Source organism: Leisingera sp. G5_S3_59_S7 (assembly GCF_054968485.1).
Genome location: NZ_JBQKUH010000003.1, coordinates 112,976 through 168,234, shown reverse-complemented (window position 1 = coordinate 168,234; position 55,259 = coordinate 112,976). Strand labels below are relative to the sequence as shown.

Genomic DNA, 55,259 nt, shown 5'->3' with positions numbered 1-55,259 from the left:
GCTGTGGGCGCAGGGTGTGGCGGTGCATTCCGGCATGGACGTCACCATCTGCGAACCCGACGTGTCGCCGCTGCAGCTGCAGGGACCGAAGTCCGGTGAGATCATGCGGGCGCTGTTCGGCGACAGCATTATGGACCTGAAGTACTACTGGCTGCGCGAGGTGGTTCTGGACGGCATTCCGCTGATCGTGTCGCGCACCGGCTGGTCCAGCGAGCTGGGTTATGAGCTGTATCTGCAGGACGGATCGCGCGGCGATAAGCTGTGGGAAAAGATCATGGCCGCGGGCAAACCCTTCGGCCTGAAACCCGGCCACACCTCCTCGATCCGCCGCATTGAGGGCGGCATGCTATCCTATCACGCCGACGCCGATATAAGCACCAACCCGTTTGAGCTGGGCTTTGACCGTCTGGTGAACCTGGACATGGAGGCCGAGTTCATCGGAAAAGCTGCTCTGCGCCGTATCAAGGACGGAGGCGTCAGCCGCAAACAGGTTGGGCTGATCTTTGAGGGGGACCCGCTGTCCGGGCCCAACACCACCTTCTGGCCGGTCAGCAAAGATGGCGCTGCCATCGGCAAGGTCACATCCGCCGTCTACTCGCCGCGGCTGAAGCAGAATATCGCGCTGGCGATGGTTTCCGCGGAAGAGGCCGTCATCGGCGCAACCGTCGAAGTCATGGCCGCCACCGGCCCGGCCCGTGCCACCATCGTGGAACGGCCGTTCTATGACCCGAAAAAAACTCTCGCTGCGGCCTGAGTGCAGGCGGCGGAGACAATGAGGGATACCACGATGTCAGACCTTTCGATCCAGCTGCACTGGCAACGGGCCGAACCTGTGCTGCAATCCGGCCAGTATTCGAATGCCCACACGGTGCAGTACAACAACAGCTATGATGTCCAAGTGGACTCCGCCCCCGACTGGGGCGGAGATCCGGGCAACACCAACCCGGAACAGGCGCTGGCATCAGCTCTGTCCAGCTGCCACATGATGACCTTTCTGGCGCTGGCGGCCAAGGCCGGCTGGCCGGTGGCCACCTACCACGACTACGCCGAGGCGCATCTGGGAAAGAACCCCAAGGGGCAGATGTCAGTGACTCGCATCGACCTGCACCCGGTGGTGCGGTTCGACACCGGATTCTCCGTCAGCGGCAAGGAGCTGGAGGAGATGCAGGACCGCGCCCACCGCTACTGCTTCATCGCCAACACGCTGGCTGACAGCGTTGAAATCAACATCCGTTAAGCCTCGGAAAAGGAGATGTCCTGTGCAACAGCCTGATATTCTGCTGCGCGATCTGGATGACGCCGGCATCCTGCGCCTGACCTTGAACGATGCCGGTCGGCGCAATGCCCTGTCCGAGGCGATGCTGGCAGCGCTTGCCCAGGCCTTTGCGGAAGCCAGGGAAGACCCGCAGGTGCGCGTCGTTGTCCTGGCCGCAAACGGCCCTGCCTTTTGCGCAGGCCACGACCTGAAGGAGATGACCGCCGGGCGTGCGGCTGCGGACGGCGGGCGGGCCTATTTCGCCAAGGTGATGGCGATGTGCTCTGCCACTATGCAGGCCATCGTCAACTGCCCCAAGCCGGTGATTGCCGAGGTCACCGGGATCGCCACCGCGGCGGGCTGCCAGCTGGTGGCCAGCTGCGATCTCGCCCTCGCCGCGGACACCGCGCAGTTCAGCACGCCAGGGGTTCATATCGGCCTGTTCTGCTCAACGCCGATGGTCGCCCTGTCGCGAAATGTCTCCAATAAACACGCGATGGAAATGCTGCTGACCGGCGGCATGACCCCGGCCCGCCGGGCAGAGGAGATCGGCCTGGTAAACCGGGCCGTTCCGGCGGCAGAGCTGCGGGAGGCCACGATGGACATGGCCCGCAAGATCGCCTCCAAGTCGATGATGACCCTGGCAACCGGCAAACGCGCCTTCTATGCGCAGCGGGAGATGCCCTTGGCCGACGCCTATACCTATGCTTCCGGCGTGATGGTCGACAACATGCTGGCCCGTGACGCGCAGGAAGGCATCAGCGCCTTCCTCGAAAAACGCAGCCCCCAATGGCAGGATCATTAAGACCATGACGGAGAACCCGTACAACACCGGTCTTGACCGCACTCCCGCGAACTATCAGCCGCTGACGCCGCTGACCTTCCTCGAACGCGCCGCGAGCGTCTTTCCCGACCGTACAGCAATCGTGCACGGGTCCTTGCGGCGCAGCTATGCGGAGTTCTACGCGCGGTCGCGGCGGCTTGCCTCGGCCCTGGCCAAAAACGGGATCGGGCGCGGCGACACTGTGTCGGCGCTGCTGCCCAACACGCCGGCGATGCTGGAGTGCCACTACGGTGTGCCGATGTGCGGAGCGGTGCTGCATTCGATCAACACACGGCTGGATGCGGCTGTGATCGCGTTCCAGCTCGACCATGCGATGTCGAAGCTGGTGATCGTGGACCGGGAGTTCATGCCGCTGATGCTGGAGGCGCTGGCGCTTGCCGCGGTGTCACCGGTGCTGATCCAGTACGACGATGCGGAATATGACGGCGCGCAAACAGAATCGGAGGCCGCCGACTACGAGGTGTTCCTGACCCGCGGCAACCCGGAGTTCGCATGGGCCATGCCCGAGGACGAATGGGATGCGATCTCGATCAACTACACCTCCGGCACCACCGGCGACCCCAAGGGCGTGGTCTCGCACCACCGCGGCGCCTATCTGCTGGCGCAGGGCAATGCGCTGACCACCTCGATGCAGAAACACGCGGTGTATCTCTGGACTCTGCCGATGTTCCACTGCAACGGCTGGTGTTTCCCCTGGACACTGTCCGCGATCGCCGGCACCCATGTGTGCCTGCGGCAGGTGCGGGCGGAACCGATCTGGAACGCCCTGGCGGATGAGGGCGTGACCCACCTGTGCGGCGCGCCCATCGTGATGTCGCTGCTGATCTCGGCACCGCAAGAGACCAAACGCGATCTCGCCCGAACCGTGCAATTCTTCACCGCCGCCGCGCCACCGCCGGAAAGCCTGCTGGCAGACATGAAGGCCGCAGGCTTCGACGTGACCCATCTTTACGGGCTGACGGAAACCTACGGCCCTGCGGTGGTGAATGACTGGCACCACAGCTGGTCGGATCTGCCGCCCGCCGAACAGGCCGCGTTGAAGGCGCGCCAGGGCGTGCGCTACCTGCCGCTGGAGCAGTTGGACGTGCTGGACCCGGAAACGATGCAGCCGGTGCCGCGCGACGGCCAGACCATGGGCGAAGTGATGTTCCGCGGCAACGTGGTGATGAAGGGCTATTTCCGCAACCCCAAGGCCACAGAGGAAGCCTTTGCCGACGGCTGGTTCCACTCTGGCGATCTGGGCGTCATGCATCCTGACGGCTACATCCAGCTCAAGGACCGCTCCAAGGACATCATCATCTCCGGCGGCGAGAACATCTCCTCGATCGAGGTCGAAGAGGCGCTGTACTGCCACCCGGCTGTTGCGGTGGCGGCTGTGGTGGCAATGCCGCACGATAAATGGGGGGAAACCCCCTGCGCCTTTGTCGAGCTGGCCAATGGGCAGGAGGCTGACGCGGAGGTCTTGCGCAGCTGGTGCCGCACCCGTCTTGCCCCCTACAAGGTTCCGGGCAGGTTCGTGTTTACGGCGATACCCAGAACCTCAACCGGCAAGATCCAGAAATTCGCCCTGCGCGAGCAGGCAAGGGAGTTGACGTCCTAACGGGACAGGCACGTCCGGCGCCTGCTCCGGCCTGCCCGCATCCAGACCACCAGCCATATAAGCATCCGTTGCAAGAGACGGGGATTTGTACAGCGCACCCTTGGCGGGCCGCTCAACGATCAGCAATTCAGTGCCAGGGCCGAACGGCCCAGTACGGCTCTTCCCTGGTGTTTCAGGCGGGAAAGGCGCCCGGAACGTCCTTGGCCTTCACCAGACTGCGTCCTTCGCAAAGGACCGTGCCATCCGGCGCGGTGCAACTGGCCCAAAGATCCACAAGTTGTTTCTCCGGCCGCAGCCGGGTGATTTCAACTTTGGCCTCCAGCGCAGTATTCAGCGGTGCGGGGGCTTTAAACGCCAGATCCTGTTTCAGATAGTTGGTGCCCGACCCCGGCAGCTCTACCCCAAGAAGATAAGAGAACAGGGCCGCGATCAGCGGCTCTGGCACGCTTTCCGCACTGGCACCGCTCAACGCCGCATAAGCCGCAAGGTCTTTCCGGGTGTAGCTGCGTGTGATCCGCGCCGATTGCCCTACAGTCAGCATGTGATCTCTGCCTCCCCGACTAAGCATTCCGCGCCATCCGACACCCGCGTGACCAGCATCTTCACGCGGCCCGGCGCTTCTTGCGCAATCCGCAAGCTAAGCTCCTCGCCCGCAAAAGCCGGGTTCGGGAACATCAGGCTCTGGCTGACCTGAGCAAGATCTTCGTCGTGCCGCTTGAGCATCCCCCAAAGCTTGGAATAGATCAGCATCCCGTGGCTCACCGTGCGTCCAAAGGCCGTGGAAGCACAGAACACGGGGTCCACATGGATCGCGTTGTCATCGCCGGAAACGTCCGCAAAAGCGTCGAACTCTGCTTGCGCCGGGGTCCAGTATTCCTGAAGGTCAATCATAGCTGAATGCCTCGCGCAGCTTGGGTTTGCATACTTTGCCGGCGGCCGTGCGGGGAAAATCTTCAACGATCCTCACATGTGCGGGCACCTTGTACCCGGCAAGCCGCTCCCGGCACCACGGGCGCAGGGTTTCCGGTGCAAGCGTGTGATCCGGCCGAAGCATCACGAAAGCCGCGCCTGCTTCGCCCCACTTTTCGTCCGGCACGCCCACAACCGCTGTTTCCAGAATGGCAGGGTGGGCATTCAGCACCCTCTCGACTTCGGCGGGGTAAACATTTTCGCCGCCCGAGATGAACATGTCCTTGATACGGTCGACGATAAAGTAATAGCCATCCGCGTCGCGCCGCGCGACATCGCCGGTGGCCAGCCAGCCGTCCCCGGCAAGTGTCTTCTCCGTCGCGTCCGGGTTGCCGAAATAGCCGGGTGTGACCCCTGGTCCGCGAACCTGCAGTTCACCCGCCCCTTCGGCACCATCCGCCACTCCGTCCAGGCGCACTTCGACAAGGCTCTGAGGTCTCCCGACGGATCCGATTTTCTGTGCCGCATGAGCTGGATCCATCAGGAAAACGGTCGGGCCGGTTTCGGTCATCCCCATGCCGTTCAGCACATTGGCACCCATCGCGCCAAAGAAGCGGATCAGCGGTTCGGGCAGAGGCGCCCCGCCGCAGCCGCAGCGGATCGAAGACCAATCCAAATCTTCGATGCCCGGCATCAGCGACAGGGCCTGGTAAACCGCCGGCACAGCGAAGAACTGATTGATCCGCCCGGATGCCAGCAGGCCCAGGACCGCTTCGGCCTCGAATTTCGGCAGAATGGTTGAGCTGCCGCCGGTCAGAAAAACCGGCAAAGTGTACAGATTGATACCTGCGGTGTGGAACAACGGCAAAAAGCAAACCGCCCTGTCCGTTGAAGCAATATCAATGGCCTGTCCGATATTGACGGTATTGGCCCAGACCATGCGCGCCGTTTGGATGACCGCCTTGGGCAAGCCGGTGGTGCCGGAGGTGAACAGCAGGTACCATGGACGCTCAGAGGGCACTGGAGCCTTCAGTGCCGGCCCCCCGTCTCTGATCCAGCCGGCAAGATCATCCTCTATTGTCAGGACCGGCGCGCCCATACCCGCCGCCGCTTCGCGGGCCGTGTCCAAAAACTCCGCGTCCGTCAGCATCAAGGAGATCCCGGCCTGAGCCAGGATTTCCACCAATTCCAGCGCCGGCTGCCGCCAGTTCAGCGGACACAGAATGACCCCGGTTTTCTGGCAGGCGAACAGTGAAATAAAGAACTCCACCCGGTTCTGGCAAATGATAGCGACGCGGTCGCCTTCAACCAGGCCCCGCGCCCTGAAGCCCGCCGCGACCGCATTCGCCGCATCATTTATCCGGGCAAAGCTCCAGCCGCGTCCGGTCGTGGTATCGTGAAAAGCCAATTCACCGGGCGTAATCTCTGCCCGTTTTGCGGCCATATCCGGGATTAAATCAAACATCACGCTTATCCGGTTGAGTGAAGAAAATCTGTCATGCGCAACAGGGTTTCCTGCCGCCCGATCAACTTGCGGAAGGCGGCTGTCTCCGCGTCCAGCCCCGCCCGGACAGCGGTCAGCCGCGGGCTGTTCCAAATTATCGACTTTGCTGCCAGCGCAGAGCCTGCGTCAATGCCCGCCAAGAGCGCCAGCGCCCGGGTTTCCGGATCTGCATCAACCGCCTGAACCAGTCCGAGGCGCTGTAATTCCGCTGCGTCGCGGCGGCAGTTTGCCATCAGCCAGCTCTGCGCCGGTCTGGCACCGATCAACTCAGGCAGCAGCGCGGTCCACCCGCCATCCGGGGCAAAGCCCATGACGCCGTAATAGGGTTGCACAAAGGCGCCCTGCTCAGCGGCGGCGATGTCGGATGCAAACAGAATACCAGCCGATCCGCCGGTTGCGGCCCCGCGCACCGCTGACGCAATCACCACGGGCATTGCGATTATCCGCATGATCAGGTTTTGCAGGACCGGGACCACTTCATCAGCGTAGCTCTCAGCGCGGCCATTCTGTGCCGCCTCGAAAAACCGGCGAACATCGCCCCCGGTTGAGAAGTTGCGACCGCCGGTGATCAGAGCCTTTCGGGCGCCGGATTGCTCCACTGTGTCGAACGCACGGTGCAAGTCCCGCAAAAGACCGGGTTCCAGCGCATTTGCGCGAGGAGCCTTCATCGTGATCCGGAAGCAAGGTTCGCCGTTTGGCAGAACTACCTCGTCGCAGGAGACTGATCCGCTCATGGCGCCAATCCGTTGCAAATGAACTTGTGGGCCTCGGCAACAACCCGTTCGATGTCAGCCTCGTCCTCCCAAAGAACGAACCGCTCACCCAGGGTCTTGGCGATTCCCATCAAAGCCCAGGCGCGCACCTCGGCGTCGCCCGGAGAAATCTCTCCGTTTCCGGCTGCTTGATCCAGCTGATCCGCGTATGCCTTGCCGAACTCGGTGTAATATTCGCGGTAGGCTTCCGGATCGACAAAGCGGGCTTCCTCGACAATGCGGTATTGCAAGGGGCGGTCGCGCACCACGGTCAGATAGGCCTCCAAACCTGCGCGCTCAGCCTCCAGCCGGTTTGCAGCCCCGGCGACCCGCTCTGCGGCCTGGGACCGGGTGGCGTGGCCCATGTCCTGAACCAGTTCCCGAAAGACTTCGTCCTTGCCCGAGAAATAGATGTAGAAGGTGCCCAGCGCGGTTTCGGCGGCTCGGGTAATGTCCGCGATGGAGGCTGCGGCAAAGCCCTTCTGGCCGATCACCTGTTCGGCTGCGGCCAGGATCTTGGCCCGGCGTTCCTGTCCGCGTTTGGTTTTGGGTTTGGCGGTTGTCGGCTTGGTCATCGGGTCACTTCTTGGTCTTGATTTGGTGTCGCGAGCCCTTCTGCCGCAACAAAGCGCCTGATGGCATCGCAAAAGGCCTCAGGCTCTTCCAGATGGGGCGAATGCCCTGAAAACGCGAAACTTTCCACCCGGGTGTGCTTGGCCTGCGACGCGATCCATTGCGCAGCTTCCTGGCTGTATAGCCTGCTCTGCGACCCAGAGCAGACAAGGTAGGGAACGGCGATCTTTGCGATCGTTTCCCGCTCATCCATGGCAACCAGATCGTCCCACAGCGGGCGCAGGCGTGCAGGATCTTGTGCCAGCAGCAGTTCAATTATGTCCTCGCGGCTTGGGACCGGATCGCTGGAGAGGGCGTACATATTGCGCGCGATACTGCTGGCCATGCGGGGCCACTCCGGTACGATTTTTCCAGAGGTTGCCAGAATGGCCTCGGCGCTTTGCCCGATCAGGCCCAGATCCCAATCCTCATCCGGCAGCATCCGGGGGCTCATGTCGATGGTGATCAGCGCGCGCAGTCCCGCCGTTCCATGCTTCGCCACATGGCGCCATGCGGCCCCTGCCCCCATGGACCAGCCGGCCAGGATGGGCCGGTCCAGACTCTCGATCCACTGCGTTGCAACGGCCGCGCAGGCGTCAAGGCTCGCCTCGTCTCCCAGCCGTCCGCCGTGCCCCGGCAGATCGGGGGCATAGCAGTCGAACTCTGGCCCCAGCCGCTCTGCCGTGTCGTTGAACTTTGCCCCGTTCATCGCCCAGCCATGGAGAAAGAGAACAGGAATTGTCATGACGCGCGCCGTTCGCGCAACCGGCCGACAATACCGGACGGGAAGAAATAGACACTGAGAATGAACAGGATGCCCAGCCACATCAGCCAGCGGTCCGGATCCAGCAGATCGGGGATCAGCGGCAGGGCGGCGGTTGACTCAGAGGCGCTGCCCATCAGGTTTTGCAGATAGGTTTGCGCCAGGATGAACAGGGTCGCCCCGATCACCGCGCCATACATCGTTCCCATGCCGCCGATCACGACCATCAAGAGGATGTCGAGCATGATCTCGAAGCTGAGCGTGGTATCTGGCCCGACATAGCGCAGCCAGATGGCAAAGAGGCTACCCGCCAGCGCAGCCGTAGCCGCCGACAGGCAGGTGGCAACGGTACGGTACCACACCACGCGGTATCCGATCGCCTCGGCCCGGAAATCATTCTCGCGGATCGCCTGCAGCACGCGGCCGAACGGCGAGTTCACGATGCGCAGAAGCAGCAGGAACAAGAGGAGCGAGGCGGTGAACACCAGATAGTAATTCAGGATCTTGCCGCTGACCCGTGTGCCTAGAAACTCGCCCATGCGGTTGGCCGAGGTCAGAACCCGCGGTATCTTGTAGGTCAGGCCGTCCTCGCCGCCGGTGATGGCAGAGAATTGCGACACAAGGACCGCGACAGCCGACGCCACGGCCAGCGTGATCATGGCAAAGAAGATCGCCCGCACCCGCAGGCTGAACAGGCCGATCAGCAGCGCCAAGACAACGGCTGCCAGCGCACCGGCGAACGATCCGGCCAGAAGGGCATCAAATCCGCGTCCCATATGCGTTGATGCAAGCGCGACCCCATAGGCGCCAAGGCCGAAAAACATCGTGTGAGCAAAGCTGACGATCCCCCCGTAGCCCAGCAGAAGGTCATAGCTTGCCACCAGCAGGATGAAGATGCAGATCCGTGCTGCTGTATCCAGCGGGCGCACGCCGTCAAAGATGAACGGCGCACCGGCCAGGCAGATCAGGATCACCAGCAGCACGGCGGTCAGAACAGCAGAGCGCGGCTTATCGCCGGAGAGCAGTTTAACGATCATCTTATTTCGCCTTCACGACTGGCAGCATGCCTTGCGGCCGCCACATCAGAATTGCGGTCATCAGCGCGATGTTCGACACCAGCGCCAGCTTCGGCTCCAGAAAGGCCACGTAGTTCTGCATCAGCCCAACCAGAAGCGCACCGATAAAGGCGCCTTCGACAGACCCCAGCCCGCCAATGATTGCGACGATGAAGACCAGGACCATCATCTTTTCGCCCATCCCGGCGGTGATGACCTCCTGATATAGGCCCCACATCACGCCGCCCAGCCCGGCCAAGGCGGACCCGGCGATGAAAACGCCGACGAACACAAGGCGCAGCCGGTAGCCGAGCGCTTCGACCATCGGCCCGTTCTCCACCCCGGCCCGCACGATCAGGCCGATCTTGGTGCGGCGCAGAACCATGCGCATGGCAATAAACAGGACCAGCCCGACACCCACGGCCAGAAGGCGGTATTTCTCCATCGCAGCCCCGGCAAAGGTGACAGCACCCTTCAGGGTTTCGGGGCGGTTGAAGAAGATCTCATCCGGGCCCCAGACCACATGGATCAGCTGTTCGATCACAATAAGGCCGCCAACGGTCACAAGGATCTGCTTGAGATGCGCGCCGTAAACAGGCTTGACGATAATCCGCTCAAATCCCCAGCCCAGTGCGCCGGTCACGGCCATAGCGGCCACCACAGCAAGAAAGACCGCGGACATGTTCAAAAGCAGCGATGCCGCCCCGGTCCACTCGCCCAGCGCAATGAGCACGGAAACCCCGACAAAGGCACCGACCGAAATAAAGGCCCCGTGTCCGAAGTTGATCACGTCCATCAGGCCGAAAACCAGGGTCAGCCCCGAAGCCATGATGAAGATCATCATTCCCATGGCCAAACCGGAGACAGTCAGTGTCAGCCAGGATGAGGGCACGCCTATGGCGAAAAAGCCGAGAACAACCAGTACCGGGACCAGCAATACCGGCAACGCGCCATCCAACCGCTCTGCCAGGCTGACGCTGGCAAAAGTCGGTCTATGATCAGGGGCTGCGGTCATCTTAGTGCGCCTCCATGCTGAGACCCATCAGGCGTTCCTGAAGGTCCTTGTTTTCTGCCAGCTCCGCCATCGGTCCCGTCCAGATCACCCGGCCGTCATCCATGACCGCGGCGCTATCGCCCAGCGCCCTGGCGACCGAAAAATTCTGCTCCACCAGCAAAATCGACGCTCCCTGCCCTTTCAGCTCCCGCAGCGCCTGGGCCATGGTCGAGACGATCGCCGGTGCAAGCCCCTTGGTTGGCTCATCAATCAGATACAGCTGGCGGTCTTCGGCCATGGCGCGGGCAATCGACAGCATTTGCTTCTGCCCGCCTGACAGGTTGCCCGCCTCGCTGTTCCAGAAGGTGCCCAAGGCCGGAAAGGCACCCAGCAGCCATTCCTTGCGTGCGCCATCCAGCGGCCCGGAGGTACAGCCCAGCACCATGTTCTCCTCCACCGTCAGGTCGCTGAAGATCCCCATGTCCTCCGGCACAAAGCCGATACCGCCCCTTGCGCGCGCTGACACGGGCAGACGGGTAATGTCCTGGCCGTCATACAGAATATTGCCTGACTTGGCGGCCCATTGACCCATGATGGTTTTCAGCGTCGTGGTCTTCCCAACGCCGTTCCGGCCCAGCAGCATGGTCACCTGGCCGCGCGGCACCTCAAGATCTACCCCTTGGAGGATATGATACTGCGCGATGTCGGTATGCACCGCTTGCAGCGACAGGATCGGGTCAGACATGATCCAGCTCCTTGCCCATATAGGCCTCCTGCACCACGGCTGAGGCCATGACCTCGGCAGGCGGGCCGTCGGCAGCCAGCGCGCCATTATGCAAAACGATGATGCGGTCGGCGAGGCTGCGGATCACGTCCAGCTTGTGCTCGACCAGCAGAACCGTGCGTTCCCGGTCCGCCTTGATTTCCGCAATCAGGTCCAGGATCACCGGCGCTTCATCGACGCTCATCCCCGCCGTCGGTTCGTCGAACATGTAAACCGTCGGATCCAGGCCGATCAGCAGCGCCACTTCCAGTTTGCGCTGATCGCCGTGCGGCAGCTCAGACACTAGCTGGTCTTTCTGCGTGTCCAGCCGCACCCGCTCCAGAATGGCCATTGCCGTCACGGTCAGTTCCGTGTGGCTGTCCGCCATCGAAAACAGCCCGAACCCTTTGTGCTGGCGCGACTGGATCACCAGGCGCACGTTTTCCAGCACCGTCAGGCTGGGAAACAGATTGGTGAGCTGAAACGCCCGCCCCAGCCCGCGGCGGCAGCGGCTGGCCACGCCAAGACGGGTGATGTCCTCGCCCATCAGCCTGACCGTGCCGGAGCTGGCCGGGATCTGGCCCGAAATCAGATTGAAATAGGTGGTCTTGCCCGCGCCGTTCGGCCCGACGATGGCAGTCAGCTCGCCCGCGTGAAAGCTGCAGGAGACCGCATCGACAGCCACATGGCCGCCAAAGCGCACGGTCAGCGCGTCCGTTTCAAGAAGTGTCTGGGTCATTGATCTCTATCCCTGCCCCGGGACGGCCGCAGCGGCCGCCCCGGAGGATGGGCGGGAAACATCCCGCAGCTTACTGGTTGCGGATCGGGATATTCATTTCATCCATGCCTATCTCACGCACAAGAACCGGCACGCCGTAGTCTTTGCCGTCCTGAATCTCGGTGCGGAAGTGATACATGGCCTGCATGGCCTGGTGGTCTTCGGCGCGGAACTGCATTGTGCCTTTCGGGGTTTCCCAGGCCATGCCTTTCATCGCCTCGATCAGCGCTTCTGTGTCCTCTGCGCCCCCCGCCTTCTTGATCGCTTCGACAATCGCAAGCCCGGACGCCATCCCGCCGGCAGTGAAGAAGTCCGGCGGGCTGTCAAACCGCTCGAAATGGGTTTTTACCAGCCATTCGTTCACCGGGTTCTGAGGGATTTCGTAATAGTAATAGGTCGCGCCTTCCATGCCCGGAAGCTCTTTGTAGGCCTTCAGCGCGGCCAAAATGTTGCCGCCGGTCGCGATCTCGATGCCAAAGCGCTCTGGCTCCATGGCATTGATCTTGCCCATCGGGTTTCCGCCGCCGGCCCAGATGATGAAGAGCTTCTTCTCGCCCTCAACCTCGCCCATCTTGGTGAAAATCCGCTCAGCCGCCGCCGTGAAATCGGTGGTGTCGGTCGGCACATACTCCTCGTGGGCGATCGAAGCACCTGTGGCTTCCAGCGCTTCTTTGAAGGCCGCCACACCATCACGGCCAAAGGCATAATCCTGCGCCAGGGTCGCAATGGTCACGCCCTCCCCGCCCAGCGCCACCGCATTCGCAATTGCGTCCTGCGAGGAGTTGCGGCCGGTGCGGAAAATGTAGGGGTTCCAATTCGCGCCGGTGATCGAGTCCGCAACTGCGGGTTCGACGATCAGAACGCGCTCATACTCTTCGGCAACCGGCAGCATGGCCAATGCCACCCCTGAACTTACCGGGCCAACAGCGATATGCGCGTCATCATCGCCGAAAGCTTCTTCCAGCTGGGCACGACCGATATCGGGCTTCAGCTGCGTGTCCTTCTCGATCACCACGATCTTCTCGCCGTCAATCTCCATGGTACCGCCGGTGGCGTATTCCAGCCCCAGCTGCAGGCCAATGTGCGACTGGGCCGCATAGGCCTCAAACGGGCCGGTTTTACCGTAAACATGGGCAATCCGGATTTCGGCAGAGGCTGCAGACGACATCAATGCACCGGCAACCGTCAACGCAAACAAGCGCAGCATGAGGGCTCCTCCCTGGTTTCTCCCTGGCAAATATGAAACATGAATCAACATTCATGTCAACGGAGCGATGCCCTGACCCGATTATTCAGGCCAACCGCGCTGGCCAGAAAATGGCGGATCGGCATGGCTGCGCACCGGCACAAGCCCGATGAGTTAGTTCTGACGCTGCCGCAGATTAAGGTGCTTGCCGGGCCAGCCGAGGCGGCTCAACCCATCGTGCCGATGGACCCAAGGCCAATGATACACTAACAATTCATTGAGCCTTTTCGATGTGGCTGTACACTCAGGACTGGTGCAATCCGCGGACTTCGGCCGCGCCGCTATGCGCCCGGCGCCGCCGGGCAAGGTCTGCTCGGACCACAGATGCGGACCAGGCCGGACCCGGAATGTCCGGCGGGTACCGTCAGCCCGGAGACGGGACAGACCATGCAGACCTGGTGCGCAGAGGCTATTTCAACGCCAGCGCTGCCGAAGGAAACGATAAGACGATGTAAGTGCCTGGAGAAAGGGAAGCTTGATGTACCGGATTCGCCTGTTCGCCATTCGTCACTCACGCAGCTTTGAGTGGATATACAAGCGGGTGGAGCAGGTCATGATCGCCCTGGACCCAGTCCTGAGAAAAATCGGCTACGACCGGGTCGAGCGCCCCATCGCTTTCGTCGAGAAATGCGTAAAGACAGTGCTTTTTGACTGCCAGATGTGCGGGCAGTGCGTGCTGTCCTCGACCGGCATGTCCTGCCCGATGAACTGCCCCAAGCAGCTGCGCAACGGCCCGTGCGGCGGGGTGCGGCCCGGCGGGTATTGTGAGGTCAAACCGGAAATGAAATGCGTTTGGGCGCTGGCCTGGGACGGTGCGTCGCGGATGAAGGGCGGCGCACAGATTGCAACTGTGCTGCCGCCGGTCGAACGCAACCTCGAAGGGTCGTCATCCTGGCTGCGGGTGAGCCGCGAGAAAGCAGCGCATCTGCGTGAAGCCCGGGAAAAACGCCGCACGGCCATCGCCGACGCCTTTCCCGGCGCCCGCAAAAATGAGCCCTCCGCCGCGCCGCTGGCGGAAGAACCCGCGCGCGCTCAGAAAGGGGCAAAGTGATGGACCACAGTTTGCCCCAGCCCTATTCACCGCCGCCCGAAGGCCACGTTTCGCACAGCCGGCTGGAACGGGTGCTGCGCTCCGGCCGCTTTGCCATCACGGCTGAGCTGAATCCGCCCGACAGCGCGGACCCTGCGGATGTCTATGACGCCGCGCGCCCGCTTGGGGAGGTTGCCGACGCCATAAATGCAACGGATGCCTCGGGCGCGAATTGCCATATGTCCTCCATAGGGATCAGCGCGCTGCTGACCCGGGCCGGGTATTCCCCTGTCTATCAGATCTCCTGCCGGGACCGGAACCGGATCGCCATTCAGGGCGATGTGCTGGGGGCAGCTGCCATGGGGGTCAGCAATGTTCTGTGCCTGACGGGTGATGGTGTCGGCGTCGGGGATCAGCCGGGTGCAAAACCGGTGTTCGATTTCGATTCGCTGTCGCTGCTGCGCACCATCAGGACCATGCGGGATGAGCGTAAATTCCTGTCCGGGCGCACCATCACCAACCCGCCGCTGCTGTTTCTGGGGGCGGCTGAGAACCCCTGCATTCCGCCCTATGAATGGCGCCCGGAACGGCTGGCCAAGAAAGTGGAGGCAGGGGCGGAATATATTCAGACCAATTACATCTACGACGTTCCCCTGTTCGAAAAGTTCATGGCACGGGTACGGGATTTGGGATTGGATAAGAAAGTGTACATTCTTGCCGGTGTTGGCCCGCTGGCCTCGGCGCGGGCGGCACGGTGGATGCGCTCGAATGTACCGGGGATCCACATTCCGGATGCGGTCATTGACCGTATGGAGAAGGCTGAAAAGCCCGGACAGGAAGGCAAGAAGATCTGCGTGGAGCTGATCCAGCAGATGCGTGACATAGCCGGTGTTTCCGGGGTGCATGTCATGGCGTACCGCAAGGAACATCAAGTCTCTGAAATTATCCAGGAATCCGGCGTATTAGCCTCCCGCAAGCGGGCATGAATGCCAGTCCGCAGAAGCCTTCAGAACGGTCATTGCTGACATCGCCAAGCGACATCCAGACTTGGAAGCAGGAGTCATCGCCATTCTCCACTCCCCCGCTTGGCGGGACGATCCCCATTCCGGCCTTTACTGCTTCCTGCGGTATCTCAGCGTAGCGGAGTTTTCCTGGCCGGGATGCATAGACATCGCGCCGGGTGGCGACTGAGGCCGGACTTCTGCTACCTGCTTGACGCGGGCGAGTGGGAAACAGCAGCTGCCTCAAGAAAGCGCCGGAGATTCGAGAGTACCCGACGTTCCACTCCCACCATACCCTGAACACGCAAGAGGGACTGGCTGCATGATGCGTAACTATTCGTGCCTGCGACGGGATCTGCCAAGTTTCGGCCCGGCGGGCGTAGAAGTCCAGGGATTCCGGTTCCGCCGCGTGGGATCGAAGGGGATGATGCGCCGCGCTCACCACCCGTTCCGTCGTATCGCTCCAATGGCGACGGCAAGAAACGCGAGTGCAAACAAGACGTACAATGCGACCATTGCCCATCCTGATGCGTTCGCCCCTGAGAATTGCCCACTAACGGCGATGGCGGCATTCAAGGTGTTCATCACGACCAGAATGCTCACCAAGGGAACCGGCATTCCGTCGCCGCATCTGTTCCGCAAAAGCCAGAGAAGCGCGCCGGTGCCAGCCACGGCGACGCCCCAGAACTGGTAGATCACGATACCCATCGGCGGAACGACGACTCCAAAGGACCGAAGCATCAACGCGGGCGCAAGAATGCAAGCCAACCCACCGGCTATATTGAGAGTTGCGAACGCGGTCAGCAGAAGCCGGGACGGCATGTTCTAGCCTGGGCGATCGAGAAACTGATGAACTGCCTCGATAGCATGGGTCGCGTAGATCATACCGGGGCCGCCCCCCATCAGCACCGCGACGCCAATTGCGTCCTCCAGTTCTTCCCGGGTCGCGCCCGCCTCGATCGCGTCGTGCACGTGATGGGCAATACAATCGTCGCAGCGCACAACGATACTGATCGCAAGCGCCATGAGTTCCTTAGTTTTATGGTCAAGTGGTCCACCGGCCATTCCCGCGACGTGCAGGCCGTTAAACGCCGTCATGACCCCGGGCTGCGCCTTTCCGAGGCGCAGCGCATTCGGCTGTACGACACAGTACTTGGCGGGAAAGTCAGTATTGCCATTGCCTGCCGCAGCCATGGTCTCACCTCCCTCTCATGACGCTGTTTCGAGGACGTCGGACAGTGCGTTGAGATAGGCGCGCCGCTCGTCTGCGGACAGGCCCTTGGAACCTTCATCCACAAGCGCTTCTACTATTGCCTCTGCTGAATTGCGGCGCTGTGCAGGTTCCATGCGTGGCATCATCTTGGGCATCATGTCTGTCATCATCTTCTGCTTTTCCTCCGGTGAGATGCCGGCAAAGAACGTCTCCATCATGCTGTCCATCATGGCCTCTTTGTCTTCCTTGCTCATCCGGCCCATCATCAGACCCATCATCTGTTCCATCACACTCATCAGAGTATCCTCTCACTTAATCGTTGCGGGCGGCATCGCTCACCGACGTGTCGACTGACTCTTTTCTCCCCAGTCGGGACCATTGAACTGACCGCTTTTCGGAGTCTTCGGGAGCGGGTGCCAATCGAGGGTGACGGTCGCCGACGGCCCAAGCGCAGTGGTTGCGTTTGTGATCGTCTTGACCTCCATGCCCTGAAAAACCTTGCAGTCGGTCCCTCTGAGCGCATCGGCCGCTGTGTATGTCGCCGAGTCGCATCCCAGAACCAGCACCGCACCGAAGCCCTGCGCCCGCTTCAAGATCCGAGCGCGTTGCCGCGCGGTCCAAAGACACATCATCGGGACGGGCAAGCGAAGGGTGAAAGCTTCCGAGCGGACGCCATGACCGGCCAGCGCCTCTCTGATCGAGGCGATGTAGTCCTCGAAAGCCGGGGTTTTAAGCCCATGCTTCAGCGGTTGCAGGAACGGGCTTTTTTGTTGGATCGAGACGCACATCGGCGGGCAGATCGGACAGGATACGATCAGGACGGACCGAAATTCCTTCAGATCGTCGATCACCTCCGCAGGTTCCAAAAAGATCGGCATGGCTCTGCCTCCGGACAGGCTTTGACACCCCTAGGAGATTACCCGACATCGAAAGTCTTCCAATGACCGTGATCAATCGGGGCCGATAACCCTCGTGAGCTGACATCCATAACATGGCACACACGAGCTGTAGGGAATTCTGTGCAATGCTCTTCGATGAACCTGAACCTCATGGCTTTTGTCTCGCGAAGAAGGCTGTGGCCTTCTTTTAGGGTGTCCCTCTCCTCCTTGAGAATGCGGGTCTCCCGTCGAAGCCGCTCGTTCTCACGGGCAAAGTCCAGGTCTTTCTCCGGCACCGCTTCCGTATCGCCCTTCTCGTGCATGTAAACATGCACTGCCGGGCAGCGGATGCGCCGTGATCCACTTGTTCAGCGTCGATACGCCAACGCCCAGATCAGACGCCACCTGATTGCGTGTCAGTCCGCTGGTCAGCGCGACCCGCACCGCAACAGCGCGCAATTCGTCCGCACGTTTCGTTCCCGTAGCTCGTCTCCTTGGGTGCAATAAGTGCTATCAAAGGAGCGGCAGCAAACCGCGACAGGCCAAGGCATTTGATGCGCCGGACCAAAGTCGCACACATCAACCGCAAGACCGGAAACCTGCGAGCGGTTCAGCTCTTGCCGGGCCGCACCAAGATGGACATCACCGTACGGTATCCCGGCGTTGAACTGGAAAACGCGTTGGCAATAGCTGAGGTGCTCGAGATCTGACCCAAACCGGCCGTTCTGCATGGACGGACCGACCCGGACTCTCGCTGTCAAGAACGGCACTGCGGTCCAGCGCCTCCAGACTGAACATTCGCCACGAGCGAGAAATCAACAGTTTGTTCGCGCTCATAGATCGGCAGGCTGCCGATCGTTTCTTGAGGTTCAGTATGTGTCTGCAAAGAATACTGGCCGGATCGTCCGCACTGTGATCGCCCCGATGCCGGAGAGGACAAGCACGAGAACGAATAGCCAGCCCAGGAACGGGATCAGCCCGATAAGCCCCGCCGTGAGTGCGCCGACGCCCGCCGCCAGCGCCCGTTCTGCAATGCTGTCCGGATCGGGACGGCCGAAGGCGAGGAGAAGGCCAACGCCGAACGCATAGGCGGCGACCACGTACCCGGCAAAGCCGGCGGCAATCGCCAGAACCACCAATGCCGGGGTCATCAACAGGCCGATAATGGTCAGCGCGAAAAGGACACCTGCACCGATGATGGCCGACTGAGCCATGAAGCCAATCCACAACGTGTGGAATGGCCGCGCCAAGACCTGCCGCCGCATTTCGGCGAGGCGTTCAGGCACCAGCGCTGCAACAAGCGCGGCCAGTGCCGCAACCACGACCACCCCCATAAGGAACTTTACAATCACGCGGCCCCAACTCGGCGGCTTTGGCCCGTCCCAATCCTCGATTTCACGCCGCTCGACACGACCGGCCGGCACGACCCGCTCCGGAATATCCGTTTCGCCCGGCTCTTCTTCAAAGACGATGAGTCTCCCACCAATCGAAGCTGTTTCACCCCAGGCCACCCGCTTGGCTGCGAGACTGACATCGCCGGAGACGACGGCATCAAAAGCAATTACTTCACCGGCGATCATCGCGGTGCCCCCGATCGCGCCGCCAAGGCGAAGTTCGGATCCGGCCACCCGCAAGTCACCGCCAACGCCGGCCACGGAGACACTTCGGCCGGCCAGGGTCGCATCACCAACGACGTCGCCCCGCAAGGCGATCTCCTCGCCCGCGGCGTAGGCATCGCCTCCAATCCCGCCGTCCATGGTTACCTCGCGGCCGGCAAGATGGGCCGATCCTGTGATGGCCGTCTTTCCAACGACCCGCTCGCCAGCCATGAACAGATCGTCGGACCCGGCTGCGTCGTGTGTCACCGACCGCCCTGCAAGAAATGCGTCGCCGCCGAAGATGAAGGCACGCGATTCATCCTGCGCGCAGACCGGCATCGCCGACAGGAACGCAATGAGAATGATAAGAAACCTTGCCATTGCTCGCTTTCGAATTCCAACGCCATCAGGATACCCGCGTTACAAGACGCCGCATTGCGCCAAATCAATGGAAGCGGATCGCGTCGTGTCTGCTACGCGGACAGTCGGAACTATCCGACCCGCGGGATCGTATTCGCCGCCGGGCTGCTCAACTTCAAGGTGATGACCATACTGCAATGCGGTTGCCTTGTGGAGGGTTATCGCTTGGCTCCGGAAGAGAAACTGGCCAAGAGCTGTCTGCCAGCTATGGACCTGTCACAGTTTCGAAGCAGCCAGCTTCCCAGCGCTTTTTTCGCGCAAACCAGGGTGAATGCCTATCACGAGGATGCTCCGAAAACCTAGGTCAAGGCTGGCGTTACCTAGCAAGCCGCGCGCCGGTAGACAAAAGTAGTTTCAGAATTGCTCCTGCCTGTTTCTAGAAGCTCAACCACAGTCTGGTGCCGCGGTGATTTCCGGCACACTGGATCGGTTGCCCCTGCGTCTCCGGCAAGAGCCAGCGCCTGGCAACGGCAGCCACCGAAATCGGTCTCCTTGCGGTCGCAGCTGCGGCACGGCTGCGGCATCCAATCGGTGCCGCGGTAGGCATTGAACGCCGCGCCTTCGTACCAGATCGCCGCCAGCGGTTTGCTGCGGACATTGTCGAAGTCCAAATGCGGGATGGTCTGGGCCGCATGGCAGGGCAGCACAGTACCGTCCGGCGCGATATTCAGCCCGGCTGTGCCCCAGCCCCCCATGCAGGCCTTGGGGTAATCCGCGTAGTAGTCGGGTGGCACGAAATCAAAGGCCAGCACCCCGCGCAGCCGCTGTTCCGCCTCGGCGACGATGCGCTTGGCCGCCTCTGTCTGCGCGCGGGTGGGTAAAAGCTGCGCCCGGTTGCGGGACGCCCACCCGTGGAACTGCACGCAGGCGACCTCAAGCCTGCGCGCGCCCATTTCGACAGCCATTTCTATGGTGCGTTCCAGATCATCCAGATTGTGCCGGTGCATCACGGCGTTCAGTGTCAGGGGAATTCCCCTGGCCTTGATCTCCGCCGCGATTTGCATCTTGCGGTAAAACCCGCCTTTGTAGCCGCCGATCCAATCCGCAAGCTCCGCATTCGTGCCCTGCAGCGACAGCTGGATATGGTCCAGCCCAGCCGCCTCCAGCGCATCCAGACGCTTGGGAGTCAGTCCAATGCCGCTGGTGATCAGGTTGGTATAGAGCCCGCAGCCCTGTGCCGCCGCGGTGAGGTCCGCCAGATCGGGGCGCGCAGCGGGCTCGCCGCCGGACAGGTGCAATTGCAGGACGCCCAGCTCCGCGGCCTGGCGGAAGGCCTCCGCCCATTCGCCGGTTGTCATCTCCGCCTCGCGGCCCAGCAGGTCCTGCGGGTTGGAGCAATAGGGGCAGGCCAGCGGACAGCGGTGCGTCAGCTCGGCCAGCATCGCGATGGGCGGCGGCACCGTCATGGGTGCACCGCCAGGTACATGCGGGCCCGCAGCCCGGCCAGAAAGCGCTGCACGTCGCCGGCGATCTGCTCCGCCGGGGCATCGTAGGCCGCCGCGAGACCGGCAACGATTTCCTTGAACGAAGCGCTGCTATCCACCCGCGACAGGATCGCCTCGCCTATGGCATCGAGCGCGATGGCCTTTTCCGGGCAGAGCAGCACCGTGCCGCCCCGCACGTTGTCCGTGATCATCCGCACCCCGCGCGGCAGATAGGGGCGGTCCGAGAGGGCAAGCCCCAGCGTCATGCCAGCCCCTCGCCCGGCTGCCAGGCGCCCGGCGGAATCCGTCCCGGCTCCACATAGGCCCCCCAGAGCGCATCCAGCTGCGCCCAAAGAACATTGGTTTTAAAGATCAGCGCCTCGCAGGCGGCGTCTTCCTTGTCCGGCGTGCCGGCGTTCTCCAGCACCCAGGCCAAGCCGAATTTCACGTCCTTCGGCGCCTCGGTCAGCCGCTTTCGGAAATATGAGAGGCTTGCGGCATTGGCGAAGTCGTAATGCTGCAGCAGGCCTTCGATCCGCCGTTCGTGAATAGAGGGCGCAAACAGTTCCGTCAGCGACGAGGCCACCGCCTGCAGCAGCGGCATGTCGCGGACGTAGCGGATATAAGCGTCGACAGCGAATTGAGTGGCCGGCAGCACGCCCCGGCCGGAGGCCACGTAGTCCGGATCGAGCCCGACCGCTTCGGCCAGCCGCAGCCAGCGGCGGATGCCGCCGCCTTCGCTGACGCCGCCGTCATGGTCTTCAATCCGGCTGCGCCAGGCCCGGCGCATGGCAGGATCGGTGCAGCGGGACAGAAAGGCCGCGTCCTTCATCGGGATCGCCGCCTGATAGGCCCAGCGGTTGATCACCCAGGCGCGGACCTCGTCGGGAGAACACTCCCCGCCGTGCAGCCTGTGGTGAAACGGGTGCTTGTCGTGGTAGCGCACCGCGCCGATGGCGCGCAAGCGGCCCTCAAGCGGCTCTCTGGCCGGCATTTCCCGGGGTTGGACATTCATAGCGCAATCTCCATTCCATCCGCTGCAATTGTCCATCCGGCGGCCAGAACCTCCGCGTGCTGGGCGCTGCCGGGCTGCCAGACAGGGTTGGTGTTGTTGATGTGAATGAACGTCTTGGCGGCGTCCACACTCCGCAAACCAGCAATGGATCCTTCGGGGCCGCTGATGGAGATATGCCCCATCCGCTGGCCGGTCTTGGTGCCGGTTCCGCTCTGGATCATCTCCTGATCGTGCCAGAGCGTGCCATCAAAGAAGATGTGGTCAGCGTCTGCCAAAATCTCCAGCAGCTCTGCGGAGACGCCGGAACAGCCGGGGATGTAATAGGCGGTTTTCGCACCGTCGCTCAGCCGGACGCCGACTGTTTGATCGCCCATCAGATCCGTCTGCACCTGCCTGTCTTCCATGAACAGCGGCACCTTGCCGGGCACCGCGAAGACTGTAGCCTGCAAGCCCGGCAGCAGCTCGAAGCCCTCGCTCAGCCGCACCGGATGACGGCCAACAGCTGCCGGAAGCGCGTTGAAGACCGGGTTGGCCTCCAGCACATCCAGCAGGCCGGCAGTGGCGAACAGGGTGAAAGGCGACTGTTCCCGCAAGGACAGAAGACCTGCGATGTGATCAATGTCACCATTGGTCAGAAGCACGGCGCGCAGCGGGCTGTGGCGCAGCGATTGCGGGTGCATGGACGGGCAGTTTTGCAACTGAACACGGATATCGGGAGAGGTGTTCAGAACCGCCCAGTTCTGCCCGTCCAGTGTCACGGCAAGCGAGGACTGGGTGGCGGAAGCGATCCTGCCGAGACGTGCGTCCCGGCAGTTCCGGCAACCGCAATTCCACTGCGGCAGGCCACCGCCCGCTGCTGCACCAAGAACCAGAAACCGCATGGCCGTTTTCCTGTCTTGCGATCAGAACAGATCGGGTTCGTATTCGCGGCCCTCGTCCTCGGACGGGGAGTACATGTTGATTTCCATGCCGCAGTTGATTTCTTTCAGTTTCGGGGCAGACCAGGCCATTTCATCCTCCTTTGCTGGCTTTAATCCCCTCAGCCTAGCTACCTGCCTCCGGCCCCGGTATTGGCCTTTGGTCGTAGGGGCAGTCTCAGACTTTGGTCCTATGGCACGGGGTGTTTGGGCCCGGCAGACTGCCAGCCATGCGCGTATCCCGGTTCATACTCTGTCTTCAGGCCTGGCTGTTTGCGGGTGGCGTGCTGGCGGCGTCGCCATTGCCCCGCGAGGAGATCAGCGCCCTGATCATGCCGCCATTTTCTTTGGGTGAGCCGGTGAACAGCAAGGGTGTCTATACCCTGCTCAACTCCGGCGGGGCGGAAGCGGGCTATGCCTTTGAAACCGAGCCGCTGGCCCCCCTGCCCGGGTTTTCCGGCGCGCCGGTCAACGTGCTGGTGCTGCTGGATCTGGACGGCACCTTTCTGGATGTCCGGCTGATCAGCCATAACGAGCCGGTCTTTGTTTCCGGGCTTGGCCCGGCCCCGTTCCACAGGTTCTTCGAGCAGTATCCCGGCCTGTCGGTCTTCTCGGCGATCACCGTCGGCACTCCTTACGGTGAGACGGGTTCCGGCTCATCTCTTGTCTACCTCGACGGAGTGAGTAAGGCGACCGCGTCGGTGCGGATCGCGCATGACTCGGTGATGGCCGCCGCGCTGGCGGTGGCGCGCGAGAAGATGCACGGTGTTGTTACAGCGCCCCCGGCCTGGCCGGACCCGGACCACAATGAGCCGCTGGACTGGGCGGCGCTGGTCGATCAGTGGCTGGCCACCCGAGCCACCGTCTCCAATGCGGAGGTTGACGCGGCCTTTGCCGGCACCCTTTGGGCCGATGACGATCCGGAGGCGCAACAGCATCCCGAAGCGCCCTATCTGGATCTATGGATCATCGACGTCGGCCCGCCGTCGATCGCGCAGGCAGTTTTGTCGCGCGAGGGTTACAGCGAGTTGCAGGATTTCCTGGCGATCTCCCCTGATGATGAGCCGCTCTTGCTGATCGAGACCGGCCGCCATGGGCTGGTCAGCCCGGAGTTCATCCGCAACACCGCCCCGGACCGGGTGTTTGCCACGCAAAACGGCCTTCCGGTGGCACTGCGGGACAGCGATCTGCTGGTGGAGCTATCGCCGGACCTGCCCCAGCCTCTGCACGACGGCACGGCGATGATCCTGCGGGCCGACCGCCGCCTCGGCTTTGACCCGGCGCAGGAGTGGACCCTGCACGCCCAGGCGGTGCGCGAGCACGGCATGTTCCAGCCCGAGACCGGCACCGTGGAATTTCCGGTCACGCACCAGACCCCCGAACGCTTCTTCCTGCGGGACGCGGCCCCGGCGCCTGTGCCGCCCTGGCTCGAGGCACTGCGCAGCCGCCGCACGGATCTGATCCTTCTGACGCTGCTGCTGAGCGCGCTGACCGCCGCCCTGCTGCTGGCCCAGAGCCGGATCGCCGCCCGCAAGGTGCTGACACCTCTGCGGCTGTCGGTGCTGGCGGTTGTCACCCTGTTCATCGGCTGGTGGGGCCAGGGCCAGCTGTCCATCGTCACCGTGCTGGGCGTGCTGCGCACGGCGGTTGGGGGCAGCAGCTTTGCCTTTCTCGCCTATGACCCGTTTTCGCTGCTGCTTTGGGGCTTTGCCATCCTCGGGCTTGTCCTGTGGGGACGTGCCCTGTTCTGCGGCTGGCTGTGCCCGTTCGGCGCGCTGCAGGAGTTCGCGCACCATCTGGGCCGCAAGCTGGGTCTGCCGCAAACAGCGCTTCCGCCAGCCTGGGACGGGCGGCTCCGGTATCTAAAATACGGGGTGCTGGCCGGGCTGGTTTCGCTGGTGTTCGTGGCGCCGGAGCATGTGGACACCGCGGCGGAGGTTGAGCCCTTCAAGACCGCGATCACCACCTATTTCCTGCGCGAGTGGTATTTCACTGCATATGCCGTCTTCTGGCTGGCGGCAGCACTGATGTTTTTCAAGCCCTTCTGCCGCTACCTGTGCCCGCTGGGCGCGGCGATGGCGGCGGGCGGGCTGCTGCGGCGGCGCAACTGGATCGCCCGGCGGGCCGCCTGCGGCAGCCCCTGCCAGCTGTGCCGGGTGAAATGCGTCTATGGCGCGATCGAAACATCCGGCGCGGTCCGCTATGACGAATGCTTCGGCTGTCTCGACTGTGTGTCGATCCACGACGATGCGGCCCGCTGCGTGCCGCTGATCCTGGCAGCGCGCAAGAAACAACAGCTGGAGGCTGCGGAATGAGCGCCAAACTGTCCCGCCGCCGGTTCCTGGCCATCTCTGCCGCCGCCCTTGGTGCCACGGCCCCGGCGCTACAAGCAGCACCTGTAACCTGGCGGGGATTTGCCTTGGGCGCCGAGGCGCGTCTGACCATTCACGCGCCGCCGCTGCTGGCAGACCAAGCGATAGCGGCCGTGCTATCACAGCTGAGGCAGGCCGAACAGCTGTTCAGCCTCTACGATCCGGCCTCCGCATTGTCCCAGCTGAACCGGACCGGGGTTCTGAGGAACCCGCCGCCGCGGTTTCTGGATCTGGCCCGGCTCTGCACCCGGATGCACGCGGCAACGGCTGGGGTCTTCGACCCTTCGGTCCAGCCGCTCTGGCAGGCCGCCGCGCGCAGTGAGGGCATCAGAAAGGCCGCCCGCCTCGCAGGCTGGCACAAGGTGTCCGTGACAGAACAGACAATCCGGCTGGCGCAAGGACAGGCGCTGACATTCAACGGCATTGCCCAGGGCTATGCCACCGACATGGTCCGCGCCGCGCTAGGCCGCATGGGGCTGGAGCGGGTTTTGGTCAATGCCGGGGAGTTTGCCGCCCTCGGCGGTCCGTTCCGCATCGGGTTGGCCGATCCGGAGCACGGCATCTTCGCCGCCTGCAGCCTGAAAAACAGGGCCGTGGCAACCTCGAGCCCCGGCGCCTTGCAGTTGCACGGTGCGGCGCACATCCTGCACCCCGCGTTTGACCGGCGGCCGAAATGGGTCACCGTCAGCACCGAGGCCGCAAGCGCCGCGCTGGCGGATGCGGCCTCCACCGCCTTCTGCCTGATGAGCGAAGGTGAAATCACCGCTGCGCTGGCGCGCCTCCCTGCAGGCACCAATGCCACCCTGCTGGCGCAGGATGGCAGCGTGAAATTGCTGAGGTAAACTGGATCAGCGCAGCTCTGGCGGCCGGTGACTCAGGCCGTGGGCTGCAAAAATTGCGGCAATCCGGCCATCCTGCAGCCCGGCGGCAATCGCATCCTCCACCGCATAGGCCAGCGGGCGGTAGGAGAAATGCACCGCTATCCCGGCGGTCCATGTGCCTGCGGAGAAGCCGGGCAGCGGCGGCGTATGGACGGCAGTCTGTTCAGTCAGCCCGGCCTCCAGCTGCGCCAGCGGACCCATTGCGGCCTTGGTCTCTGCCCGATCCAAACCCGCCATTGCGTCCGCCGCCGTCGGGTAGCGGCGGATATTGCCGCTGAGCTGGCCGCCGGGAAAGGCCGAGAGGTAGAAATCGGCAATCGAGTCGTTTTCCACTGCGACGCTGTCGAAGCGGAAATAAGCCGGCACCGGCGGGTCTTCAGTATAGGCCTCCCGGCGGTAGGCAATCGCCACTTCCTCCACATGGTACTGGCCGGTGAACACCACCTGTTCGACCCGGCAGGCAAATTCGCTGTCATAGGGCACATGCAGCATGACATTGGCGACGCTGCCGCCCACGACCGGCCCCTTCCAGATCCAGTTGCGCAGGTCTGCGTCCAGATTTTCGCCCGCCGCGACCAGGGTGAAGCGGGCCTCGACCCCTAGCTCCGCGGCAATCAGCCGGGCGAGGTCGATATCGGCGCCTTGGATGCGGCCCGCCTCCTCGTAAGACCAAGGGGGAAATTCCTCATAGGCCGCGAAGGTGATGAAGCCCCGCTCGATGATGGTTTCCAGGTCCTGCCCGACAATATCGCGTGAGGCGTTCTGCGGCTTGGGCTGCGGCACGTGATCCGCACAGCGGGCCTGCCCGGGCTGCGCCCAGCCGCAGGCCAGCGCAGCAATCGCAAGAAATCCGGCCAGCTGCTGTTTCATGTGCCGCAGCCCCCCTGCCTCAGTGCGCCGCCGAGAGGCCGACAGTCAGGACCTCCGCGGCCCCGGCAAAGTCCGGCTGCGCGCCGCCGATCAGGCTGGCAGCCCGGTAGGGCGCGCTGTCGGCCACCGGAGCGCCGGACCCGGTTTCGACCCCTTCCGCGATTTTTGAAAGCTCCGCCCGCAGCGCCGCCGCATCACCGCCGCCGCCGCTGGCCAAGGTTGTCAGCTCATCGCGGATCTCCAGCAGCCGGCCGGTGGCCTCATCCAGCGCGCCGTCATCAGGCCGGGTTTCCAGATAGGTGCGGATTGCCCAGGCGGCCTTCTGGCCCAGCAACTCCCCGAAAGCGGGCATCTTGGTGATGCCGTTCTGAGTATACCCGGTGCGGAATCGCTCGACAAACCACTCGTCGCCCATCTCCTCGGCCTCCAAGTAACGAAGGTCCGGGGCCAGCCCGCCAGAGACGCCGCCCAGCCCGTGGCAGCGGGCGCAGTTCTGATTGTAGCCGCTGCCGCCGATGTCGATCGCCGCCTGCCAGACCTCCGTCTCCTGGCCGCGATAGGGGTTTTCGGTCAGCCATTCCTCGCCCACTTCGGGCAGGGCATCGGTATTCACCGGCTGCGGCGCGACGTCTCCGTGGGCCTGCGCCGCCGTGGCAAGAGCCGCGAGCCCGAGGGCCGCAAGAGGCAATTTGAACATGAGTTCCTCCCGTAAGTTTGAGCTTGCCGCAAGCATAGCCAGCCCGACCCCTGCCCCGATACGCGACTTAAGTTGGAGAACAGCGCAGGCGGCCTACGACCTTGGTCCAATGGCCGCAGGGCTGCGGGCGGCAGTACGCTCGGCCCATGCAGCCAGAACAGGGTGCCCTGATGCGTTTTCTGATCACACTTCTGATAGCCCTTTTGCCCGCCGCCCTTGCCGCTGCCAACGGGGTTGAGGTGCCGGTCATCTACCTGAAACAGCAGGAGCGGCAGCCCCCCACCCTCTCCAATCTCGACCCGCCGCCCGCGGACCTGGGCGAAACCGGCGCCCGGCTGGGACTGGCGGACAACCGGACCACAGGCAGCTTCCTTGGCCACGACTACAGCCTGGAGACGGTGGCGGTGCCGCCGGGCGGCGATTTTGCCGCGGCGGCGCGGGCGGCTTTGAGCCGCAGCACGCTGCTGATACTGGATGCGCCCAAACCGGCGCTGCTGGCCGCCGCCGCCCTGCCGGAAGCACAGGATGCGCTGTTGTTCAACACTGCCAGCCCGGACACCGGCCTGCGCAGCGGCGACTGCCGCCGCAATCTGCTGCACACCCTGCCCTCGGACCTGATGCGCAGCGATGCGCTGATGCAGTTTGCGCTGTCCAAGCGCTGGACTGGTCTGGCGCTGATCTCCGGCGGCCACCCGCAGGATCAGGCGTTTGCCGCTGCCTTGCGCCAAAGCGCCGCCAAGTTCGGGCTAAAAATCACTGCCGAACGGACCTGGGACTATGGCGCCGACATGCGCCGCAACGCCGCCCAGGAGGTGCCGCTGATGTCGCAGGGGCTGGGCCGCCACGATCTGCTGCTGGTCGCCGATGAGCTGCAGGATTTCGCCCGCTACCTTCCTTATAACACTTGGCTGCCGCGGCCGGTTGCCGGCTCCGAAGGCCTGGTGCCGACCACATGGGCGCCGGTTGTCGAACAATGGGGCGCCGCGCAGCTGCAATCGCGGTTTCAGGACCTTGCCGGGCGCAAAATGCTGGCACGGGATTACGCCGCCTGGGCCGCGGTGCGCAGCATCGGAGAGGCTGTGACCCGCACCGGCTCAGCCGACGCGGGCGTCTTGCGCCAATACCTGCTGTCGGACGCGTTCGAGCTGGCCGGTTTCAAGGGCCGTCCGCTCAGCTACCGCAGCTGGAACGGCCAGCTGCGCCAGCCGATCCCGCTTGCCACTCCCCGCGCTCTGGCGGCGCAGGCGCCCTTGCCCGGCTTCCTGCACCAGCACAGTGAACTCGACACCCTGGGCCTTGATGAACCCGAAAGCCGCTGCGGAGCCTTCCAATGACATTTTCTGCTAAACCTCTTGCCGCGCTGGCCTTTCCGGCACTTCTGGCCGCCGCCACGCCTCTTGGCGCCGCGGAAATCTGGGTCACCAACGAGAAGGACGACACCATCAGCGTGATCGACATCGCCACGCTGGAGGTGGTCCGCACCATCGCAACAGGAGAGCGGCCGCGCGGCATCACCTTCTCCAAGGACTTCTCGCGGGTCTATGTCTGCGCCTCCGACAGCGACACGGTTCAGGTTCTGGACGCCGCTACCGGGGAAGTTCTGCACGAGCTGCCCTCCGGCGAGGATCCCGAGCAGTTCGTGCTGCATCCCAACGACCGGCATCTTTATATCGCCAACGAGGATGATGCCGTGACCACGGTGGTCGACACCGAAACCCGCAAGGTGGTCGCCCAGATTAATGTCGGGATCGAGCCAGAGGGCATGGCGGTCTCGCCTGATGGCAAGATCGCGATCACCACCTCCGAGACCACCAACATGGCGCATTGGATCGACACGGAGACGCAACAGCTGTTTGCCAACACGCTGGTTGATTCCCGCCCGCGCCACGCTGAATTCACTGCCGGCGGCAGCGCACTGTGGGTCTCGTCCGAGATCGGCGGCACTATCACGGTCTTTGACACCGCCACCCAAGCCGAGACTGGCAAGATCGCCTTTGAGGTCAAGGGGGTGCACCCTGACAGGGTGCAGCCGGTGGGCTTTGCCTTCACCGACGATGAAAGGACCGCCTTTGTGGCGCTGGGGCCGTCCAACCATGTGGCGGTGGTCAATGCTGAGACGCTGGAGGTGGAGGATTACATCCTGGTCGGCCGCCGGGTCTGGCACATGGCGTTTTCGCCAGACAAGTCGCTGCTATTCACCACCAACGGCGTTTCCGGCGATGTGACCGTGATCGACACCGCCCAGCGCCAAGCGCTGAAATCGATCAAGGTCGGCCGTTTTCCCTGGGGCGCGGCGCTGCGCCCCTGAGACCTGCCGCGCCCCGGCGGCGCGGCGCATCCTGACAGGAGGATCCAAGATGCTGAAACCCCGCCTTTTTGCCGCGGCGCTGTGCCTGGCGCTGCCCGCCGCCGCCCTGGCCGGTGACGATGATGATCCGGGCAAGGCCAGCCTCGGCCTCGCCGGGCTGCTGTCCGCCGCCAACAAGGAAGACCTGCCGCCGATTACCCTGTCGGCGGGGATGCCGCTGACCGATGCGCCGTGGCTGCTGAAATCCGGCACCTATTACGAGTTCGAAATCCAGGGCGACGGCAGTCAGGAGCTGGCCCTAACCGGCTCCGATTTCTTCCGCGCGGTGTGGATTGACGAGATTGTCGTGGAGGGCCTTGAGATCCGCCCGTTGGGGCTCGACAGCGTCGAGTTCGACGAGGCCGGCGAGATGGAGATCGGTTTTATCGCTCTGAAGCCCGGGAATTACCATCTCAAGGTGCCCGGCTCCACCGGCGACACCCAGCGGCTGGAGATCACCATCCAATGACCGGGCTGCGGGTGGAAAACCTGAGCTATACCTACGGCGCCCGGCAAGCTCTGGACAGGGTCGGCTTTCGGGTTGAGCCCGGCACTTTCTGCGCTCTGCTGGGCCCCAACGGGGCTGGCAAGTCGACGCTGTTTGCGCTGCTCACCCGGCTGTTCACCGCGCCGCAGGGAAAAATTGAGGTTGCCGGCCACGACATGGCACGCGCCCCGCGCAAGGCGCTGCGGCAGATGGGGGTGGTGTTTCAGCAGCCGACGCTGGACCTGGACCTGACGGTGCAGCGTAACCTCAGCTATTTCGCCGCGCTGCACGGGCTGCGCGGCGCCAGGGCGCAGGCCCGCATCGAGGCCGCGCTGGAGCGGCTGGAGATGCGCGGCCGGCTGGGCGAGCGGGTGCGCGACCTCAATGGCGGCCACCGCCGCCGGCTGGAGATCGCCCGCAGCCTGATCCACCATCCCAAGGTGCTGCTGCTGGACGAGCCGACGGTGGGGCTGGATGCGGCCACCCGGCACGCGATCACCGCCCATGTGCATGACCTGTCCCGGCACAAGGGGCTGACGGTCCTTTGGGCGACCCATCTGACTGACGAAGTCGAAGACGCCGACCAGTTGCTGATCCTGCACCGCGGCAAGCTGGCGCAAGACGGCACCGCCCGCCAGCTGCGCGGCGGCCTGGGGCTGGCCGATCATTTTCTCAGGCTGACGGGTCAAGCGGCATGACCGCCTGGCTGGCAGCCCTGACGGCCATCACCCAGCGCGACGCGCTGCGGTTCATCGGTCAGCGCGGCCGCTTTGTCGCGGCGCTGGTACGGCCGATGCTGTGGCTGGTTGTCTTTGCCGCAGGCTTCCGCGCCGCGCTTGGCCTGTCAATCACCCCGCCTTATGCCACCTACACCACCTACGAGGTCTATATAGTGCCGGGGCTGTGCGGCATGATCCTGCTGTTCAATGGCATGCAAAGCTCGTTGTCGATGGTCTATGACCGGGAGATGGGTTCGATGCGGCTGCTGTTGACCAGCCCGCTGCCGCGCTGGTGGCTGCTGGTCTGCCGCCTGCTTGCCAGCACCGCGATCTCAATCCTTCAGGTATATGTTTTCCTGGCGCTGGCGGCGATGTTCGGCATCCGCTTCAGCTGGGGCGGCTATGCCGCACTGCTGCCCGCCCTGATCCCGGCCGGGCTGATGCTGGGGGCGCTGGGGCTGGCGCTGTCCTCCGTGATCCGCCAGCTGGAGAACTTCGCCGGGGTGATGAATTTCGTGATCTTCCCGATGTTCTTTCTGTCCACCGCGCTCTACCCGCTGTGGAAGATGGCCGAAAGCTCGGCGCTGCTGCGTGACATTTGCGCCGTGAACCCCTTCAGCCAAGCGGTCGAGCTGATCCGCTTTGCGCTTTACCAGCAGCTGAACACTGCGGCGCTGGCCTGGGTGCTGCTGTCCGGGCTGGTCTGGCTGGGGCTGGCGGTCTGGGGTTACGACCCGGCGCGCGGGCTGATCCGCAAGGCTGCGAAACCGGGCTGAACCGCCCTCGCCCGCATCGCGGGCAATTACACCGCAAACCCGGGCTGCAAGGCGCCGGGTTCTGCCGCGTTGCGCCCTGCCCCTCCCGCCGCCCGCATACGACCATTGTGCAATACCGCTCTTTCGGTGCGCTTTGGATACTGTGGCAGGCCGGCAGCCCGCACCGGGCCGTGGCTGTTGAGGATCCAATGAAAGGGAGGAGCCCATGAACCGCTTCATCACGGCGGTCGCCGCAGGGACCATGATGGCGGGCGTCAGCCACGCCGGGGTCACCGAAGACGACCTCAAGAACGACCAGACGACCACCACGCAGGTGGTCACCAACGGGATGGGGCGGCACCTGCAGCGCTACAGCCCGCTGGACACTTTGAACAAGGACAACGTCGCAAACCTGGTGCCTGCCTGGGCCTTCAGCCTCGGCGGCGAGAAGCAGCGCGGCCAGGAAACCCAGCCGCTGATCTATGATGGCATCATGTATATCACTGGCTCCTACAGCCGGGTTTATGCCATCGACGTCGAGACCGGCCAGGAGATCTGGCAATACGACGCCCGGCTGCCCGAAGGCATCCTGCCCTGCTGCGATGTGGTGAACCGCGGCGGCGCTATCTATGGCGACACCTTCTTTTTCGGCACGCTGGACGCCCGCATCGTGGCGCTGGACCTGAAGACTGGTGACGTGAAATGGCGCAAAAAGGTGGCCGACTACAAGGCCGGCTATTCGATGACCGCGGCACCGCTGATCGTCAACGGGCTGGTGATCACCGGCAACTCCGGCGGCGAATTCGGCATCGTCGGCGAGGTGCAGGCGCGCGACGCTGAAACCGGCGAGCTGGTCTGGACCCGGCCGGTGATCGAGGGCCACATGGGCACCTTCAAGGGTGAGGACAGCACCATGACCGGCACCCTGAACGCCACCTGGCCGGGCGACATGTGGAAGACCGGCGGCGGCGCCACCTGGCTTGGCGGCTCCTATGATGCGGAGACAGATACGCTGGTCTTCGGCGCCGGCAACCCGGCGCCCTGGAACAGCCACCTGCGCAACGCGGGCACCCCGGTCGAGGGCAACGCGGGCGATAACCTTTACGCTGCCAGCCGCATCGGCATCGATCCTTCGAACGGCGAGATCAAGTGGCACTTCCAGACCACCCCGCGCGAGGGCTGGGATTATGACGGCGTGAACGAGGTGGTCGCCTACACCGACCGCAGCGGCAACAAGCGCTTTGCCACTGCCGACCGCAACGGCTTTTTCTATGTTCTGAACCGCGAGGACGGTAAATTCGTCAGCGCAACGCCCTTCGTCAAGGACATCACCTGGGCTGAGCGCATCGACGACACCGGCCGCCCGGTGTTCAACGAGGACAACCGCCCCGGCAACCCGGCGGACGCAGCCGATGGCAACAAGGGCGAGGTGATCTTTGCCTCGCCGTCGTTCCTGGGCGGCAAGAACTGGATGCCGATGGCGTTCTCGCAGAACACCGGCAACTTCTATGTGCCCTCGAACGAATGGGGCATGGACATCTGGAACGAGCCGATCAGCTACAAGAAGGGCGCCGCCTATCTGGGCGCGGGTTTCACAATCAAGCCGAACTACGAGGACCATATCGGCAGCCTCAAGGCGATCGACCCGGACACCGGCGAGATCAAGTGGGAATTCAAGAACGACGCACCGCTCTGGGCCGGGGTGATGACCACTGCGGGCGGCCTGGTGTTCACCGGCACCCCCGAGGGCCGCTTCATCGCCTTTGACGACGAAACCGGCGAGGAACTGTGGTCGTTCCAGACCGGCTCCGGCATTGTCGGCCAGCCGATCACCTGGGAACAGAACGGCGAGCAGTATGTCTCTGTCATTTCCGGCTGGGGCGGTGCGGTGCCGCTGTGGGGCGGCGAGGTGGCCAAGAAGGTCAACTACCTGAACCAGGGCGGCATGCTCTGGACCTTCCGCCTGCCCCGCCAACTGGCTCAGGCAGACTGATCCCGCACCGGTCAAAGGCACATTACACGAACTCAGGCGCGCCTCCTGCGGGGCGCGCCTGCCTTATGCGACTTTAGGCGTATACACCTGCAGCTGCCCGCTTGCTAAGCTGGCAGGAAAACAACAGCTCTGGTGCAGATATGCCAACACACACGGACACGCCGGCCACTCCGAGGTTCAATGCGGCGCTGCTGGTGGATGACCACCCGCTGTTCTGTGACGCCCTGGCGATGACCTTGCAGGCGGTGACCGCGATCAGCAGCATGCACACCGCGCCGGCCCTGCAGGCCGCGCTCGACATGATCGGCGGGGGTATCCGCATCGACCTGGTGGTGCTGGACCTGAACCTGCCGGACGTCAACGGATTGGACGGGCTGCTGCGCCTGCGCAAGGTGACGGACTGCCCGATCCTGGTCGTCTCCTCGATGGCCGACAACCGGATTGTCAGCTCCGTGATCCATGCCGGTGCCAACGGCTTCATTCCCAAGCACAGCCAGCGCGACGTGTTTCAGAAGGCGGTAGAGGCGATCAATCAGGGCAAGGTGTTCCTGCCCGACGGATACGTATTGCTGGAAGACAACGGCGGCAGCAGCAACGACGTGCTGCAACGGCTGTCGCAGCTGACCAATCAGCAGGCCCGGATCCTGCAGTTGATCTGCGAAGGCAAGCTGAACAAGCAGATCGCCTATGACCTGTCGATCGCCGAGACCACGGTCAAGGCGCATATCACAGCCATCATGCGCAAACTGGGGGTGCAAAGCCGCACCCAGGCGGTGCTGGCCGCCAAGCAGGCGAGTTTTGCAAACGTCTTGCAAGACACGCCGCCGTCCGCCTAGTCTGGCGGACGAAATTCGGGGAGGAGAAAGGCGATGGGCCCTGTCCATGGTCCGTCGGGTGCAACCATGACGAAACCGCAGGTTGTCCGGTCCGGCTCGGTTGACTGCCGGGCGGCGGACGCTGTCGAGCAACTGGCACAGGCGCTGAACCCGAATGGCCTATCGCTGGTGGTTCTGTTTCTGTCTCCGGACACCGACGTTGCGCGGCTGATCGACGAGGCCCAGCGCCGGTTTGCCCCGGCGCAGGTTGTCGGCTGCACCTCTGCAGGAGAAATTTCAGCAGCCGGCTATGTTGAGGGCGAGATCGTCGCCATCGGCTTTGCCCAGTCGCATTTCCAGACCCGCACCATCCTGATCGAAGACCTCGACAGCTTCGATCCGCACAGCGTGATCGAACGGATGATCCGCAACCGCAATCACATGGCGCAGAACACCGGGGACTGGGTCTCGGACTTCACCTTCCTGCTGGTTGATGGGCTCTCCACCAAGGAAGACACGCTGACCTCGCAATTGTCGGTCGGGCTGGGGCCGGTGGCCTTCTTCGGCGGCTCGGCGGGCGACGGCACCAACTTTGGCAAAACCTTTGTGCTGCATGGCGGCCAGGCTCATTCCAACGCCGCCATTCTGATCCAGATCCGCAGCCGCTGCCCGATCGAGGTGTTTAAAACTGACCACCTGATCCCCTCGGAAAAGCGCATGGTGGTGACCGGGGCTGACCCGGCCCGACGGGTGGTGCATGAAATCAATGCTGAACCCGCTGCCCGCGAATACGCCCGGGTGCTGGGCAAGGACCCGGAGCAGCTGACCGCCTTCACCTTTGCCGCGCACCCCGTCGCCGTGCAATTCGGCGACCAGCACCACGTGCGCGCCATCCAGCGCGTCGCCGACAATGACGAGCTTGTGTTCTTCTCCGCCATTGACGAGGGCGTGGTGCTGACCCTGGCAGAGCCGGAGGACATGGTGACCCACCTGGAGCGCGAGATGGCCGCCCTCAGCGCCAAGCGCCGCCCCGAGATCATCCTGGCCTGCGACTGCATCCTGCGGCGGCTGGAAGCGCAGCAAAAACAGGTCTCGCAGGACATTTCCCGCATCCTGCGCGACAACCGGGTGGTTGGCTTTTCGACCTATGGCGAGCAGATTAATTCAATGCATGTCAACCAGACCCTGACCGGAGTGGCGATCTACCTGCCGGACGAGGGCTGAGCAATGGTGCATGAGCTGATCGACCCCAGTGACCCGCCGGAACGGCAGAACCAGAAGCTTCTGAAAATCGTCGAAACCCTGATGCGCCGGGCCGAGCAAAGCTCGGATGCCTCCGGCGAGGCGTATGCCCAGTTCCAGCGCGCAGTGATGCTGGAGGAGGAGGTGCGCGTGCGCACCCGCGAGCTGGAGCACGCGCTGGACTTGCTCAATGAATCAAACGCCAGACTGGCGCTGGCAAATGCCGAAACCGAGGCCGCCCGCGCCAACCTGGCCAATGCGATTGAGACGGTGCAGGAAGGCTTTGCCCTGTTTGACGCACAGGATGTGCTCGTCATGTGCAACACCCGGTTTGGCAAGCACCTGGCCGATATCTACCACTTGCTGCGGCCGGGGCTGGAATTTGCCGACTATGTGAACCTGGTGGCGACCAGCGCTCATCTGGCGCTGCCAGAGGGGGAGACCGCCGCCGGCTGGGAAGCTTACCGGATCGCCCGCCACAAGGACGACCATGCGGTGTTCAACGTGATGATGGCCGGGAACAGCTGGCTGCAGGTCAGCGAGCACCGCACCTCCGACGGCGGCACCGTGATCCTGCAGACCGATATCACCGACATGATGCGGCTGGAGCGGCAGGAGCGCGAGCGGCTGCTGGACGATCAGTCGCGCGTCATCAAGGCAACGCTGGAGCATCTCGACCAGGGTGTCTGCATCTTCGATGCCCAAAACCGCCTGGTCGGCTGGAACCGCCGCGCCGGAGAGTTGCTGTCGATGCCCGCGGGCAAGTTCCAGCTGGGCATGTTTTTCGCGACCCTCTACCGCCAGGCCGCCGGCAGCATCCGCATCCTGGGCGGCACCCGGCTGGAGGAGATCGAGGCCTGGGTGGCCAGCAGCGCCAAGCGGGCACCCCTGTCATTCGAGATCGGAATGGGCCGCGACCGCATCCTCGCGGTCTTTGCGCAGCAAATGCCCGACAAGGGATTTGTCATCAGCTTTACCGATGTCACCGCCGAACGCGCCGCGGTCCGCACTATTTCGCAGGTCAACGAAACGCTGGAGCAGCGGGTGGCCGAACGGACGCTGGAGCTGGAGGACGCGCTGTCGGAGGCGGAGCGCGCCAATGCCTCCAAATCGCGGTTTGTCGCCGCCGCCAGCCACGACCTGCTGCAACCGCTGTCCGCCGCCAAGCTTTATGTCGGCTCGCTGGAGGATGATCTCCAGGATCCGGGCTTCAGGGACCGGGCGGCCAAGGCCGGCAACGCGCTTGTCGCGGTCGAGCGTATCCTCGGCGCCCTTCTGGACATCTCCAAGCTCGACTCCGGCCTGGCTGCGATTGACCGGACCGCCATCAGCCTGAGCGGCATGCTGGACCAGCTGAAGGACGAGCTGGAACCGGTTGCCCGGCTCAAAGGGCTGGAATTCCGGGTCGTGCGCAGCGGCGCGGTGGTGGAAAGCGACGCCGCTTACCTCCGCCGCATCCTGCAGAATCTCGCCTCCAACGCGGTGCGCTACACTGATAGCGGTAAGGTTCTGATCGGGGTGCGGCAACGCCGCAGCCGGGTGCTGCTGGAAGTCCGTGACACCGGCCCTGGCATCCCGACGGAGCATCAGGACAGGGTATTTCAGGAGTTTCAGCGGCTTAACGCCAAGGCCAGCCCGTCGGACGGCATGGGGCTGGGCCTCGCCATTGTTGAGCGGGCCTGTCGGCTGCTGAAACATCCGCTGAACCTCACCTCAGAGGTCGGGCGCGGCACCTGCTTTTCGGTGGAGCTGCCGCTGAGCACCGCAGCGCGCGCGCCGTCGCCGCTGCCCGCCCCCGGTAACGGCGCCGCGGTGCCGTTCAAAAACCGGATTGTGGTGCTGATCGAAAACGATGCCGGCCTCAGGGCGGCGCTGGAGAACACGCTCGACGGCTGGGGGCTGAACGTGCTGCCCTGCGCCAGCTGCGCCGAAGCAAGTTCGCTTCTGCAGGAAATCGACATCGGCCCGGACGCAATCATCGCCGATTACCAGCTGGACGACGGCGCGCTGGGAACCGATGCAATTGCTGCGCTCCGGGCGCAACACGGCCAAGTACCTGCCTGCCTGGTAACCGCCAACCGCTCACCGGACCTGGCGGCAGCCTGCGCAAGGCTGAACGCGGTGCTGCTGCACAAGCCGATTGACACCGGCGAGCTGCGCGGCTTCCTTGGGCGCGCGCTGACCTGAGCAAGGCGCGGTGCGCCTCAGCGCTGGCAGACGTCCGAGCGGGTCAGAAACCGCTTGCCGCTGCCGTTTTCCAGCGAGAACATTCCGCCAATGCCGTCGATGGCGTCGATCACCAGGCTGGTGTGCTGCCAGCGCGCATGCTGATCGGCATTCATGTAAAACGGCACCCCGCCGATCTCCCCAACCAGCACATCACTGCCGCCGATGATGTAATCGCCCTGCTGAAAGCACATCGGCGCGGACCCGTCGCAGCAGCCGCCGGACTGGTGAAACAGCAGATCCGCCCCGAACCGCGACTTCAGTTCGCCGATCAGGTCCAGCGCCGCCTCTGTTGCTGTCACGGTCATGCCGGTTGTTCCGGTCATTGCACTCTCCCCAGGCTGAATGGAAAAGCAAACGGTCCCGGAATTCCGGGACCGCCCGTCACGCGGTTGCTTAGAAGAACCCCAGCGCGTTGGGGCTGTAGCTCACCAGCAGGTTCTTGGTCTGGCGGTAGTGATCCAGCATCATCTTGTGGTTCTCCCGGCCGATGCCCGACTGCTTGTAGCCGCCGAAGGCCGCGTGCGCCGGATAGGCATGATAGCAGTTGGTCCAGACCCGGCCTGCCTGAATGCCGCGGCCAAAGCGGAAGGCGCGGTTGGTGTCGCGGGTCCACACCCCGGCGCCCAGGCCGTAAAGCGTGTCATTGGCGATTTCCAGCGCCTCGGCGTCGTCCTTAAAGGTGGTGACGGACAGCACCGGCCCGAAGATTTCCTCCTGGAAGATCCGCATCTTGTTGTGTCCCTTGAACACGGTCGGCTCGATGTAGTTGCCGCCCTCCAGCCCCTCCAGGGAGGAGACATTGCCGCCGGTCAGCAGCTCAGCGCCCTCATCCTTGCCCAGCTGCAGGTAGGAGGCGATCTTCTCCTTCTGCTCGGTCGAGGCTTGGGCGCCGATCATCGTGTCCATCGACAGCGGGTTGCCCTGCTTCACCGCCTTCACCCGTTCGATGGCCCGGCCCATGAAGTCGTCGTAGATCGACTCCTGGATCAGCGCCCGGCTGGGGCAGGTGCAGACCTCGCCCTGGTTCAGGGCAAACATGGTGAAGCCTTCCAGGCATTTGTCGAAATAGGCGTCATCGGCGGCCATCACATCCTTAAAGAAGATGTTCGGCGACTTGCCGCCCAGTTCCAGCGTCACCGGGATCAGGTTCTGGCTGGCATACTGCATGATCAACCGCCCGGTGGTAGTCTCGCCGGTAAAGGCGATCTTGGCGATCCGGCTGGACGACGCCAGAGGCTTGCCCGCCTCCAGCCCGAAACCATTGACGATGTTCAAGACACCCGCCGGCAGCACGTCGGCGATCAGCTCCGCCAGCACCATGATCGAGGCCGGGGTCTGCTCCGCCGGTTTCAGCACCACACAGTTGCCCGCCGCCAGCGCCGGCGCCAGCTTCCATACCGCCATCAGCAGCGGGAAGTTCCACGGGATGATCTGCCCCACCACGCCCAGCGGTTCCGGGGTGTGGTAGGCATAGGTGTCCGCGTCGATTTCGGAGATATGGCCTTCCTCGGCGCGGATGCAGCCCGCGAAATAGCGCCAGTGATCGACACACAGCGCCAGGTCGGCGGCGATCGACTCGCGGATCGGCTTGCCGTTGTCCAGCGTCTCCGCCGCGGCCAGAAGCTGGGTGTTCGCCTCCATGATATCGGCGATCTTCAGCAGCATGTTGGCGCGCTCGGTGGTCGAGGTCCTGCCCCAGGACGGAAACGCCGCATGGGCGGCATCCAGGGCCGCCTCGACATCCTCGGCGTTTGAGCGGGCGATTTCGCAAATCACATCGCCGGTGATCGGGGTTGTATTCTCGAAATACAGGCCCGAGCGGGGCTCAATGAATTCGCCATTGATAAAGTTGCCATAGCGGGGCTTGAACGGAAATTCGACGCCCAGATGCGCAGTGTCCAGTGCCGAATTGGCCAGCCCTTTCGTGTGGATGTTCATTCCATTCCTCCCAAGAATTGATCCAAGAAATGCAGCGGAACTGGCAGCCATGCACCTTCGATTGCAGGCACTCGATCCGGTGCTGCCTAAAGGCTTAACCCATCGGCAGAAGCCGCGGTATTCGACCAAAGTCCCTGCCGGCCGCTGAGTTGGGGAGGAAAACGCTGTGGGCGCAACCTGTTGTTTTGTAATGGCTGGCGCAGCTGTGCAAGATCCGGCCACCGTGATTTCAGGTTTATGTGGAAAGCCGCAGAGTTGGGCATGTAAAAACCGGCATGATTGCATTTGCCGGGAGCCTGACAATGAGCAGCATCTCTTAAGTGGTCCAAATTGAAAGTTGGTGCATGATAGGCCTGTGGTCCATCAAGACGATGGCTTCCGGAGCCGATGGTCGGCAGCCCAAGGCACTGGGAGGGCCGTTTGGTATTGTCGTGTTTTCTCCGGCCTTTGATGATGATCTGTGCTTCAAGCAGTGAGTAGAAGATTTCACGGTTCAGCAACTCGTCGCGGAACCGGGCGTTAAAGCTCTCAACATAGCCGTTCTCCCAAGGACTTCCTGGTTCAATGCAGGCCGTCTTGGCGCCGGCGGCCGCGATCCAATCCCGCACCGCCTGAGCGGCGAACTCAGACCCGCTGTCGCTTCGCACATATTTTGGGGTCCTCGCAGGATGAACAGGTCGGTCAGGGCGCCGATGACCTCGGTTAAGTTCAGCTTGCGCAGCACCCGGATCGCCAGGTGTTCTCGGCCTTCCCTTTCTTAAACAATACGTCGGACCAATCCAGACAGTGCATTTCAGGCCCAAAGACGGAGAAGTCCCCGAATGACACACCGAAGCCTCTGATATATATTAGGAATTAGCGTTGAACGCGGGAGCAGTAATTGCACACTGTTTCATTCAAGCCCGATAACTTACGGCTGCGTTGTCGGCCGCAATCCATTGCAAGTGCTGCTTTGGTATCTTCTTAAGTCCGTGTTGCTGCAGGTTTCTCGGACGCCACGCGCGACGTTTGAATGATGCGCGGCATTGCCTGGCGTCGGAGAAGCGCGCAAGCGGGAAATCGCGGTGTTGGAATTGGGCAGACCAGCTGGGTCTATGGGGATTTGAAGGGGTTGATTGCCTTGGTTATTGCTCTGCAGGTTGGCCCAAGCGCGCTCGTTGCAGGCAGCTTCGGTACGGATTCTGCGAGCTTTGATGGGCATGCGCCGCGTCTTGCGGGGGCCGACAACCTTCGCACCACTGCTATCCGGGTTGCAGGCATTCCGGCTTGGCCGCAAGCGGTAACGTGAGCAGCGGCAATTGGACTTCCGGTCTTTGGCGCGCGTGTCATGCAGCGGCCCTCGCTGCTCCTGGCGGCGCTCTGGGGTACCGTTCTGGCGCAATGGTTTCGGAGATGATCAACCGCCCGCCACAGCAGGGGCATGGCAGCGCGAGGACGCGGGCGGGTGCATCGGTGTCACCGGCCGTGCCGTCGTGCCCGAGATCCGGACCTGGCTGTCCGTTCCCGAGCAGTTCCCTGATCCTGGCGATATTGGCCGCACGGTTGCCATTCCCGAAGAAGCCGTAGTGGCGGATGCGATGCTGCCCCTTGGGCAGGACATGGATCAGGAAGCGCCGAATGAACTCGCCGGTCTTCAGGGTCATGGTGGTATGCCTCCCGGGACCGTTGACGCGGTAATCCTTGACCTTGAATGTCACGCTGTGTGCATCGAACCGGATCAGTCGGCTGTTTGAGATCGCGATCCTGTGCGTGTAGCGCGATAGGTACGCCAACACGGCTTTTGGCCCGGCGAACGGTTCCTTGGCATAGACGACCCAGTCGATCTTGCGCAGCGGTCGCAGGAAGGCGTTGAAGACCGCGCGATCGACGAGCTCGGCGTGATCGCCGAAGAACTGAAGCGTTCCGGCATCGTGCAGCCGGGCAAGTCCGTCCAGAATAAGCCGCCGGTACAGGCGGGACAGAACCCGGACGGACAAAAAGAAGTTCCTGCGGCAGTCGATCCACCGCGCCCCGTCCGCAGACAAGCCGCCGCCGGGCACGATCATGTGGACATGCGGGTGGTGCGTCATTGCTGAGCCCCAGGTGTGCAGCACGGACGTGATGCCGACCCGGGCGCCGAGGTGCTTGGGGTCGGCGGCGACCCGGATCACCGTATCCGCGCTCGCCCGCATAAGCAGGTTGTAGATCTCCCGCTTGTTGGTGCGCGCGATGTCGGCGATCGGCTTCGGTAGGGTGAAGACCAGATGGAAATACCGCACGGGCAGCAGTTCGGCCTCGCGCGCCGCCAGCCAGACCTTTGCCGCACCCGCCTGACATTTGGGACAATGGCGATTGCGGCAGGAATTATAGGCGATGTGTTCATGCCCGCAGTCTTCACACCGCGCGGCATGGCCGCCGAGCGCTGCCGTGCGGCAGCGCGTGATGGCGTGCATCACTTTCAACTGGTCGAGGCTGATATGGCCTGCATTGGCCGCCCGCCAGGCAGAACCATGGACCCGGAAGATATCCGCAACCTCCAGCTTCGGCCGGGACAACGCAGTCTATGAGGCGCCTTTCCTGCGCTTCGCCGCGGTCAGGCCGTCCAGCGGGCTCTCCACCGCCGAGATCATGCCGGTGGCAACGCTGGCATAGTGCGCCGTCGTGGTGAGTTTGGCATGCCCGAGCAGCGCCTGAATGATCCGGATATCCACGCCGCGTTCCAGCAGGTGCGTCGCGAAGCTGTGACGCAAGGTGTGCAGAGTGACCGGCTTGGTGATCCCGGCGGCCAGCACTGCCTGCTTGAACAGCCGCGAGATCTGTCTGGCCGAAAGATGCCGCCCGCAATAGCCGGGAAAGAGCGCGCGATCAGGCCCGGACACCCCCCTGTCGTTGACGGTCGGGCGTTCGGTCCACCAGACTCGCAACAGGCTCAGAATATCAACGGGCAGCATCACGTTGCGGTCCTTGCGTCCCTTCGACTGCACAATGCGGATAATGTTCTGTTCCCCGTCGATGTCGCCGACCTTCAGCCGGACGACCTCGCTTGCCCGCAGGCCGCATCCATAGGCGAGTGACAGCATAACACGCGCTTTCAGGCCGGGGGCCATGGCGAGAATGCGCCTGACCTCGTTGCGGCTCAGCACGAGGGGAACCTTCACGGGCTTTTTGAGGTGGAACACTTCGGCCGCAAGGTCATGCCGGCGCAGGGTGACCCGGAACAGGAACTTCAGCCCGGTCATGGTCTGGTTGCGGGTGCAGATACTGGTCCCGCTCTCGATCAGATGCAGCTGGAAATGCTTCACGTCATCCGGTGAAGCTGTCTCCGGAGATCGCCCGAGCCAGGAGGCAAACCGCTTGCAGGCCCGCAGGTGGCTGGTCTGCGACGCAGGTCCGAGATTGCGTGCGGACATATCCGCGATCATGCGCGCCCGAAGGGGTGTCGCCGGTGCAGGGTGCTGATTGGTCATGGGAAAACCCTCTATCAACCGAGGCAAAATCACCTCGGCCAACAGCACACACCCGACCTCCTAAACCGCGAAACAAATACCGCTTCAGCCCAACGCCTGCCACGCAGAGCCCCTATCGCGGAGCGATTTAGTGCGTTGCGCAGATAGCGCCCTTTGCAAACTCGGCCGTGTGACGTAGCCAGCCGAGGTTTTGTGCTGCGGTGCAGCCCGCCGTTTCTGCCGTACGCTGCGGCCGCGAGGTTCTGGAGCCGGTGAACTCACACAGTGCGGGACCAAGCCGACTTTCGCCGCGCGCGCAGAGTAATACTTCAACGCAATTGCCCAGTGTAAACTATGGCTTCTAGCTACCCGTTCCCAAAGGTCGACGGTCAGAGACACCTCAAAAGGGAGAACAGTATGCCCCTGACCTGACTGCCTCAGAGTCCTGCTAGACTTTACCAGGTTCATGTCCGCAAAAATTTCCTGCATCTGATGCATCACTTGTTTGCCTCCTCCACACGAAATAAAGAAAACAGGCGCCACTCCAACCGAATCCATACAACTGGTTAGCTACGGGCAACACCAAAGCGAGGCAATTAAATGTTTGTTAACTCCATATCAATTACGGGGGTTGGCGGGATATCCCACCTCAAAATGGACCTCGACCCTCATATGAACATCATATGCGGCCCGAATGGAGCGGGAAAGACAACTATTCTTGAGAGTATTGCCCATTCATTCTCAGCAAGCCGCACCGAAATTTTAAGAAGAAACGCCAAGCATGAAAAAGGTGAAATTGAAGCCGCATTTACAATCAAGGAAGCTAAGGAGAAAATTAAAATAGATATTGATAAATTTTCCCCAACTGACCAACAGTCTGTGAGCGGCAGGCATCAGTATTCTGAAATGATCCTCTCATTCAAGACTGATCGCCGCATTTCTTACTCACACTTAAGATCAGTCAGTGCGGACAACACCGAAAACAAGAACACTTTCGACGAAGCTAAAACAGGAGTATCGGTCACCAATTTGAAAAACTGGTTTGTAAATAGATACCTCTACTCCGCACATGATGGGGCCATCAATGAATTTCAAAGAATGAACCTGGAAACAGCAAAGGGAGCATTCAATAAAATTGACAAGCGATGCAAGTTCTCGAGAATAAATGCAGCAACCAATGATATAATGGTAAGCACCCCTGAAGGTGAGATATATTTTGAATTCTTGTCGTCGGGTTATCAGTCGTGCTTATACTTGATACTTGGGATCATCAAAGAAATCGAACTCAGGTTCAAGAGTCCTGGTATGGAGGCGAAGAAATTTTCAGGTGTCGTGCTCATTGATGAAATTGAACTTCATTTGCATCCTGAGTGGCAAGCCAGAGTTGCTGAAATTCTGCGTAAGTTGTTTCCATATGTTCAGTTTATTGTAACAACGCACAGCCCGCATGTGGTCCAATCAGCAAGACCCGAGGAAGTCGTCGCATTGGAGTTCGAGACCGATGGCTCTATGAGGCTCAAGCCCATCCCATCAAGGGCGGGCTATCGTGGCTGGACCATTGAGGAAATCCTTGATGATGTGATGGGAATGCCGGATTCAAGGACACAATACTTCAGTGACTTGTACTGCAAATTCACGGAGGCTCTAGATGCCAATGACACGGAGAGAGCGAAGGAGCACGCGCAAAATATCCTCTCCATTTTACACCCCGACAATGTTGAAGGTAAATTAATCCGACTCCAGCTGGCCTCCATTGGAGCTACTGCAGAATGATTAAGCTAGAAAAACTTGAGTGCCCTGCTACTCTTGATGAGGAACTGCAGAGGCAACTCACTAAAGAGTTTAAGACTAAAGGAACTAATGTTTGGAAGCGGGATGATATTTCTAAGCAACTTCTCCGCTCCAGTCATTCCAAATGTATTTATTGCGAATGTTCTCTGGGAGAAGAGTCAAAATACATGGAGATCGACCACTTCCTCCACAAGGATTATTACCAAGATTATGTGGTCTGCTGGGAGAACTTGGTCCCATCATGTAAGAAGTGTAACACTTCGAAGGGAATACATGATGTTAAAAAGGATCCAATAATAAACCCCTTCAACATAGACCCCAGGGTTCACCTGAGATTTATGGGGTATCGCTTTATTGGAATTGATGACCTCGGGAGAGACAGCGTTGACGTTGTAAATCTCAACGACTACGATCACCGGGTTAAAGTTAGATTTCGCATTGGTGAACAAGTTTTCAAAAACATTGACGACCTGAAGGAACGAGTAGCAAACGCCCAAGACCCAAACAATTCTGAGAGAATGACCGTTGTTCGTAGGAATAAGGCGATTAATTGCGCCAAGGCGCTTTTGAGGGAGTGCCAGCCAGGCAGCGCCTACGCAGCTACGGCCGCAACTACCCTCTTTTCTCATCCAGATTGGGAAAACTTAACAGAATGTCTTAAGTCGTTAGATTATTGGGACGAGGAACTGGACCAAAGCTTCAATGCTGCAAAAGGAATTTCTTACAATCGTTAGAAGGTCTAGCCAAGCGTTGAACGTCCGCGAAGACCCTTCTTCTACAGCCGACCAGCAGGTGTTCTTTGCAGATTTTTGATTTCCGTCTCCTGCAGCTTCGCTGCCTATGGCGCTGCCCGCAAGAGGGGCAATGGTGGGACAGGACGAATGGATTGCCGTTTTCGGTGTTAGGGCCAGAGTACTTTGCACGGGTAGCAACTTTGGCGCGCGCCGCCGTCTCTATGTCCACTCCGAGCTGCGAGTTTAGCGCGTTTGCAGCATCCAGAAAGGTCAGAGATGGCGGCAATGGGCTCGAACCGCCAGTTTGTGCTCACCGCAGCGGTCGGTAGGGGGAGCCCAAAAGCGGCACATGCGAACGGGACTCAGTCGGCGACATTGAAGGCTAACCTTCTGAGATTTGGCGGAAGAGACTTCCAGTAATTCGCTGGTAAACAACTAAAGAGAATATTTGGATGTTCTCGACAGCGAAGTCACCGCCAAGAACAGGAGCTATTTTCCAGCCAAGGCACTGGTCGCGTTCGGGAACAAGACCACTCCCGAAAGCAATTTCTGCCCACTCCTCACTGAACCACTCGTTTCGATAAAGGGGTTGCTCCTTCTTTGCGTTAAAGTCCTGAGAGTCCTCGGCAATTTTGTGAAACTTGCCTTCAAGAAGATCGAGGTGCCAATGGGTTGCGTCCGGGGCTCCGAAGACCCAATCCCCGAAAACTCCGATCATCAATGGCTCCATTGCATCGGGGACTAGCCACTGCCAGTCGTCCAAGAACCGGTCACATCCCAGTTCTTGGCATGAGATAGTTAAGTCTCGCTTCAACATCTAGCTTCCTCAAACAACACACGCCCCCGCCTAAAAAACCTCAAGAAGCAGCATCCCGCAACTGCAGTAGGTCTGTGTATAGCGGTCTTGCTGCAGCCAATCGTTGATCGTCCGGTCAGCGCCGTTCGCGGCATCCTGCACCGGCGAGAGGCTACCAGGTGCTAACTGCCGCTATGGGCTCTCTGCCGCCATGCGGTGGCACAGCACCGAGGATCCAGCACCAGCCTGCCCCAGGCCAGTTGTGATCGGCTCAAGCCCAGCCCAAAGCGGCCGCTACCGCTACCGCCGTTCGCCCTCGTCAGCTCCCGCAGGGAGGGGCGGAAACCGGAATTTCGCCGCAACAGCAAAACTGATAGCCACGTCTCGCAATACCCGACCTTCACGGCAGCAAGAACTCGACGCATGTTTACTTTAGTAGTGAACTGACCGTTTGGGCAAAACAAGCCGGTGTATTGGGGCAAATTGGCGTTTCCCGGAGGGGCTGGCTGCCTGTCTTAAACCGAGCGAACACGTTAGATCTGATCAATGGTTTCCTTGAACAGGTACTTCTTGATGCGGGCATACCCGTAACCAATGTGGATCCGCTGCACGAAACCGACAGCCTGAATGTCCTGCTCAGCCAAAGCCGTTTCGAGGTCCACAAGTTCTGCAACCAGGGCATCGGCAACTTCCGGTCCGGCACCGTCCACGACCCTGTGCCACGTGCTGGCGGCCTGGTAATAGGCCTGCGTCCAGAACGAGCGCAGGACTGAGTTTCCGATCAAATCGCTGATAAGAGTGTTGAGCTGATCATTCACGACGACATACTGCCGTGAATCGACTTTCCCGCTGAGCTGATGCGCCTGGGCCAGCAGACCGCGGGCGCGCTCGAGATGGCTCCCCTCGATTTGCGCAGGTGCTGTTGCCCCGATCAATCCCGCCAGATGCAGGCGCATGTCATAAACGTGTGTGATCTTCTCCCGCGGCAGTTCCATGACCACATTACCGACACCGTTGATGGTTTCCACCAGCCCCAGGTGGTTGATCCGGCTAATGGCGTCGCGGACAGGCGTGCGGCTGACGCCGAATTCGTCAGCCAGTTCCGCCTCTTTCAACCGGTCGCCGGGCGTGTAGTCCAGAAAGCAAATCCGTTTCAGGATCAGGTGCTGAATATCCTCAACACCCGGTTTGCGGCCGCCCCATCCGGGAGGGGTCATAGATGTCTCACCAGATGCCAAGCAATCTTCCCTTTCTGCGCAGCTGCGGTTGCTGGTGTCATACCAAGGCAGCCTGCGGCGCAGAAGGACATAAATTCAGTGATCCCGCAACAGTCGGCCGTACCCGGAAATGCGGTCCTGGATGCCGGCCAGTCGCAGAACGTGCCATATCATCGCCTGGTTGGAGCAGATCACCGGCTTGCCCAGGCGCTGCTCCAGTTGGTCGGCGATCTCCAATGACCGCAATGCACCGCAGCTGATGAACAACGCATCGCTGTCTGGCGTGTCTGCCTCCTTGGCAAACTCGGCCAGATACTTAGGGTTGACGCGGACCATGTCGCTGTCCCTCTCCAGCTGAAGCCCCTGGATCTGCGTCACCTGAAATCCTGCCTGTTTCAGGTACTGGACTTCCTGATCGTTGATCTCGTCCAGGTAGGGCGTGGCAACCGCAACCCGTTTGGCGCCGACAGCGCGCAGGGCCTCCAGGACGGCGGTTATCAGGCTGGTGGCCTTGGCCTGCGGCGCGCCCTTGTTCAATTCCTCAGCAACCCGGTCTTCTCCGATAACCAGGCTGCCGGAAGTGCAGCCGTAGCAGATCACATCCAGGCTGCCATCCGGCAGCAGCGTTGAGGCAGCGCGGGCCAGATCCCCGGCATGGCGGCTGAGGCTGTCGACCGTGATGCTGTCCCCGATCCAGGCGCGGGCGAAATGCACTCCAACCCCGTCGGGGCGCAGGAGGAACATGTCGTCCTCAATCGTTTGTTCCGTGGCCAGCAGGACAAAGCCGATCTTGGCCCGGTGGTGGCGGCCCTTATCAAACATTTTCTCTCCGTGACTTGAGGGTGGTGCATGCAGCATATCAATTTGAAGGCCAAAATTTGGAAAAAATCAAGTATTGACGCAATATCTGTACACAGCTTAGCAAATTGCAAGGCTGGAGTTTCGATTCGAGCCGCGACTGAAACACGAACAGGGAGGAAACCTTCGTGGGGATCGCAACACTGATAAAAGCGGGTGCCGCGGCGGCTGGCGTTCTGGCTGCCACGCTGCCTGCGGCGCGGGCTGAAGACTTCATTCTGGGCCATGTGATGGACACCCAGCACATCTTCCATCAGGTGTCCGAGCGCTTCTCGGCACGGCTGGAGGAACTGTCCGGCGGCACGCTGAACGTTGACTACCATCCAGGCGGCGACCTGGGGGATTGGACCTCGATCGTCGAGCAGGTGTCGCAGGGCGCGGTGCAAATGACCATGTCCTGGAACCATTCTGAGCTGGACCCGCGGTGGGATGTGTCAGTGCTGGGCTATGTCGCCAGCGACTGGGAAACCGGGCGCGAAGTCTATGGGCCGGGCTCGGTCATGAACTCCGTCTATGACGGCATCATGAACGATCTGGGCATGGTGCTGCTGGGCACGATCCCGACCGATTTCACCGGCTTTGTGGTGCGCAAGGGCGTCGATGTGCCCACCAGTTTCCCGGAAGAGGCACAAGGCTTCAAGATGCGGGTGCCGGGCATGCCGATGGCGATCGAGCGTTACAAGGCAACCGGCTTTGCCCCGGTCCCTATGGCCTTCAGCGAGGTGCATACAGCCCTGCAGACCGGAGCCATCGATGGCCGCGCCTATTCACCGCCGTCCGAGGTGCTGCTGTTCAAGGATGTGGTCAGCGCCTATGTCTTCACCCGCGAGAACTTCGAGCACACTTTCTGGACAGCCAACAAGCGCTGGTTCGACAGCCTGAGTGAAGAGCAGCAGGGCTGGATTCGCACCGCCGCGGATGAGGCGGTGAACTGGGCCTGGGAAAACGCTGAGGCCGAAAGCCCCAAGTGGTTTGCCCAGATGAAGGAGGCCGGCATCGAGGTTGTCGAGCTGACACCTGAGCAGCTGGAGTCCTACCGCCAGCAGGTGACCGCAGTGGAATACCCCTACATGGAGCAGATCATCGGCGCCGACGTGATGGGCCAGATCAAGGCTGCCGCGGGCACCAACTGATCCCCGCTTTCCCGTGCCCGGGGGGCTGCCCCGGGCACTGCACCGGCTGAGGAGGACGGCGCATGACCAAAGAACTTTTGCACACGGACAGCCTGGACAACGTCCTGACACCTGAGCCGATCATGCCGGCAGGCAGCGATGCTGCGGCACCGGTTTACCGCGGGCTCGGCGTTTTCTATGCGGCTGAAGACAGGGTTGCCCTGCTGATGCGGGTGATGCTGTTCGGTGCGATGATCTCGCTGGGGCTGCTGATGGCGGCGCAGGTGTTCATGCGGTACGTGATCTCCTCGCCCTTTCTGGGGATCGAGGAACTGGCGCCGATGCTGGCCCTTTGGATCTACTTTATCGGCATGGCCTATTGCACCCGCGAGCGCGACCACATCGAGGGCGGCGTGCTGACCCTGCTGACGCAGAGCCGCAAGACCCTGCTGGCGGTGCGCCTGTTCGGCACCCTGGCTTGTCTGGTGACGGTTCTGGTCTTTGCCTGGTTCGCCTGGGATTTCGCTGCCTACAACCTCTCGCTGAACCGCAAGAGCACCTACATGCGGCTGCCCAAGTACATCTGGGATTTCAGCATGGTCTCCGGCTTTGCGCTGATGATCCTCTACCTGGTTCTGCAATTTTTTCTCGAAGCGCGCGCGCTTGTGACCGGACAGGGCGGAGACTGACCTCATGACCTTCTTCCTCATTGCCTTCCTGGCCATCATCTTCCTGTTGCTGATCGAGGTTCCGGTCGGGTTCGCCTTCGGCGCCGGGGCGCTTGGCTACGGGCTGATGTCCGGCACCAATATCTCCTTCCATGCCGGCTACGGCTATTCTCAGGTCAGCGCTTTCTCGCTGCTGGCAATCCCGCTGTTCATCCTGTCGGGCACGCTGATGGGCGCCTCCGGCATCTCCGAGCGGCTGTTGAACTTCGTCAATTCCTTTGTCGGCCGCACCAAGGGGGGCTTGGGCGCGGTGACCGTGCTGACCTGCGCCCTGTTCGGAGCAATTTCGGGCAGTGCTTCGGCCGCCATCGCCGCCATTGGCAAGATCATGGTGCCGCGGATGATCAAGGAGGGCTACCCGCCCGGCCATGCCACCGCGCTTGTTGCTGTGTCCTCGGTGCTGGCGCTGATGATCCCGCCTTCGATCCCGATGATCGTTTTCGCCATTGCAATCAGGGAGTCCGTCGCCAAGTGCTTCCTCGCCACGATGGGGCCGGGCGTGCTGCTGGCACTGATTTATTGCGGGCTGAACTTCTTCTTCCTGCGCAACAACCAGACCATCACAACCGCTCCCAAGCTGCCCTTGCGCGAAACCCTGGCCGAGGCCGCAGGCACCGGCAAGAAGGCCAGCTTGGCAATCATCATGCCGGTGATTGTGCTGGGCGGGATCTACAGCGGTATCGCCACCCCGACCGAGGCGGGTGCGGTTGCGCTGGTCTACACGCTGATCGTGGGCATTGCGATCTACCGCTCGCTGCCGATGCAGTCGCTGTTCAACTCCACGGTTGAAGCCGCGCGGCTGACTGGCGCGATCCTGATGGTGCTGTTCTTCCTGTTCGTGATGAGCCGCGGCATGGTTCTGGCCAAGGTGCCGACCCAGTTTGCCGATCTGCTGCTGACGATTTCCGACAACAAGATTGTCATCCTGCTGCTGATCAACCTGCTACTGCTGATCATGGGCATGATTATCGACGACGTGTCCGGCGGCGTGCTGGCAGCCATCATCCTGCTGCCCGTCACTCAGAAAATCGGCCTGGACCCGATCCACTTTGCTGCCATCGTCGGCACCAACCTTGGCCTGGGCAACATCTCTCCGCCCTGCGCACCGCTGCTCTACATGGCTGGCGGTGTGACCCGCCAATCGCTGTCGGTCTATGTCGGCCCGACGATGAAGTTCCTGCTGCTGGGGCATTTGCCGATGGTCCTGATCGTGACCTTCGTGCCGCCGGTAGCCCTTTTCCTGCCCGGGCTGCTGGGCTGATTTGCCCGCTGTCCGCCACTCAATCCACCTAACAGAAGGAAGTCAGCACATGCTGGAAGAAGCCAAGAAACGCACCCTCATCCTGCAGGACCGCATGCGCCAGGCAGGTATCGGCAAAGCGGTGTTCACCGATGAAAGCTCTATCGCCTACCTGGCGGGCTTCTGGGGCTATCTCGGGATCGAATTCGGCCGTCCCTCGATGCTGGTGGTCGATGCGCAGGACGCGCCGGTTGTCATCACCCCGCTGATGGAATCCGAGATGGTGGCGGAAATGACCTGGGTCGAGGATGTGCAGACCTGGGAAGACATCGGCCCGCGCAGCTGGGGCCGCGCCCTGGCCAATGCCTTGGGCGAAAGTCCCAAGGAGATCTGGATCGAACGAAGCACCATTCCTGCAATCGTGCGCAACCACCTTGATGACACCTATCCCGGCGTGCCGCTCAAGGATATCTCGCCGGTGCTTGGCGCCATGCGCACCATCAAGACACCGTTTGAAATCAGCGTCATGAAGGAAGCAGGACAGATTGCCGGTGCCATGATGGCCGCCGCTCATGACAGCCTGCGCGAAGGAGCGCGCGAGTACGAATCCGCGCTGGCGGTGATCGAAGCAGGCTCGCACAAGGCGGCCTCCTTCTTGACGGACAAGGGCTGGGATCGTTTCGTCTCGCCGATGATCCACAACCTGCAGATCCTGCAGAGCGGCACCGATGCCTCGATGGTGCATCGCCGTGCCAGCGTCAAAGCCTACGAGAAATTCGACCCGGTCTATTTCTGTTTCTGCAACATGGCGCAGTTCAAGCAGTACAAGCTGGGCTTCGACCGGATGTTCCACATCGGCGATGTGACCGACCAGGCACGTGATGTGCAGGAAGCTGCCATTGAAGCGCAGCAAGCCGCGATTGCTGCCATGCGCCCGGGCGTTTTGGCCGAGGATGTGGCCGCTGCCGCCAACGAAGTCTACCGCACTCGCGGTTACGAGACCGGCTACCGCACCGGCCGTTCCATCGGCGTTGCCTATCTGGAAGCCCCGGAGCTGAAGGAAGGCGACAAGACTGTTCTGCAGCCGGGCATGACCTTTGCGGTCGATGGCGGCATTTCGGTGGACGGCGTGACCGCGGGCCGGATCGGCGACTCGGTTGTGGTGACAGAAACCGGTATCGAATACATCACCAGCTATCCCCGTGAAATCCTGCTGAGCAAGGGCTGAGCCATGACAGGCAACCTGAATATCGCAGTTGCCCAAAGCCCTGCGGACCTTGACGGTCCGCAGGCGCGGCTGGCGTGGCTTGGCAGCTGTCTGACCCGGCTGCAAGGGCAGCACACCGATCTGCTGGTGCTGCCTGAGCTGTTTCTGACCGGATATAACATCGGCAGCCGGGTTTCGGACTGGGCGGAACCAGCAGACGGTCCATCGGCGCAGGTGGTCGCGGAACTCGCCCGGGAGCACCAGGTGGCGATCCACTACGGATTTGCGGAGCAATCTGGCGGTGACCTGTTTAACTCAGCCTCGTGCATCGGCAAGGATGGAAACCTGCTGGCAACCCACCGCAAACTGCTGCTGCCTCCTGGCTTTGAAGGGGACCATTTCAGCCCTGGCGAAACCTACACGCTGTTCGAGCTGGAAGGGTTCAAAGCTGCCACACTGATCTGCTATGACGCCGAGTTCCCTGAAACCTTCCGGGCGGTTGCCCAAGCCGGGGCAGAGCTGGTTCTGGTTCCCACCGCTTTGGGCGCGCAATGGGGTGTGGTGGCAAACACCGTCATCCCTGCGCGCGCGTTCGAAAACGGGGTGTTCGTTTGCTACGCAAATTCCTGCGGGCATGAAAATGGCATGGACTATTTCGGGGGCAGCTGTGTCGTCGCGCCCAATGGGCAGGACTTGGCCAGAGCAGGGACGGGCGAAGAATTGTTGAAGGCACGCATGGGAAAAGGCGCGGTTCCAATGGCCCAATCCCGGTTGCCATACCTGACCGACCGGCTAAAACTCCCCGATCTGATCAACTGAAAAGATGAATGGAACCTGGCGATTGGCCATTTGTGCAACAAAAGAGGTTCACTGACTTCGAAATGGCTGAACTGGCGTACTGAATGGGAGAGTCTCCAATCGGACCGTGTCAGCCAATTCGTTTGAGTTTTCCTTCAGCACTTCGGCAACCGGAAACTGATCGTGGCAGTCATACTTGAATGAGATCAAAAATGATCTGGGAATAAGCTCTTTGCAATGTAAAGGCAGGTGCGCTCTGCCTTGCTGCGGTCGAATTCTTCTGCATGCAGGTGGAAGTCAGTCCACGTTCCCTCAAGGAGCGCTATCAGGCCGTCAGTTGCGAGTTCTGCGTCGGCATCAAGGTAATTCCCCTCGTCAATAAGAGTTTGGCAGAGCTCAATCATTACATCCCGCAGGCTCGCATCCCTGGAATCGATAGACTTGCGGTATTCCGGGTTCGAGTAAACCTCGGAGCGGAAGGAGAACCAAACAGCGACGTCACGCCGGTTCAGAAAGTCCGGGGAAAGATCCAGCTGGATGATCCTCCTCAGTTTTTCTGCAGCGGGCAAGCCCGGGTCCAGGGCCACCTTGTTCCAGCGTTCGGAGTAACTGTTCGACAAGTCTTCGGCGACAGCCAGCAGAAGGTTTTCCTTGGTCTTGAAGTGCAGGTTGATCATGCCCCGCGACAGGCCTGAAATCTCCTGGATTGCGGCAATGGTTGCGCCCCGGAAGCCGTGTTTGAAAATGGCTTCCGCGGCGGAATCCAACAGGTGGCGCCGATTCTTCGACTTGCTGAATTCCCTGGCGTTTAGCCCTTCCTCATGCTGGCCGGTATCGCGCACGTCTCCTTTGAACCTCTCTGCATTGAGTGAATGACCTTGAGTTTCCAATGACTTCACACAGCCAAGGCTCAAAGGCAAAAGCTTTTCTTGACTTTGAATGTATGTATGTTCAGTTTGTGATAAATGTTACAACGCAGGTGAGATCATGACGCTGCTGAATACCGACTTCGACACCGTCCGCGATTGGGACAACGGGCATTTTGTTCATCCGTGGGAGGGGATGGCCTATATCGGCCAGAATGACAGGACCTTCACCGAAGGCGGTGAAGGCATCTATGTCACGACGGAAACGGGCGAGCGCCTGATCGACGGACCGGCAGGCATGTGGTGCGTGCAGATCGGTTACGGAAACACTGAGATCGTCGATGCGATGGCGGAACAGGCGCGCGAGCTGGCTTATTTCTCGCCATTCAACAACGCGAACTCTACCTCCGCACGCCTGGCCCACGAAATAGCCAAACGTACGCCGGGGGATCTGAACCACGTGTTCTTCACGACCGGCGGTTCGACCGCCGTGGACAGCGCGCTGCGGTTCATCCAGTTCCGTAACAACATTCTGGGACGGCCGGAAAAGAAAATCGTCATCTCGCGTCAG

General features: G+C 61.8%; 56 protein-coding genes and 3 pseudogenes (2 of these 59 running past the window's edge). 27 read left to right on the top strand and 32 right to left on the bottom strand.

Going from position 1 to position 55,259, the window contains the following annotated elements; all coding sequences use genetic code 11:
- The 4 genes in view from ACTRWG_RS03320 to ACTRWG_RS03305 are tightly spaced (at most 33 nt apart) and all read left to right on the top strand, a layout consistent with a single transcriptional unit that may run on beyond the window.
- A protein-coding gene (locus ACTRWG_RS03320) for a glycine cleavage T C-terminal barrel domain-containing protein (RefSeq protein WP_027236521.1) crosses the window boundary here: on the top strand, positions 1-754 show its 3' portion. Its footprint begins 389 nt before the window's first position; 754 of the gene's 1,143 nt are visible here — the last part of the coding sequence; its start codon lies beyond the left edge, outside the window; the stop codon is at positions 752-754.
- Between the two features lie 33 nt (positions 755-787).
- Positions 788-1,237: an OsmC family protein gene (locus ACTRWG_RS03315; RefSeq protein ID WP_027236520.1), complete on the top strand. Its 450-nt coding sequence runs from the start codon at positions 788-790 to the stop codon at positions 1,235-1,237.
- 22 nt (positions 1,238-1,259) lie between these two features.
- Positions 1,260-2,060: an enoyl-CoA hydratase gene (locus ACTRWG_RS03310; protein WP_027236519.1), complete on the top strand. Its 801-nt coding sequence runs from the start codon at positions 1,260-1,262 to the stop codon at positions 2,058-2,060.
- A gap of 4 nt (positions 2,061-2,064) precedes the next feature.
- A complete protein-coding gene (locus ACTRWG_RS03305) occupies positions 2,065-3,699 on the top strand; it encodes an acyl-CoA synthetase (RefSeq protein WP_027236518.1) in 1,635 nt (544 codons plus the stop codon).
- A 172-nt stretch (positions 3,700-3,871) separates the two neighbouring features.
- Here ACTRWG_RS03305 and ACTRWG_RS03300 read toward each other — a convergent pair whose 3' ends face one another.
- The 11 genes from ACTRWG_RS03300 to ACTRWG_RS03250 all read right to left on the bottom strand — a co-directional run bounded on the left by ACTRWG_RS03300 (position 3,872) and on the right by ACTRWG_RS03250 (position 13,036).
- Complete coding sequence (locus tag ACTRWG_RS03300; protein ID WP_027236517.1) at positions 3,872-4,240, bottom strand: hotdog family protein; 369 nt, start codon at positions 4,238-4,240, stop codon at positions 3,872-3,874.
- On the bottom strand, positions 4,234-4,590 hold the full coding sequence (locus ACTRWG_RS03295; protein WP_027236516.1) for a MaoC family dehydratase: 357 nt from the start codon (positions 4,588-4,590) through the stop codon (positions 4,234-4,236). The genes ACTRWG_RS03300 and ACTRWG_RS03295 overlap by 7 nt, the downstream gene beginning before the upstream one ends.
- The gene (locus ACTRWG_RS03290; protein ID WP_462828942.1) at positions 4,583-6,073 is read right to left on the bottom strand and encodes a class I adenylate-forming enzyme family protein; all 1,491 of its coding nucleotides are present in this window, start codon (positions 6,071-6,073) and stop codon (positions 4,583-4,585) included. Before ACTRWG_RS03290 ends, ACTRWG_RS03295 begins: the two co-directional genes overlap by 8 nt.
- Before the next feature lie 5 nt (positions 6,074-6,078).
- Complete coding sequence (locus tag ACTRWG_RS03285) at positions 6,079-6,846, bottom strand: enoyl-CoA hydratase/isomerase family protein (RefSeq protein WP_084299581.1); 768 nt, start codon at positions 6,844-6,846, stop codon at positions 6,079-6,081.
- Entirely contained in the window at positions 6,843-7,439 is a 597-nt protein-coding gene (locus tag ACTRWG_RS03280) for a TetR/AcrR family transcriptional regulator (protein WP_027236513.1), read from the bottom strand. Before ACTRWG_RS03280 ends, ACTRWG_RS03285 begins: the two co-directional genes overlap by 4 nt.
- Positions 7,436-8,221, bottom strand: a complete 786-nt coding sequence (locus tag ACTRWG_RS03275; protein WP_084299579.1) for an alpha/beta fold hydrolase — start codon at positions 8,219-8,221, stop codon at positions 7,436-7,438. The genes ACTRWG_RS03280 and ACTRWG_RS03275 overlap by 4 nt, the downstream gene beginning before the upstream one ends.
- On the bottom strand, positions 8,218-9,276 hold the full coding sequence (locus ACTRWG_RS03270; RefSeq protein WP_027236511.1) for a branched-chain amino acid ABC transporter permease: 1,059 nt from the start codon (positions 9,274-9,276) through the stop codon (positions 8,218-8,220). The genes ACTRWG_RS03275 and ACTRWG_RS03270 overlap by 4 nt, the downstream gene beginning before the upstream one ends.
- Before the next feature lies 1 nt (position 9,277).
- Complete coding sequence (locus ACTRWG_RS03265; protein WP_027236510.1) at positions 9,278-10,309, bottom strand: branched-chain amino acid ABC transporter permease; 1,032 nt, start codon at positions 10,307-10,309, stop codon at positions 9,278-9,280.
- A 1-nt stretch (position 10,310) separates the two neighbouring features.
- The gene (locus tag ACTRWG_RS03260) at positions 10,311-11,033 is read right to left on the bottom strand and encodes an ABC transporter ATP-binding protein (protein ID WP_027236509.1); all 723 of its coding nucleotides are present in this window, start codon (positions 11,031-11,033) and stop codon (positions 10,311-10,313) included.
- Entirely contained in the window at positions 11,026-11,790 is a 765-nt protein-coding gene (locus ACTRWG_RS03255; protein ID WP_027236508.1) for an ABC transporter ATP-binding protein, read from the bottom strand. The genes ACTRWG_RS03260 and ACTRWG_RS03255 overlap by 8 nt, the downstream gene beginning before the upstream one ends.
- Positions 11,791-11,860: 70 nt before the next feature.
- On the bottom strand, positions 11,861-13,036 hold the full coding sequence (locus ACTRWG_RS03250) for a substrate-binding domain-containing protein (RefSeq protein WP_027236507.1): 1,176 nt from the start codon (positions 13,034-13,036) through the stop codon (positions 11,861-11,863).
- Between the two features lie 517 nt (positions 13,037-13,553).
- On the opposite strand from ACTRWG_RS03250, the gene ACTRWG_RS03245 reads away from it, so the two are divergent.
- From ACTRWG_RS03245 to ACTRWG_RS03235, 3 genes are all read left to right on the top strand, one after another.
- Complete coding sequence (locus ACTRWG_RS03245; protein ID WP_027236506.1) at positions 13,554-14,126, top strand: methylenetetrahydrofolate reductase C-terminal domain-containing protein; 573 nt, start codon at positions 13,554-13,556, stop codon at positions 14,124-14,126.
- Positions 14,126-15,091 (top strand): methylenetetrahydrofolate reductase, encoded by a 966-nt coding sequence (locus ACTRWG_RS03240; protein ID WP_027236505.1) that lies wholly within the window; start codon positions 14,126-14,128, stop codon positions 15,089-15,091. The genes ACTRWG_RS03245 and ACTRWG_RS03240 overlap by 1 nt, the downstream gene beginning before the upstream one ends.
- A 337-nt stretch (positions 15,092-15,428) precedes the next feature.
- Positions 15,429-15,800, top strand: a complete 372-nt coding sequence (locus ACTRWG_RS03235) for a hypothetical protein (RefSeq protein WP_154667787.1) — start codon at positions 15,429-15,431, stop codon at positions 15,798-15,800.
- Positions 15,801-15,931: 131 nt separating this feature from the next.
- Here the strand turns inward: ACTRWG_RS03235 and ACTRWG_RS03230 are convergent, their stop codons facing one another.
- The 4 genes and pseudogenes from ACTRWG_RS03230 to ACTRWG_RS03215 form a co-directional block, all read right to left on the bottom strand.
- Positions 15,932-16,300, bottom strand: a complete 369-nt coding sequence (locus tag ACTRWG_RS03230; protein ID WP_027236503.1) for a carboxymuconolactone decarboxylase family protein — start codon at positions 16,298-16,300, stop codon at positions 15,932-15,934.
- A 15-nt stretch (positions 16,301-16,315) separates the two neighbouring features.
- Complete coding sequence (locus ACTRWG_RS03225; RefSeq protein WP_027236502.1) at positions 16,316-16,615, bottom strand: hypothetical protein; 300 nt, start codon at positions 16,613-16,615, stop codon at positions 16,316-16,318.
- 39 nt (positions 16,616-16,654) lie between these two features.
- Positions 16,655-17,197: a hypothetical protein gene (locus ACTRWG_RS03220; protein WP_027236501.1), complete on the bottom strand. Its 543-nt coding sequence runs from the start codon at positions 17,195-17,197 to the stop codon at positions 16,655-16,657.
- 80 nt (positions 17,198-17,277) lie between these two features.
- Positions 17,278-17,701 (bottom strand): annotated as a pseudogene (locus tag ACTRWG_RS03215) (transposase); the annotation flags it as partial.
- A gap of 44 nt (positions 17,702-17,745) precedes the next feature.
- On the opposite strand from ACTRWG_RS03215, the pseudogene ACTRWG_RS03210 reads away from it, so the two are divergent.
- Positions 17,746-17,907 (top strand): annotated as a pseudogene (locus ACTRWG_RS03210) (integrase); the annotation flags it as partial.
- Between the two features lie 159 nt (positions 17,908-18,066).
- Here the strand turns inward: ACTRWG_RS03210 and ACTRWG_RS03205 are convergent.
- The 6 genes from ACTRWG_RS03205 to pqqA form a co-directional block, all read right to left on the bottom strand.
- A complete protein-coding gene (locus ACTRWG_RS03205; protein WP_027236499.1) occupies positions 18,067-19,176 on the bottom strand; it encodes a hypothetical protein in 1,110 nt (369 codons plus the stop codon).
- Between the two features lie 359 nt (positions 19,177-19,535).
- The gene (pqqE, locus tag ACTRWG_RS03200) at positions 19,536-20,621 is read right to left on the bottom strand and encodes a pyrroloquinoline quinone biosynthesis protein PqqE (protein WP_027236498.1); all 1,086 of its coding nucleotides are present in this window, start codon (positions 20,619-20,621) and stop codon (positions 19,536-19,538) included.
- On the bottom strand, positions 20,618-20,905 hold the full coding sequence (pqqD, locus tag ACTRWG_RS03195) for a pyrroloquinoline quinone biosynthesis peptide chaperone PqqD (protein ID WP_462828940.1): 288 nt from the start codon (positions 20,903-20,905) through the stop codon (positions 20,618-20,620). The genes pqqE and pqqD overlap by 4 nt, the downstream gene beginning before the upstream one ends.
- Positions 20,902-21,654, bottom strand: coding sequence for a pyrroloquinoline-quinone synthase PqqC (gene pqqC, locus ACTRWG_RS03190; protein ID WP_245597376.1), 753 nt, complete (start codon positions 21,652-21,654; stop codon positions 20,902-20,904). Before pqqC ends, pqqD begins: the two co-directional genes overlap by 4 nt.
- Positions 21,651-22,535 carry a pyrroloquinoline quinone biosynthesis protein PqqB gene (gene pqqB / locus ACTRWG_RS03185; protein ID WP_027236495.1) on the bottom strand — a complete coding sequence of 295 codons (885 nt, stop codon included), beginning with the start codon at positions 22,533-22,535 and terminating at the stop codon, positions 21,651-21,653. Before pqqB ends, pqqC begins: the two co-directional genes overlap by 4 nt.
- Positions 22,536-22,556: 21 nt before the next feature.
- Positions 22,557-22,664, bottom strand: a complete 108-nt coding sequence (gene pqqA, locus ACTRWG_RS03180) for a pyrroloquinoline quinone precursor peptide PqqA (RefSeq protein ID WP_027236494.1) — start codon at positions 22,662-22,664, stop codon at positions 22,557-22,559.
- Positions 22,665-22,801: 137 nt separating this feature from the next.
- Between pqqA and ACTRWG_RS03175 the strand changes: the two genes are divergently transcribed.
- The gene (locus tag ACTRWG_RS03175) at positions 22,802-24,886 is read left to right on the top strand and encodes a 4Fe-4S binding protein (RefSeq protein WP_027236493.1); all 2,085 of its coding nucleotides are present in this window, start codon (positions 22,802-22,804) and stop codon (positions 24,884-24,886) included.
- Complete coding sequence (locus tag ACTRWG_RS03170; RefSeq protein WP_036797381.1) at positions 24,883-25,785, top strand: FAD:protein FMN transferase; 903 nt, start codon at positions 24,883-24,885, stop codon at positions 25,783-25,785. Before ACTRWG_RS03175 ends, ACTRWG_RS03170 begins: the two co-directional genes overlap by 4 nt.
- A 6-nt stretch (positions 25,786-25,791) precedes the next feature.
- Here ACTRWG_RS03170 and ACTRWG_RS03165 read toward each other — a convergent pair whose 3' ends face one another.
- Entirely contained in the window at positions 25,792-26,694 is a 903-nt protein-coding gene (locus tag ACTRWG_RS03165; protein ID WP_027236491.1) for a substrate-binding periplasmic protein, read from the bottom strand.
- A 19-nt stretch (positions 26,695-26,713) separates the two neighbouring features.
- Positions 26,714-27,391: a cytochrome c-550 PedF gene (gene pedF / locus ACTRWG_RS03160; protein ID WP_027236490.1), complete on the bottom strand. Its 678-nt coding sequence runs from the start codon at positions 27,389-27,391 to the stop codon at positions 26,714-26,716.
- 170 nt (positions 27,392-27,561) lie between these two features.
- Between pedF and ACTRWG_RS03155 the strand changes: the two genes are divergently transcribed.
- From ACTRWG_RS03155 to ACTRWG_RS03115, 9 genes are all read left to right on the top strand, one after another.
- On the top strand, positions 27,562-28,725 hold the full coding sequence (locus tag ACTRWG_RS03155) for an ABC transporter substrate-binding protein (RefSeq protein ID WP_027236489.1): 1,164 nt from the start codon (positions 27,562-27,564) through the stop codon (positions 28,723-28,725).
- Positions 28,722-29,699: a YVTN family beta-propeller repeat protein gene (locus ACTRWG_RS03150; protein ID WP_051357803.1), complete on the top strand. Its 978-nt coding sequence runs from the start codon at positions 28,722-28,724 to the stop codon at positions 29,697-29,699. Before ACTRWG_RS03155 ends, ACTRWG_RS03150 begins: the two co-directional genes overlap by 4 nt.
- Before the next feature lie 49 nt (positions 29,700-29,748).
- Positions 29,749-30,207 carry a cupredoxin domain-containing protein gene (locus ACTRWG_RS03145; RefSeq protein ID WP_027236487.1) on the top strand — a complete coding sequence of 153 codons (459 nt, stop codon included), beginning with the start codon at positions 29,749-29,751 and terminating at the stop codon, positions 30,205-30,207.
- Complete coding sequence (locus ACTRWG_RS03140) at positions 30,204-30,923, top strand: ABC transporter ATP-binding protein (RefSeq protein ID WP_027236486.1); 720 nt, start codon at positions 30,204-30,206, stop codon at positions 30,921-30,923. Before ACTRWG_RS03145 ends, ACTRWG_RS03140 begins: the two co-directional genes overlap by 4 nt.
- Complete coding sequence (locus tag ACTRWG_RS03135) at positions 30,920-31,720, top strand: ABC transporter permease (RefSeq protein WP_027236485.1); 801 nt, start codon at positions 30,920-30,922, stop codon at positions 31,718-31,720. The genes ACTRWG_RS03140 and ACTRWG_RS03135 overlap by 4 nt, the downstream gene beginning before the upstream one ends.
- Before the next feature lie 205 nt (positions 31,721-31,925).
- A complete protein-coding gene (locus tag ACTRWG_RS03130) occupies positions 31,926-33,692 on the top strand; it encodes a PQQ-dependent methanol/ethanol family dehydrogenase (RefSeq protein ID WP_027236484.1) in 1,767 nt (588 codons plus the stop codon).
- Positions 33,693-33,832: 140 nt separating this feature from the next.
- Positions 33,833-34,528, top strand: coding sequence for a LuxR C-terminal-related transcriptional regulator (locus ACTRWG_RS03125; protein WP_027236483.1), 696 nt, complete (start codon positions 33,833-33,835; stop codon positions 34,526-34,528).
- Between the two features lie 66 nt (positions 34,529-34,594).
- A complete protein-coding gene (locus ACTRWG_RS03120) occupies positions 34,595-35,731 on the top strand; it encodes an FIST N-terminal domain-containing protein (protein WP_245597375.1) in 1,137 nt (378 codons plus the stop codon).
- A gap of 3 nt (positions 35,732-35,734) precedes the next feature.
- Positions 35,735-37,936, top strand: coding sequence for a hybrid sensor histidine kinase/response regulator (locus ACTRWG_RS03115; RefSeq protein ID WP_027236481.1), 2,202 nt, complete (start codon positions 35,735-35,737; stop codon positions 37,934-37,936).
- Between the two features lie 17 nt (positions 37,937-37,953).
- On the opposite strand, the gene ACTRWG_RS03110 is transcribed toward ACTRWG_RS03115, so the two are convergent.
- From ACTRWG_RS03110 to ACTRWG_RS03090, 5 genes and pseudogenes are all read right to left on the bottom strand, one after another.
- On the bottom strand, positions 37,954-38,301 hold the full coding sequence (locus ACTRWG_RS03110) for a DUF779 domain-containing protein (protein WP_209320205.1): 348 nt from the start codon (positions 38,299-38,301) through the stop codon (positions 37,954-37,956).
- Between the two features lie 70 nt (positions 38,302-38,371).
- A complete protein-coding gene (gene adh, locus ACTRWG_RS03105; protein ID WP_051357802.1) occupies positions 38,372-39,916 on the bottom strand; it encodes an aldehyde dehydrogenase in 1,545 nt (514 codons plus the stop codon).
- A gap of 316 nt (positions 39,917-40,232) precedes the next feature.
- Positions 40,233-40,661: pseudogene (locus ACTRWG_RS03100) on the bottom strand (integrase core domain-containing protein); the annotation flags it as partial.
- 580 nt (positions 40,662-41,241) lie between these two features.
- Positions 41,242-42,450, bottom strand: a complete 1,209-nt coding sequence (locus ACTRWG_RS03095; RefSeq protein ID WP_462828938.1) for an IS91 family transposase — start codon at positions 42,448-42,450, stop codon at positions 41,242-41,244.
- A 6-nt stretch (positions 42,451-42,456) separates the two neighbouring features.
- Positions 42,457-43,362, bottom strand: a complete 906-nt coding sequence (locus ACTRWG_RS03090; protein ID WP_027234983.1) for a tyrosine-type recombinase/integrase — start codon at positions 43,360-43,362, stop codon at positions 42,457-42,459.
- A 579-nt stretch (positions 43,363-43,941) separates the two neighbouring features.
- Here ACTRWG_RS03090 and ACTRWG_RS03085 point away from each other — a divergent pair.
- Entirely contained in the window at positions 43,942-45,114 is a 1,173-nt protein-coding gene (locus ACTRWG_RS03085) for an AAA family ATPase (RefSeq protein ID WP_462828937.1), read from the top strand.
- Positions 45,111-45,866: an HNH endonuclease family protein gene (locus ACTRWG_RS03080; RefSeq protein WP_462828936.1), complete on the top strand. Its 756-nt coding sequence runs from the start codon at positions 45,111-45,113 to the stop codon at positions 45,864-45,866. The genes ACTRWG_RS03085 and ACTRWG_RS03080 overlap by 4 nt, the downstream gene beginning before the upstream one ends.
- A 382-nt stretch (positions 45,867-46,248) precedes the next feature.
- On the opposite strand, the gene ACTRWG_RS03075 is transcribed toward ACTRWG_RS03080, so the two are convergent.
- From ACTRWG_RS03075 to ACTRWG_RS03065, 3 genes are all read right to left on the bottom strand, one after another.
- Positions 46,249-46,629, bottom strand: coding sequence for a T6SS immunity protein Tdi1 domain-containing protein (locus ACTRWG_RS03075; protein WP_462828935.1), 381 nt, complete (start codon positions 46,627-46,629; stop codon positions 46,249-46,251).
- Between the two features lie 566 nt (positions 46,630-47,195).
- Positions 47,196-47,879 carry a GntR family transcriptional regulator gene (locus tag ACTRWG_RS03070; protein ID WP_245597341.1) on the bottom strand — a complete coding sequence of 228 codons (684 nt, stop codon included), beginning with the start codon at positions 47,877-47,879 and terminating at the stop codon, positions 47,196-47,198.
- Positions 47,880-47,975: 96 nt separating this feature from the next.
- Entirely contained in the window at positions 47,976-48,701 is a 726-nt protein-coding gene (locus tag ACTRWG_RS03065; RefSeq protein ID WP_027234979.1) for a maleate cis-trans isomerase family protein, read from the bottom strand.
- 164 nt (positions 48,702-48,865) lie between these two features.
- On the opposite strand from ACTRWG_RS03065, the gene dctP reads away from it, so the two are divergent.
- The 5 genes from dctP to ACTRWG_RS03040 all read left to right on the top strand — a co-directional run bounded on the left by dctP (position 48,866) and on the right by ACTRWG_RS03040 (position 53,843).
- Complete coding sequence (gene dctP, locus ACTRWG_RS03060; protein WP_027234978.1) at positions 48,866-49,870, top strand: TRAP transporter substrate-binding protein DctP; 1,005 nt, start codon at positions 48,866-48,868, stop codon at positions 49,868-49,870.
- Between the two features lie 62 nt (positions 49,871-49,932).
- On the top strand, positions 49,933-50,538 hold the full coding sequence (locus ACTRWG_RS03055) for a TRAP transporter small permease (RefSeq protein ID WP_027234977.1): 606 nt from the start codon (positions 49,933-49,935) through the stop codon (positions 50,536-50,538).
- Positions 50,539-50,542: 4 nt separating this feature from the next.
- Complete coding sequence (locus ACTRWG_RS03050) at positions 50,543-51,838, top strand: TRAP transporter large permease (RefSeq protein WP_027234976.1); 1,296 nt, start codon at positions 50,543-50,545, stop codon at positions 51,836-51,838.
- A 49-nt stretch (positions 51,839-51,887) separates the two neighbouring features.
- The gene (locus ACTRWG_RS03045) at positions 51,888-53,045 is read left to right on the top strand and encodes a M24 family metallopeptidase (RefSeq protein WP_027234975.1); all 1,158 of its coding nucleotides are present in this window, start codon (positions 51,888-51,890) and stop codon (positions 53,043-53,045) included.
- A gap of 3 nt (positions 53,046-53,048) precedes the next feature.
- Positions 53,049-53,843: a carbon-nitrogen hydrolase family protein gene (locus ACTRWG_RS03040; RefSeq protein ID WP_027234974.1), complete on the top strand. Its 795-nt coding sequence runs from the start codon at positions 53,049-53,051 to the stop codon at positions 53,841-53,843.
- 185 nt (positions 53,844-54,028) lie between these two features.
- On the opposite strand, the gene ACTRWG_RS03035 is transcribed toward ACTRWG_RS03040, so the two are convergent.
- Complete coding sequence (locus ACTRWG_RS03035; protein WP_027234973.1) at positions 54,029-54,664, bottom strand: TetR/AcrR family transcriptional regulator; 636 nt, start codon at positions 54,662-54,664, stop codon at positions 54,029-54,031.
- A gap of 145 nt (positions 54,665-54,809) precedes the next feature.
- Between ACTRWG_RS03035 and ACTRWG_RS03030 the strand changes: the two genes are divergently transcribed.
- A protein-coding gene (locus tag ACTRWG_RS03030; protein ID WP_027234972.1) for an aminotransferase crosses the window boundary here: on the top strand, positions 54,810-55,259 show its start. Its footprint extends 945 nt past the window's final position; 450 of the gene's 1,395 nt are visible here — the first part of the coding sequence; the start codon lies at positions 54,810-54,812; the stop codon falls past the right edge of the window.

Coding starts and splice junctions, on each gene's coding strand:
- ACTRWG_RS03315 (WP_027236520.1), top strand. CDS start 788: ATGTCAGACCTTTCGATCCAGCTGCACTGGCAACGGGCCGAACCTGTG.
- ACTRWG_RS03305 (WP_027236518.1), top strand. CDS start 2,065: ATGACGGAGAACCCGTACAACACCGGTCTTGACCGCACTCCCGCGAAC.
- ACTRWG_RS03300 (WP_027236517.1), bottom strand. CDS start 4,240: ATGCTGACTGTAGGGCAATCGGCGCGGATCACACGCAGCTACACCCGG.
- ACTRWG_RS03295 (WP_027236516.1), bottom strand. CDS start 4,590: ATGATTGACCTTCAGGAATACTGGACCCCGGCGCAAGCAGAGTTCGAC.
- ACTRWG_RS03290 (WP_462828942.1), bottom strand. CDS start 6,073: ATGTTTGATTTAATCCCGGATATGGCCGCAAAACGGGCAGAGATTACG.
- ACTRWG_RS03285 (WP_084299581.1), bottom strand. CDS start 6,846: ATGAGCGGATCAGTCTCCTGCGACGAGGTAGTTCTGCCAAACGGCGAA.
- ACTRWG_RS03280 (WP_027236513.1), bottom strand. CDS start 7,439: ATGACCAAGCCGACAACCGCCAAACCCAAAACCAAACGCGGACAGGAA.
- ACTRWG_RS03275 (WP_084299579.1), bottom strand. CDS start 8,221: ATGACAATTCCTGTTCTCTTTCTCCATGGCTGGGCGATGAACGGGGCA.
- ACTRWG_RS03270 (WP_027236511.1), bottom strand. CDS start 9,276: ATGATCGTTAAACTGCTCTCCGGCGATAAGCCGCGCTCTGCTGTTCTG.
- ACTRWG_RS03265 (WP_027236510.1), bottom strand. CDS start 10,309: ATGACCGCAGCCCCTGATCATAGACCGACTTTTGCCAGCGTCAGCCTG.
- ACTRWG_RS03260 (WP_027236509.1), bottom strand. CDS start 11,033: ATGTCTGACCCGATCCTGTCGCTGCAAGCGGTGCATACCGACATCGCG.
- ACTRWG_RS03255 (WP_027236508.1), bottom strand. CDS start 11,790: ATGACCCAGACACTTCTTGAAACGGACGCGCTGACCGTGCGCTTTGGC.
- ACTRWG_RS03250 (WP_027236507.1), bottom strand. CDS start 13,036: ATGCTGCGCTTGTTTGCGTTGACGGTTGCCGGTGCATTGATGTCGTCT.
- ACTRWG_RS03245 (WP_027236506.1), top strand. CDS start 13,554: ATGTACCGGATTCGCCTGTTCGCCATTCGTCACTCACGCAGCTTTGAG.
- ACTRWG_RS03240 (WP_027236505.1), top strand. CDS start 14,126: ATGGACCACAGTTTGCCCCAGCCCTATTCACCGCCGCCCGAAGGCCAC.
- ACTRWG_RS03235 (WP_154667787.1), top strand. CDS start 15,429: ATGATGCGTAACTATTCGTGCCTGCGACGGGATCTGCCAAGTTTCGGC.
- ACTRWG_RS03230 (WP_027236503.1), bottom strand. CDS start 16,300: ATGGCTGCGGCAGGCAATGGCAATACTGACTTTCCCGCCAAGTACTGT.
- ACTRWG_RS03225 (WP_027236502.1), bottom strand. CDS start 16,615: ATGAGTGTGATGGAACAGATGATGGGTCTGATGATGGGCCGGATGAGC.
- ACTRWG_RS03220 (WP_027236501.1), bottom strand. CDS start 17,197: ATGCCGATCTTTTTGGAACCTGCGGAGGTGATCGACGATCTGAAGGAA.
- ACTRWG_RS03205 (WP_027236499.1), bottom strand. CDS start 19,176: ATGGCAAGGTTTCTTATCATTCTCATTGCGTTCCTGTCGGCGATGCCG.
- pqqE (WP_027236498.1), bottom strand. CDS start 20,621: ATGACGGTGCCGCCGCCCATCGCGATGCTGGCCGAGCTGACGCACCGC.
- pqqD (WP_462828940.1), bottom strand. CDS start 20,905: ATGACGCTGGGGCTTGCCCTCTCGGACCGCCCCTATCTGCCGCGCGGG.
- pqqC (WP_245597376.1), bottom strand. CDS start 21,654: ATGAATGTCCAACCCCGGGAAATGCCGGCCAGAGAGCCGCTTGAGGGC.
- pqqB (WP_027236495.1), bottom strand. CDS start 22,535: ATGCGGTTTCTGGTTCTTGGTGCAGCAGCGGGCGGTGGCCTGCCGCAG.
- pqqA (WP_027236494.1), bottom strand. CDS start 22,664: ATGGCCTGGTCTGCCCCGAAACTGAAAGAAATCAACTGCGGCATGGAA.
- ACTRWG_RS03175 (WP_027236493.1), top strand. CDS start 22,802: ATGCGCGTATCCCGGTTCATACTCTGTCTTCAGGCCTGGCTGTTTGCG.
- ACTRWG_RS03170 (WP_036797381.1), top strand. CDS start 24,883: ATGAGCGCCAAACTGTCCCGCCGCCGGTTCCTGGCCATCTCTGCCGCC.
- ACTRWG_RS03165 (WP_027236491.1), bottom strand. CDS start 26,694: ATGAAACAGCAGCTGGCCGGATTTCTTGCGATTGCTGCGCTGGCCTGC.
- pedF (WP_027236490.1), bottom strand. CDS start 27,391: ATGTTCAAATTGCCTCTTGCGGCCCTCGGGCTCGCGGCTCTTGCCACG.
- ACTRWG_RS03155 (WP_027236489.1), top strand. CDS start 27,562: ATGCGTTTTCTGATCACACTTCTGATAGCCCTTTTGCCCGCCGCCCTT.
- ACTRWG_RS03150 (WP_051357803.1), top strand. CDS start 28,722: ATGACATTTTCTGCTAAACCTCTTGCCGCGCTGGCCTTTCCGGCACTT.
- ACTRWG_RS03145 (WP_027236487.1), top strand. CDS start 29,749: ATGCTGAAACCCCGCCTTTTTGCCGCGGCGCTGTGCCTGGCGCTGCCC.
- ACTRWG_RS03140 (WP_027236486.1), top strand. CDS start 30,204: ATGACCGGGCTGCGGGTGGAAAACCTGAGCTATACCTACGGCGCCCGG.
- ACTRWG_RS03135 (WP_027236485.1), top strand. CDS start 30,920: ATGACCGCCTGGCTGGCAGCCCTGACGGCCATCACCCAGCGCGACGCG.
- ACTRWG_RS03130 (WP_027236484.1), top strand. CDS start 31,926: ATGAACCGCTTCATCACGGCGGTCGCCGCAGGGACCATGATGGCGGGC.
- ACTRWG_RS03125 (WP_027236483.1), top strand. CDS start 33,833: ATGCCAACACACACGGACACGCCGGCCACTCCGAGGTTCAATGCGGCG.
- ACTRWG_RS03120 (WP_245597375.1), top strand. CDS start 34,595: ATGACGAAACCGCAGGTTGTCCGGTCCGGCTCGGTTGACTGCCGGGCG.
- ACTRWG_RS03115 (WP_027236481.1), top strand. CDS start 35,735: ATGGTGCATGAGCTGATCGACCCCAGTGACCCGCCGGAACGGCAGAAC.
- ACTRWG_RS03110 (WP_209320205.1), bottom strand. CDS start 38,301: ATGACCGGAACAACCGGCATGACCGTGACAGCAACAGAGGCGGCGCTG.
- adh (WP_051357802.1), bottom strand. CDS start 39,916: ATGAACATCCACACGAAAGGGCTGGCCAATTCGGCACTGGACACTGCG.
- ACTRWG_RS03090 (WP_027234983.1), bottom strand. CDS start 43,362: ATGACCAATCAGCACCCTGCACCGGCGACACCCCTTCGGGCGCGCATG.
- ACTRWG_RS03085 (WP_462828937.1), top strand. CDS start 43,942: ATGTTTGTTAACTCCATATCAATTACGGGGGTTGGCGGGATATCCCAC.
- ACTRWG_RS03080 (WP_462828936.1), top strand. CDS start 45,111: ATGATTAAGCTAGAAAAACTTGAGTGCCCTGCTACTCTTGATGAGGAA.
- ACTRWG_RS03070 (WP_245597341.1), bottom strand. CDS start 47,879: ATGACCCCTCCCGGATGGGGCGGCCGCAAACCGGGTGTTGAGGATATT.
- ACTRWG_RS03065 (WP_027234979.1), bottom strand. CDS start 48,701: ATGTTTGATAAGGGCCGCCACCACCGGGCCAAGATCGGCTTTGTCCTG.
- ACTRWG_RS03055 (WP_027234977.1), top strand. CDS start 49,933: ATGACCAAAGAACTTTTGCACACGGACAGCCTGGACAACGTCCTGACA.
- ACTRWG_RS03050 (WP_027234976.1), top strand. CDS start 50,543: ATGACCTTCTTCCTCATTGCCTTCCTGGCCATCATCTTCCTGTTGCTG.
- ACTRWG_RS03045 (WP_027234975.1), top strand. CDS start 51,888: ATGCTGGAAGAAGCCAAGAAACGCACCCTCATCCTGCAGGACCGCATG.
- ACTRWG_RS03040 (WP_027234974.1), top strand. CDS start 53,049: ATGACAGGCAACCTGAATATCGCAGTTGCCCAAAGCCCTGCGGACCTT.